The 57,671-nt window shown below is 50.6% G+C and carries 47 protein-coding genes (1 of these 47 running past the window's edge); 24 read left to right on the top strand and 23 right to left on the bottom strand.

The window, feature by feature from the left end; genetic code table 11:
* The 4 genes in view from D9T21_RS12285 to D9T21_RS12270 are tightly spaced (at most 11 nt apart) and all read right to left on the bottom strand, a layout consistent with a single transcriptional unit that may run on beyond the window.
* On the bottom strand, nucleotides 1-1,041 hold the 5' portion of the coding sequence (locus tag D9T21_RS12285; RefSeq protein ID WP_123325263.1) for a pyridoxal-phosphate-dependent aminotransferase family protein. It extends 183 nt beyond the left edge of the window; the window shows 1,041 of its 1,224 coding nt (coding positions 1-1,041); its start codon is at nucleotides 1,039-1,041; its stop codon lies beyond the left edge, outside the window.
* An 8-nt stretch (nucleotides 1,042-1,049) separates the two neighbouring features.
* A complete protein-coding gene (locus D9T21_RS12280; protein ID WP_123325261.1) occupies nucleotides 1,050-1,868 on the bottom strand; it encodes a sulfite exporter TauE/SafE family protein in 819 nt (272 codons plus the stop codon).
* The gene (locus tag D9T21_RS12275; RefSeq protein ID WP_123325259.1) at nucleotides 1,868-3,466 is read right to left on the bottom strand and encodes a gamma-glutamyltransferase family protein; all 1,599 of its coding nucleotides are present in this window, start codon (nucleotides 3,464-3,466) and stop codon (nucleotides 1,868-1,870) included. Before D9T21_RS12275 ends, D9T21_RS12280 begins: the two co-directional genes overlap by 1 nt.
* A gap of 11 nt (nucleotides 3,467-3,477) precedes the next feature.
* Nucleotides 3,478-4,680, bottom strand: coding sequence for an amidase (locus D9T21_RS12270; RefSeq protein WP_123325257.1), 1,203 nt, complete (start codon nucleotides 4,678-4,680; stop codon nucleotides 3,478-3,480).
* Nucleotides 4,681-4,916: 236 nt separating this feature from the next.
* On the opposite strand from D9T21_RS12270, the gene D9T21_RS12265 reads away from it, so the two are divergent.
* On the top strand, nucleotides 4,917-6,197 hold the full coding sequence (locus D9T21_RS12265; protein WP_123325255.1) for an MFS transporter: 1,281 nt from the start codon (nucleotides 4,917-4,919) through the stop codon (nucleotides 6,195-6,197).
* Nucleotides 6,198-6,236: 39 nt separating this feature from the next.
* On the opposite strand, the gene D9T21_RS12260 is transcribed toward D9T21_RS12265, so the two are convergent.
* The 7 genes from D9T21_RS12260 to D9T21_RS12230 form a co-directional block, all read right to left on the bottom strand.
* Nucleotides 6,237-7,004, bottom strand: a complete 768-nt coding sequence (locus D9T21_RS12260) for an ABC transporter permease (RefSeq protein ID WP_123325253.1) — start codon at nucleotides 7,002-7,004, stop codon at nucleotides 6,237-6,239.
* Nucleotides 6,988-7,944 carry an ATP-binding cassette domain-containing protein gene (locus D9T21_RS12255; RefSeq protein ID WP_123325251.1) on the bottom strand — a complete coding sequence of 319 codons (957 nt, stop codon included), beginning with the start codon at nucleotides 7,942-7,944 and terminating at the stop codon, nucleotides 6,988-6,990. The genes D9T21_RS12260 and D9T21_RS12255 overlap by 17 nt, the downstream gene beginning before the upstream one ends.
* Before the next feature lie 105 nt (nucleotides 7,945-8,049).
* Nucleotides 8,050-8,871, bottom strand: a complete 822-nt coding sequence (locus D9T21_RS12250) for a MurR/RpiR family transcriptional regulator (RefSeq protein WP_123325249.1) — start codon at nucleotides 8,869-8,871, stop codon at nucleotides 8,050-8,052.
* A gap of 125 nt (nucleotides 8,872-8,996) precedes the next feature.
* On the bottom strand, nucleotides 8,997-10,643 hold the full coding sequence (locus tag D9T21_RS12245; protein WP_123325247.1) for a SulP family inorganic anion transporter: 1,647 nt from the start codon (nucleotides 10,641-10,643) through the stop codon (nucleotides 8,997-8,999).
* 25 nt (nucleotides 10,644-10,668) lie between these two features.
* A complete protein-coding gene (locus D9T21_RS12240) occupies nucleotides 10,669-11,325 on the bottom strand; it encodes a carbonic anhydrase (RefSeq protein WP_123325245.1) in 657 nt (218 codons plus the stop codon).
* A gap of 233 nt (nucleotides 11,326-11,558) precedes the next feature.
* The gene (locus D9T21_RS12235) at nucleotides 11,559-13,091 is read right to left on the bottom strand and encodes a SulP family inorganic anion transporter (protein ID WP_123325244.1); all 1,533 of its coding nucleotides are present in this window, start codon (nucleotides 13,089-13,091) and stop codon (nucleotides 11,559-11,561) included.
* Nucleotides 13,092-13,105: 14 nt separating this feature from the next.
* A complete protein-coding gene (locus D9T21_RS12230) occupies nucleotides 13,106-13,765 on the bottom strand; it encodes a carbonic anhydrase (RefSeq protein ID WP_123325242.1) in 660 nt (219 codons plus the stop codon).
* A gap of 137 nt (nucleotides 13,766-13,902) precedes the next feature.
* On the opposite strand from D9T21_RS12230, the gene D9T21_RS12225 reads away from it, so the two are divergent.
* Together D9T21_RS12225 and D9T21_RS12220 are read left to right on the top strand one after the other, a co-directional pair.
* The gene (locus D9T21_RS12225) at nucleotides 13,903-14,844 is read left to right on the top strand and encodes a hydrogen peroxide-inducible genes activator (RefSeq protein ID WP_123325240.1); all 942 of its coding nucleotides are present in this window, start codon (nucleotides 13,903-13,905) and stop codon (nucleotides 14,842-14,844) included.
* 365 nt (nucleotides 14,845-15,209) lie between these two features.
* On the top strand, nucleotides 15,210-15,845 hold the full coding sequence (locus D9T21_RS12220) for a CPBP family intramembrane glutamic endopeptidase (RefSeq protein WP_105936615.1): 636 nt from the start codon (nucleotides 15,210-15,212) through the stop codon (nucleotides 15,843-15,845).
* An 11-nt stretch (nucleotides 15,846-15,856) separates the two neighbouring features.
* Here the strand turns inward: D9T21_RS12220 and D9T21_RS12215 are convergent, their stop codons facing one another.
* A complete protein-coding gene (locus tag D9T21_RS12215) occupies nucleotides 15,857-16,903 on the bottom strand; it encodes a DUF3080 family protein (protein WP_164464669.1) in 1,047 nt (348 codons plus the stop codon).
* Nucleotides 16,904-16,913: 10 nt separating this feature from the next.
* A complete protein-coding gene (locus D9T21_RS12210) occupies nucleotides 16,914-17,813 on the bottom strand; it encodes a fructosamine kinase family protein (RefSeq protein ID WP_241155703.1) in 900 nt (299 codons plus the stop codon).
* Nucleotides 17,814-18,008: 195 nt separating this feature from the next.
* Between D9T21_RS12210 and D9T21_RS12205 the strand changes: the two genes are divergently transcribed.
* From D9T21_RS12205 to D9T21_RS12170, 8 genes are all read left to right on the top strand, one after another.
* Entirely contained in the window at nucleotides 18,009-19,478 is a 1,470-nt protein-coding gene (locus D9T21_RS12205; protein WP_123325237.1) for an SLC13 family permease, read from the top strand.
* Between the two features lie 257 nt (nucleotides 19,479-19,735).
* Nucleotides 19,736-21,652: a threonine--tRNA ligase gene (gene thrS, locus D9T21_RS12200; RefSeq protein ID WP_123325235.1), complete on the top strand. Its 1,917-nt coding sequence runs from the start codon at nucleotides 19,736-19,738 to the stop codon at nucleotides 21,650-21,652.
* A gap of 132 nt (nucleotides 21,653-21,784) precedes the next feature.
* Entirely contained in the window at nucleotides 21,785-22,324 is a 540-nt protein-coding gene (gene infC / locus D9T21_RS12195) for a translation initiation factor IF-3 (protein WP_105936611.1), read from the top strand.
* 121 nt (nucleotides 22,325-22,445) lie between these two features.
* Nucleotides 22,446-22,643 carry a 50S ribosomal protein L35 gene (gene rpmI / locus D9T21_RS12190; RefSeq protein WP_012518091.1) on the top strand — a complete coding sequence of 66 codons (198 nt, stop codon included), beginning with the start codon at nucleotides 22,446-22,448 and terminating at the stop codon, nucleotides 22,641-22,643.
* A gap of 16 nt (nucleotides 22,644-22,659) precedes the next feature.
* Nucleotides 22,660-23,016 (top strand): 50S ribosomal protein L20, encoded by a 357-nt coding sequence (gene rplT / locus D9T21_RS12185; protein WP_070174515.1) that lies wholly within the window; start codon nucleotides 22,660-22,662, stop codon nucleotides 23,014-23,016.
* A gap of 226 nt (nucleotides 23,017-23,242) precedes the next feature.
* The gene (locus D9T21_RS12180; protein WP_123325233.1) at nucleotides 23,243-23,422 is read left to right on the top strand and encodes a hypothetical protein; all 180 of its coding nucleotides are present in this window, start codon (nucleotides 23,243-23,245) and stop codon (nucleotides 23,420-23,422) included.
* Nucleotides 23,423-23,686: 264 nt separating this feature from the next.
* Complete coding sequence (locus D9T21_RS12175) at nucleotides 23,687-25,534, top strand: alkaline phosphatase PhoX (protein WP_123325231.1); 1,848 nt, start codon at nucleotides 23,687-23,689, stop codon at nucleotides 25,532-25,534.
* A gap of 60 nt (nucleotides 25,535-25,594) precedes the next feature.
* Nucleotides 25,595-27,259, top strand: a complete 1,665-nt coding sequence (locus D9T21_RS12170) for a hypothetical protein (protein ID WP_123325229.1) — start codon at nucleotides 25,595-25,597, stop codon at nucleotides 27,257-27,259.
* Nucleotides 27,260-27,289: 30 nt separating this feature from the next.
* On the opposite strand, the gene D9T21_RS12165 is transcribed toward D9T21_RS12170, so the two are convergent.
* Entirely contained in the window at nucleotides 27,290-28,183 is an 894-nt protein-coding gene (locus D9T21_RS12165) for a LysR family transcriptional regulator (protein WP_123325227.1), read from the bottom strand.
* A 101-nt stretch (nucleotides 28,184-28,284) separates the two neighbouring features.
* Here D9T21_RS12165 and D9T21_RS12160 point away from each other — a divergent pair, with 101 nt between their 5' ends.
* From D9T21_RS12160 to D9T21_RS12150, 3 genes are all read left to right on the top strand, one after another.
* Nucleotides 28,285-29,370 (top strand): efflux RND transporter periplasmic adaptor subunit, encoded by a 1,086-nt coding sequence (locus tag D9T21_RS12160; RefSeq protein ID WP_123325225.1) that lies wholly within the window; start codon nucleotides 28,285-28,287, stop codon nucleotides 29,368-29,370.
* 2 nt (nucleotides 29,371-29,372) lie between these two features.
* Complete coding sequence (locus D9T21_RS12155; RefSeq protein ID WP_123325224.1) at nucleotides 29,373-32,432, top strand: efflux RND transporter permease subunit; 3,060 nt, start codon at nucleotides 29,373-29,375, stop codon at nucleotides 32,430-32,432.
* A gap of 219 nt (nucleotides 32,433-32,651) precedes the next feature.
* Entirely contained in the window at nucleotides 32,652-32,843 is a 192-nt protein-coding gene (locus tag D9T21_RS12150; RefSeq protein ID WP_123325222.1) for a CsbD family protein, read from the top strand.
* Between the two features lie 57 nt (nucleotides 32,844-32,900).
* On the opposite strand, the gene D9T21_RS12145 is transcribed toward D9T21_RS12150, so the two are convergent.
* Complete coding sequence (locus D9T21_RS12145) at nucleotides 32,901-35,477, bottom strand: TonB-dependent siderophore receptor (protein WP_123325220.1); 2,577 nt, start codon at nucleotides 35,475-35,477, stop codon at nucleotides 32,901-32,903.
* A 389-nt stretch (nucleotides 35,478-35,866) separates the two neighbouring features.
* On the opposite strand from D9T21_RS12145, the gene D9T21_RS12140 reads away from it, so the two are divergent.
* The 5 genes from D9T21_RS12140 (at nucleotide 35,867) to D9T21_RS12120 (ending at nucleotide 41,069) form a co-directional block, all read left to right on the top strand.
* Entirely contained in the window at nucleotides 35,867-36,406 is a 540-nt protein-coding gene (locus D9T21_RS12140) for an isochorismatase family protein (protein ID WP_123325218.1), read from the top strand.
* A gap of 217 nt (nucleotides 36,407-36,623) precedes the next feature.
* Entirely contained in the window at nucleotides 36,624-37,604 is a 981-nt protein-coding gene (gene pheS / locus D9T21_RS12135; protein WP_105936601.1) for a phenylalanine--tRNA ligase subunit alpha, read from the top strand.
* Between the two features lie 11 nt (nucleotides 37,605-37,615).
* The gene (pheT, locus tag D9T21_RS12130; protein ID WP_123325217.1) at nucleotides 37,616-40,003 is read left to right on the top strand and encodes a phenylalanine--tRNA ligase subunit beta; all 2,388 of its coding nucleotides are present in this window, start codon (nucleotides 37,616-37,618) and stop codon (nucleotides 40,001-40,003) included.
* Between the two features lie 5 nt (nucleotides 40,004-40,008).
* Nucleotides 40,009-40,308 carry an integration host factor subunit alpha gene (gene ihfA, locus D9T21_RS12125; protein ID WP_073324884.1) on the top strand — a complete coding sequence of 100 codons (300 nt, stop codon included), beginning with the start codon at nucleotides 40,009-40,011 and terminating at the stop codon, nucleotides 40,306-40,308.
* Between the two features lie 173 nt (nucleotides 40,309-40,481).
* A complete protein-coding gene (locus D9T21_RS12120) occupies nucleotides 40,482-41,069 on the top strand; it encodes a hypothetical protein (RefSeq protein WP_123325215.1) in 588 nt (195 codons plus the stop codon).
* Between the two features lie 4 nt (nucleotides 41,070-41,073).
* Here D9T21_RS12120 and D9T21_RS12115 read toward each other — a convergent pair whose 3' ends face one another.
* From D9T21_RS12115 to D9T21_RS12105, 3 genes are read right to left on the bottom strand one after another with little or no spacing between them, the layout of a single operon-like run.
* Entirely contained in the window at nucleotides 41,074-41,574 is a 501-nt protein-coding gene (locus D9T21_RS12115; protein WP_123325213.1) for a TFIIB-type zinc ribbon-containing protein, read from the bottom strand.
* A 16-nt stretch (nucleotides 41,575-41,590) separates the two neighbouring features.
* Nucleotides 41,591-42,058 (bottom strand): Cys-tRNA(Pro) deacylase, encoded by a 468-nt coding sequence (gene ybaK, locus D9T21_RS12110; protein WP_123325212.1) that lies wholly within the window; start codon nucleotides 42,056-42,058, stop codon nucleotides 41,591-41,593.
* Nucleotides 42,059-42,089: 31 nt separating this feature from the next.
* Nucleotides 42,090-44,378 carry a penicillin acylase family protein gene (locus tag D9T21_RS12105; RefSeq protein WP_123325290.1) on the bottom strand — a complete coding sequence of 763 codons (2,289 nt, stop codon included), beginning with the start codon at nucleotides 44,376-44,378 and terminating at the stop codon, nucleotides 42,090-42,092.
* A 204-nt stretch (nucleotides 44,379-44,582) separates the two neighbouring features.
* On the opposite strand from D9T21_RS12105, the gene nagZ reads away from it, so the two are divergent.
* Both nagZ and D9T21_RS12095 read left to right on the top strand, forming a co-directional pair.
* Complete coding sequence (gene nagZ, locus D9T21_RS12100; RefSeq protein WP_241155702.1) at nucleotides 44,583-45,578, top strand: beta-N-acetylhexosaminidase; 996 nt, start codon at nucleotides 44,583-44,585, stop codon at nucleotides 45,576-45,578.
* A complete protein-coding gene (locus D9T21_RS12095; protein WP_123325210.1) occupies nucleotides 45,568-46,938 on the top strand; it encodes an SLC13 family permease in 1,371 nt (456 codons plus the stop codon). The genes nagZ and D9T21_RS12095 overlap by 11 nt, the downstream gene beginning before the upstream one ends.
* A 4-nt stretch (nucleotides 46,939-46,942) precedes the next feature.
* Here D9T21_RS12095 and D9T21_RS12090 read toward each other — a convergent pair whose 3' ends face one another.
* From D9T21_RS12090 to D9T21_RS12075, 4 genes are read right to left on the bottom strand one after another with little or no spacing between them, the layout of a single operon-like run.
* Nucleotides 46,943-47,482 carry a cob(I)yrinic acid a,c-diamide adenosyltransferase gene (locus tag D9T21_RS12090; protein ID WP_123325208.1) on the bottom strand — a complete coding sequence of 180 codons (540 nt, stop codon included), beginning with the start codon at nucleotides 47,480-47,482 and terminating at the stop codon, nucleotides 46,943-46,945.
* Nucleotides 47,483-47,484: 2 nt separating this feature from the next.
* Nucleotides 47,485-48,918: a CsiV family protein gene (locus tag D9T21_RS12085; RefSeq protein ID WP_123325206.1), complete on the bottom strand. Its 1,434-nt coding sequence runs from the start codon at nucleotides 48,916-48,918 to the stop codon at nucleotides 47,485-47,487.
* Nucleotides 48,915-52,415, bottom strand: coding sequence for a transcription-repair coupling factor (gene mfd, locus D9T21_RS12080; RefSeq protein ID WP_123325204.1), 3,501 nt, complete (start codon nucleotides 52,413-52,415; stop codon nucleotides 48,915-48,917). The genes D9T21_RS12085 and mfd overlap by 4 nt, the downstream gene beginning before the upstream one ends.
* Nucleotides 52,416-52,464: 49 nt before the next feature.
* A complete protein-coding gene (locus D9T21_RS12075) occupies nucleotides 52,465-53,058 on the bottom strand; it encodes a PilZ domain-containing protein (protein ID WP_123325286.1) in 594 nt (197 codons plus the stop codon).
* A 163-nt stretch (nucleotides 53,059-53,221) separates the two neighbouring features.
* Here D9T21_RS12075 and D9T21_RS12070 point away from each other — a divergent pair, with 163 nt between their 5' ends.
* Both D9T21_RS12070 and D9T21_RS12065 read left to right on the top strand, forming a co-directional pair.
* Nucleotides 53,222-54,427, top strand: coding sequence for a lipoprotein-releasing ABC transporter permease subunit (locus D9T21_RS12070; RefSeq protein ID WP_123325202.1), 1,206 nt, complete (start codon nucleotides 53,222-53,224; stop codon nucleotides 54,425-54,427).
* Nucleotides 54,428-54,525: 98 nt separating this feature from the next.
* The gene (locus D9T21_RS12065) at nucleotides 54,526-55,092 is read left to right on the top strand and encodes a phosphoribosyltransferase (RefSeq protein WP_123325284.1); all 567 of its coding nucleotides are present in this window, start codon (nucleotides 54,526-54,528) and stop codon (nucleotides 55,090-55,092) included.
* 26 nt (nucleotides 55,093-55,118) lie between these two features.
* Here the strand turns inward: D9T21_RS12065 and D9T21_RS12060 are convergent, their stop codons facing one another.
* On the bottom strand, nucleotides 55,119-56,084 hold the full coding sequence (locus D9T21_RS12060) for an integron integrase (protein ID WP_123325200.1): 966 nt from the start codon (nucleotides 56,082-56,084) through the stop codon (nucleotides 55,119-55,121).
* A 318-nt stretch (nucleotides 56,085-56,402) separates the two neighbouring features.
* Here D9T21_RS12060 and D9T21_RS12055 point away from each other — a divergent pair, with 318 nt between their 5' ends.
* On the top strand, nucleotides 56,403-56,741 hold the full coding sequence (locus D9T21_RS12055; RefSeq protein WP_123325198.1) for a hypothetical protein: 339 nt from the start codon (nucleotides 56,403-56,405) through the stop codon (nucleotides 56,739-56,741).
* Nucleotides 56,742-57,671 lie beyond the last annotated feature (930 nt).

Below are 57,671 nucleotides of genomic sequence, written 5' to 3'. Positions count from 1 at the left end.
GGTACCAATTTCAATATTAAAGTCCAGCAGCAGTTGCTGGCGGATTTGCTCGCCATCCACGCCATCAGGAATTTCCACGCCCACTACGTTATGCATTTTGTGCGCGAGGTTACCGAAAGGCTCAAGGTTCAGCGCCTGCACACCGGCCAGCATGGCATCGCCGGCCTGCTTATGGCGGGCAATACTGTTATCAATGCCTTCCTCAATCAGGTTAATGGCGCATTCCCGTGCACAAAACAGCATAGAAGCGGCTTCGGTGTGGTGATTCAGGCGTTCCTCACCCCAGTAATCAAGCAGCATGGGAATATCAAAGTAGTTGGAGCGTATGCGACTGCCCGAACCCGACTGGTGGACAGATTCGCGAATACCGGCTTCTACGTGATGACGTTTGCGTACCAGCTCAACATAGCGTTCGCTTAAGGTAATCGGTGCGCTACCCGAAGGGCCGCCTAAACATTTCTGCAGACCAACAGATACCGCATCAAGCTGCCATTCATCGGTTTTAAACGGGTTACCGCCAATGGATGCAGTGGCATCAGAGTAGAACAACACGTCGTAGCGACGGCAAATCTCACCTAAGTGCTCCAGAGGCTGTAGCATGGTGGTGGAGGTATCGCCCTGAACTACCGCCAGCATTTTAGGCTGTACTTCGCGGATGGCTTTTTCGATTTGCTCAGGCTCAAACACTTCGCCCCAGGGCACTTCGATACTGTGTACCTCGGCACCGGCACGTTCGGCAATCTCACACAACAGATGACCAAAGCGGCCAAAAATAGGCACCAGCACCTTATCGCCGGGTTCCAGTGCAGACACCAGCACAGCTTCGATACCCGCGCGTGAGGTACCATCGACTAACAGGGTGTGGTGATTATTGGTTTCAAATACCTGACGGTACAACGCCATCACTTCATTCATGCAACTGGTCATGGCCGGGTCGTACTGGCCAACCAACTGTTGCGACATGGCCGTTAACACCCGGGGATAGCAGTTTATCGGGCCGGGGCCCATCAGCAGTCGGGGTGGCATGGTTAAGGGTTTCATCTTTTCTCCTAGAGCACGCTCTGAGCAAGCATTCTTACGCCGGTGATAAGCAGTACCACGGCAAACACTTTCTTGAGCTTTGCGGCATCCAGTTTGCTGGCCAGGCCAGCACCAACCGGTGCGAATAACACAGTAAGGGGGACAATGGCGGCGAAGCCAATCAGGTTAACCAGGCCGATGGTGCCATCGGGCGCATCGGCCGGCGCCTGACCAAAAATCAGCATGGTTATCGCTGCTGGCAGCGAGATGATCAGGCCAACCGCTGCGGCGGTGCCCACAGCACGGTGCGCCGGATAATTACAAAAGGTCAGAGTAGGGACGGTAAGTGTGCCACCGCCAATGCCGACCATGGCGCTGAATAAACCAATGCAAATGGCAATAATTCGCTGGCCAAGGGCGCCGGGTAAGTCGTTAAACCAGGCGCTTTTGCTGCCAATAAACATGTTAATGGCAGATAAGCTGGCGATAACGCCAAACAGTAAGGTTAATACTTCACCGTTCACCTGGGTGACCGCGTAGCTGCCAAGCAGTACGCCCAGCAAAATAAACGGGCCCCAGCGTTTGAGCAGGTCGCTGTCGACGTTACCTTTTTTACGGTGCGCGCGGATTGAGCTAACCGACGTTGGAATGATTGTTGCCAGTGAGGTTGCTGTGGCAATCAACATGGCTGAGTCGGCCGATACGCCCAGTGCCTGAAACAAAAAGTACAGTACCGGCACAATAACAATACCGCCGCCTACGCCGAGCAGGCCTGCCAGAATACCAGCAAATACGCCGGTGGCCATCAGGGCCAGAATTGTTGGCAGTAACTCCATGAATGCATCCATTACTGTACTTCTCCTGTTGCGGTATAAGCTTGCGCGAAGGCCTTGCCATCGCTGCGCGGATCGGTGGCCGCTTCGGTGGTCTCATCCGGGTGTAATACCACTGCGCCGGCATGGCCCATGAGTTCATTGCAGGCATCTACCACCACCATATCGTGGCCGCGGGCCAACAGATCTTCACCAACGTATTCGTTAAGGTCGCGTTCCACTTTGAGGTTATGCGACTGGTCGCCCCAGGTACGACCCAGTAACCAGCGGCCAAGGGCAATGGATTTATCCAGTGGCTGATTGTGGTATACATAGCGGCTGAACAAGGCCGCCTGAGTTTGCGGCTGACCTTCACCGCCCATGGTGCCGTAGCTGATGCGCCGGCCATCATTAAGCTCGGCAAAGGCCGGGTTTAAGGTATGAAACGGTTTTAAGCCTGGCTTGAGTTGTTGTAAGTGGCCGGGCGTAAGGCTGAACGACGTACCACGGTTATTCCACACAATACCGGTTTGCGGGCTGACTACACCGCTGCCATATTCCCAGTACAGGCTTTGGATATAGCTGACCATGCGGCCCTGGTTATCACAGGCGCCCATCCAGATGGTGTCGCCCAGTTTGGCTTCCTGAGGCCAGGGCAGAGCACTGTCGAGCTTTATGGCTGCGGCCATTTCATCCAGTGCTTCATCGGTCAGGAAGCTGTCGAGTTCAACACTTAAACGGCCCGGATCGGTAAGGTATTCGTTGCGTTTAATAAAGGCTTGTTTGGTACATTCAATCAGCAGGTGAACCATATCGACATCGCTGTTACCCTGGCTGACCACGCGGTCGTACAGGGCCAGAATAATTAACGAGGCAATGCCCTGAGTAGGCGCTGGCAGGTTGTAAAGTTTGCCTTTCGAGGTTGAGACACTCAGCGGCGTAACGACTTTGGCCTGGTACTGGTTAAAATCGCTCAGGCGAATCGGCGAGCCTGCCGCCTCAAGATCGGCCGCCAGTTCGCGGGCGATATCGCCATGATAAAAATCACTCAGGCCGTTGTCGGCCAGGCGCTGTAAGGTGTTGGCAAGCTTAGTGAGTTTAACAATTTTGCCTTTTTTAAGGGCCTTGCCCTTAATTAAAAACTGGCTGAAGTGTTCATCACCGGCTAAATCATCGAAGGTTTTAAAACTGGCATCCGACATACTCTGGGTCACTTCAATGCCCCAGTTAGCCTGACTGATGGCGGTGGCCAGTAAGTCCTGCAGCGGCATAGGTGATTGCCAGTTGGCACTGATCTCCAGCGCTTTTTGCCAGCCAGCTACAGCACCGGCCATGGTTAACGCCGCTTTGCCTCCACGCGAGGGGATAGCATCCAGGCCCTGATAAAAATCGCTGTCGGCCAGTCCGGCCGCGGTGCCGCAGGCGTCGATAGCCACCGGCGCTTTGCCCGGTTCACTGATTAGCCAGAAACCGTCACCACCGAGGCCGTTCATATGCGGGTATTCCACCGCAATAGAGGCCGCTGCGGCGACCATGGCTTCAATGGCGGTGCCGCCGCGTTGCAGGATATCGTTGCCTACTGTCGATGCAGCATAGTGTGGTGCGGTAAAAGCAGTGTGTTGTTGTTTTGTCATGCTTTCTATTCTTATTCCGTAAGGGTACGAGCCAGAGCGAACAGGCTGGTTTCACTGCCCGCAGGGCCTATCAGTGATAAGCCACAGGGTGCGTCATTCAGGCGAAATAACGGCAAATGCAGTTGTGGTAAACCCGCCAGTCCGGCTAAGGCAGTTAATGATAATAATTGTTTTCGGTAGTCGGTCAGTTCGGCCGCGCTGGCTGTTAACCGCGGTGCGCAACCCGGTGTGGTGGGCAGCACTATGGCGCGGTTACCGCCTAGCAATGACGCTAAAAGCTGACGTACCTGTTGTTGTATGTGTGTTGCGTGTTCTACCTCGGCGTCGCTGATTTGGGCGCTTTGGTTAAATCGCTCGGCAATATCCGGTGCAAAGACCGGCTGAGTGTTTGTGATCCACTCACCATGAGTTTGCCAAATCTCACGCCCCTGTAACACTCTGAATGTTTCAGCCAGCGGTAGCTGTTCCAGCTGACTGAAATCACCTGTCTGGCTAGCAATTGGCAGGGACGCAAGCCATTGATTAGCGGCGCTTGCCTGCTCACTGTTATCCACTGCCGTTTGGTACACCACCAAAGACGACAGAGCCGGGTTATCTGTCACCGGCGAGTCGAATAAACAGTTCATGCTGCGTTCGAGCACTTCAAGGCTTTTTGCCATCACACCGATGGTATCGAATCCGGGCGCCAGGGCGACCAGGCCGTCGGTGTTGATACGGCCGTGAGTAGGGCGCATGCCGTACAGTGCGTTATAACTGGCCGGTACCCGAATAGAGCCGCCGGTATCGGTGCCCAGACCAATGTCGGCCAGGCCGGCCGATACTGCTACGGCCGAGCCACTGGATGAACCGCCGGGCAGGCGCTCAGGCGTTAGTGGATTTTGCGGCGTACCGTAATGGATATTTTGCCCGTTTAAGCTGTAAGCCAGTTCGTCGGTAATGGTCTTGCCTGCAACTTTGGCACCCGCTGATACCAGTTTGGTCACGGCGCTGGAAGTAGTCCCGGCTACCGGGTGCGTGGCCAGCCAGTGGGGATTACCCGCGGTGGTGGCAGTCCCTTTGATAGCAAACAGGTCTTTCACTGCCACGCGCAGGCCCGACAACGATTTAACGCTATCGTTATCTGCATTGGCAGCAGGTGTACTGGCTTGTTCAGCAGGCACCACAGTGGGCGCTGGTTGCCAGACAAATGGCGAACTAACGGTAAAATGATCCATGAAGTTTAATGTTACAGAAGGATAGCCCTATGAAACAATCGTTTCACCAATAAGTCAAGTGAAACGTTTGTTAAATTGTTGTTGTTCTTGTTAACAAAGCAGGGCGTTTTACGCGCTGAGTAGTTGTTAGAGGCATGGTATTCGCCTTGCCAGCGGCAAAAGTGCTAACTGCCTTGGCAATTTTACGTTCACTCTGTATCGTAAAGTTATTACTTCTATCCGCGTGACTGCTCTTTATGGTTCGTTCGCTGCTGCCAATTTCTGCACTGTTGTTGTCTGATGCGCTGTTACTACTGGGTCATGGTTTACTGTTGACGCTCTTGCCCGTGGCCGCCAATCAGCTGGGTTTTACTGCCGTGGAAGTCGCCTTAACCGGCTCGGCCTATTTTCTGGGGATCATCGGTGGTTGTCTGGCGACGCCCCATGTGCTGCAGCGGGTGGGGCATATCCGCGGGTTCGCGGTACTGGCCTGTGCTTATCTCATTTTCACCCTGCTGTTTGCCTGGTTACAGTCGTTTGTGTTGTGGCTGGCGCTGCGCTTCGCCCTGGGGGCAGGTGTGTCCGGGCTGTATATGATTATTGAGAGTTGGCTTAATGAACGCGCTGATGCAAGTAATCGCGGTACGATTTTGTCGTTTTACTCAATGCTTAACCTGTTGATGATTACCCTGGCTCAACAGTTGCTCCTTTTGGCGGATGCCAGTTATCCGTTACTCTTTAGCATCGCCGCAATCTTTGTTGCGCTGTCGATTATACCTGTTTCGCTAACGCTGTCGCTGGCACCGGCGAAGGTCAACAGCGTAACAGTGAGTTTTAAGAAAGTCTGGCAGCATTCGCATATCGCCATGATTGGCGCAGTGATCCTGGGCCTGGTGACGGGCGCTTTTTGGTCGCTGGGGCCGGTGTTTGCCGCCGAAAGCAACTTCAGTAATGCGCAACTGGCCATGTTTATGTCGGCTACCGTTCTCGGTGGCGCCTGTTTTCAGATCCCGGTAGGGCGTTTTTCTGACCGCTACGACCGGCGCATTATTTTAATTTACAACGCGCTGGCTGGCGGTTTGATATCACTGGCTATAGTGCTGGCGTCATACTGGTCAGGGTTTGCTGGCTGGCCGGCAGCAATACTGGCGTTTCTCTGGGGCGGTACCTGTATGACCTCCTATGCCATTTGTCTGGCTCACGTGAATGACAATGCCACGGCCAAGGATTTTCTGCCCATCGGCAGTGGAATGCTCATCACTTATGGCATCAGTTCTGCCATCGGCGGGCCATTAGCCGCTTTTCTGATGGGGATTATGGGTGCAAAAGGACTGTATGCCTACATGACCTTCTTTTTATCATTGTTTGCCGTTATCGTAATTGTTCGCCGTCGTAGCCACGTGCTACCTGATACCAGTGACTCGCATCCTACTTTTCAGCCGTCGGCGGGTATTACCACGCCTGCGGCATTTGAGATTGATCCGCGCACCGAACATTTACCAGAGCATGATACGACTGATGCCAGTGCGTCAGGTTGAAACCAGCTTTAGCCCTGGCTAATTGGGAGCAGTTGCCTGTTAGCCAGCGCGTTTGTGGCTGGCTGCCAGTAAGGTGCTTAACCAGAATAACCCCGTGGCCACGGCCAGTGATAACCAAACTGCATGATGCCGCAGCTCTTCGGTGCCGCCCATTGCCGACATCGTCATATAGCTCCACGGATACCAGACCCAGTATTCTGAACTGCCTATTTGGACAATCCCCATAGTGGCCATGACCGCGACCGAGAGCGGTACAATAATATTACCAAATCGCCAGCTCACCGCATGTTGGATGATAAGTACGGGCAGGGAAGTCAGCATCAGGGCTGGCATCGCGCTGAGTAATACCATGCCGTATTCCGTTTCCCCTGGGGCTCCCAACGCGGTCATCAGTAAGGTGGCAAGCAAACCACTCAACCATAGCCACAGCAGGGCTGATGCGGTTAACAGCACGCCAAGGAGTAGTTTGGCAATATAGAGTGAGTAGAGGTTGACCGGTAGTGCCAGCATCAGGCGCCAGCCGTGATTTTTGTGCTCATTACCATTAATGGCGCCGGTGATGAGCGCAATAAACATCGGCAGCATAAAGTAGCTCCATAACGCCATGACACCCATCCACCAACGTTGCCAGGCCTGGGCGTCAAAGCCTGCCAGGTTCTGTGATTTAACGGCTAATCCGGTGGAAAACAGCACCACCAGAAGAGGCAGGGCAAATACCATCAACAGCGTTGATGTGCGCTTGAGCTTGAGACACTCAACTGCCAGCAGCCGGCTCAGGCCAGGAAATGGATTAATCGGTATGTTCATTGGTAAACCATTGCTCTAACGAGGTTTTACATTGGTAAGACTGAAATAACTCAATGCCTTCATTCACCAACAGGGCATGTAGCCGCGGTTGCTCATCACGGGGCAGCCCCTCGACCCGTAACGTGTTGGGATTAGTCATCTTGCTCTGAAAACCGTGTTTTAAAAGTACCGTATGAGCAGCGTTAGCGTCGCCCACTTCCAGTGTCATATTGAACTGTTGCGCGGCTTTCCAGCTTGGGATATCTGATTCAAAACGAATGCGGCCATCCTTTAATACCGCAAAGCGAGTGGCCATTTTTTCCACTTCATCGAGGTTATGCGTAGAGAAAAATACCGTGGTGCCGGTGCTGGCCGGTAGTTCACTGAGCAACTGACGGATATCGCGAATACCGCTGGGGTCGAGGCCGTTGGTAGGCTCATCGAGGATAAGCAATTCAGGATCACCCAGTAAGGTGTGGGCGATGGCGAGCCGCTGTTTCATGCCTAACGAAAACTGGCCGACAAGCCGTTTGGCTGCGTCGGTTAAGGAGACCACCGCCAATACCCGGTCTATCTCACTGACCGGCAGGCCTTTAATACCACAGCCAATGGATAAAAACTCGGCGGCGGTAAGGTTTGGGTAAAGGCTGGGCGCATCAATCAGTCCGCCAAGGCGGTGTAACAGGCGGTAATCTGGCACAAAACGGGCTGAGCGAGACAGTAAAGAGCGGCGTTTAGCATACAGGCTGTCACCGCAAATTGTAACGCTGCCAGCATCCGGCGCTTCCAGGCCAGTGAGCACTCTGATGGTGGTGGATTTACCTTCGCCGTTATTGCCTAAAAACGCATACACGCTGCCATAAGGGACAGCCAGGTTAAGCTGACTTAATACCTGTTCACCTGCATAGGTTTTGCTGATCTGATTAAGCGCCAACGCGTTTTCACTGGGTTGACTGAGCATCCGTATTGCGTCCTTTTCACTTAGTTCCTGTAAGTAGCGGGTATTTTACGCTGGCGGCCAGGTTCGCCAAGCTTTTGATTGTTTCAGAATATGAATTACAGCAGCTTATTCCGGATCAAGCTCACCCATCTGAGCATAGAGCTGACTGATGGTCGACACCCGGTGATCGCCTTCCTCTCCCAGTAAGGTGTAGGCCTGGTTACAGATTACGGATACCAGACTCATGGGCGCGGCATAACTATCAAAGGCGAACTGGTTGCCCAACTGACACACCAGGGTATGGCCGACGCGGTCCTGATAAACCTGACCGGTGGGATCAGTAAGCAAAATGGTGCGCTGCGCCGGTAATGCTTCAATCATACGGGCAAAAATACGTGGGCGGCGACGAAAGCCAAACACCACAATAACTTCGTCGTCGGCCAGATCCATTAAATCTTCACTAAGACTCTGCCCCGGCTGAGGTAATAACCGCACATTGGGCCTGATCTGCTTGAGTTGCTGGCGGCAGTGCAGGGCCACCGGATAACTGTTGCGATAGCCAATAAGCGTGATCCGCGGCGCCTTGGCCAGAATGGCGGCAATTTGGTTAATTTCTTCGCCCGGAATCGACTCCAGGGTACGTTGCAGGTTGCCAAGCTCGGCAGCGATATAATCATGCTGGGTGAGCGTTTGTTTAACCGGAATACCGGCGTCACGCTGCAGCACTACGTCCTGTTTGGCATCCTGATGGGATGCATAGCCGAGTTGACGAAACAGCCTGCTAACGGTGGCTTTGGAGGTATTGGTTTTGGCCGCAATTTCGGCGGTGGAGTCGCTGATTATGGTCAGCGGAAACTGTTGCAGGTAATTGGCGATAGCCCGCGCAGAGGGTGACAAGTCGGTATACTTGTCACGAATTCGCGCTAAAACACCATTATTATCAGCCACTTCAAAGTCCAGCTAGTATGTATATTTCATAATTAGTGTAGCCGACTAAGCGCCAAAGGGGTATCTGTTTTTCCAGGCACAAAAAAAGAGCGCCAGTTGGCGCTCTTTATATTATCGGTTAGTTGTTAAGCATGAGACAGTGTGGAGCTGTCATCATGCTTCGGCGACTTTTTTCCACTATCCTCGATAATCGACACTGCCGACTCCAGAGCTTCAAGTAAGGTAGGGTAGGTGAGAATTTCCGCAGAGGAAGCATTCACATTACCCAGCACTTCTTTAATTTTATCGGAAGCGCCACATACCATCAGTTGTCGGCCGGAACTCTTGGCATCCGATGTTACGGTCTCTACGGCCATGGAAGCGGATACGTCCATGGTGGGCACCCTGGAGAAGTCCAGAATGAGTACCCGGGAGCCAGGCTTGACCCACTCGCGCACATGGTGACCTAAATCAGCCGCCGCACCAAAGCTTAACGGGCCGCCAAAACTAAAGATACTGACCTTGCCCTGGGCTTTTTCAAGCAGGGCGTTTTCTTTAGGATCGTTGAGCGTATCCGGAATTTTCTTCAGTTCTTCGATTTGCAGCTGGGCAATCTGACGAACGTAAGCCAATGCAGCCAATACCACACCAACGCCTACGGCTGTGATCAGGTCAACAAATACGGTCAGACCCAGTACCAGCAGCATCAGCGCAAAGTCCCAGCGCGGACCGCTGTGAGCACGTTTCAGGTAGCTCCAGTCCACAATATCCAGGCCCACTTTTACCAGAATACCGGCAAGTACGGCATGCGGAATAGCACTGGCCAGCGGGCTCAGGCCAAGCACAACAGCCAGTAATACCAGCGCATGAACCATACCTGATAAGCGTTCTTTACCGCCGCTGCGAATGTTAACCACAGTACGCATGGTGGCGCCGGCACCGGCAATACCACCAATCAGACCGGCTACTGTGTTACCAATACCCTGACCAATCAGTTCCTTGGAGCTGTCGTGACGGGTACGGGTCATGTTGTCGGCAACCAGTGACGTTAACAGACTGTCGATAGCGCCCAGAATGGCCAGAATAAACGCCGCCTCAAGTACTAATAACAGCGTAGAGCTTTCAAAAGTAGGCAGATGCAGGCTTGGCAGACCGGTTGGAATGTCGCCTAAAATGGGTACATTGGTAATGAACAGGCTGACATTGGTACCGATAATTAACGCAGCCAGGGCGCCCGGTACATACTTACCGAGGCTGGCTGGCCATTTATAGGCAATTACCAGTGTACCAATACCCAGTGCCAGCGTGGCAAAGTTTATGTCGGCCAGCGCGGTAGGGATATAACCCAGTGCGCCCAGAGTTCCCCCTGGCGGCTCATGACCCAGTAACCGGCCAATCTGCAGAATAATAATAATGGCCCCGATCCCCGACATAAAGCCAGAAATAACCGGGTAGGGCACCAGGCGGATATAGTTACCTATGCCCAGAAAACCAAATAAAATCTGGAATAAACCAGCCAGTAACACGGCAGTAAAAATGAGCTCTACGTTGCCCGATAAACTGGCAAATAAACCGGCCAGCACCACCACCATAGGTCCGGTCGGGCCGGAGATTTGCGATGGCGTACCACCGAACAGTGCCGCAAAAAAGCCCACCGCAATGGCGCCATACATACCTGCCATCGGACCAACACCAGACGCAACGCCCAGAGCCAGTGCCAGCGGCAGTGCAACTACGCCGGCGGTAATACCGCCGGTAATATCGCCACGAACATTAGCAAATAAGTTCTTCATGACTTTTCCTTAACAGTTGTTAGGTTTACTTGTGTTTAGAAACCAGCTCGGTGGCGTATTTTTCGTCCATGGGGCCAAACTTACCGGTTTCTTCCTGATAACAGGTGACTTCTGCAGTTTCAATGTTGTAAAACCAGCCATGCAGTTTTACCTGTCCGGTGGCAAGCTTCGCAGCGACCGCCGGATGGGTTTTGATGTGTTGTAACTGTTGTACCACATTTTCTTCGGTAACTAACTGTAAATGATCTTCTGCGTTCAGTTCATCACAACCGCATTTCTCTTTTACTACTTCAGTCGCTACCCGGCAGTGACCCAGCCATTCTTTCACATGGGGCAGAGCGGATAACGCCTCCGGGTTAATTGCTCCTTTCATCGCGCCACAGTCAGAGTGACCGCAGATTACGATATGCGTAGTACCAAGGGCGGCTACGGCAAACTCAACCGATGCAGTCATACCGCCGGTTTCGTTGCTGTGCGGGGGGATAACATTGCCGGCATTACGGCAGATAAATAAATCACCCGGTTCAGTTTGAGTTACCAGGTTAGGGTCGATACGTGAATCAGAACAGGTAATAAACAATACTTCCGGATTTTGGCCGTTAGCGAGTTTCTTAAACGCGGCTTTTTTTTCCGGGAACACTTCATTTTGAAACTTTGCTACGCCAGAAATGACATGATCCATACCAACTTACTCCTCGTCGTTTGTAAGATTTATGATTGTTAAAATATTGTTATATTATAGTCTCATAGAAAAATAGCTTACCTCGTGATAGTTATAGGCTATAAGTCCAGGGAGTTTTATTCAACTAAGGTGGGATAGATATAACAAAAAGGCAGCCAAATGGCTGCCTTTTACGTTAACGTTCTGCTGTAATGGCCAACCCGGTTGGGGGGGAGGCTGGCGCATGACGAAGGTTAAAACTTAATGGTCTCGACCCGAATGTTTTTGGTTTGTGCCTGGTCGATATAATCTTTAATCATTTCCTTCACATCAAATGCAATGGACTTGGTGTTAGAGAAATCCAGCACAACTTTTGAGTTACCCGGGATCGAATTGAGCTTTTTCAGAATGCTTGGCTTGTTAAAGAAAGAAACGTCCTCGGCCAGAACAATATGATGAGTCTTTTCACCATGGTCTTCATTGATGGTTTCTTTAAACTGATAAGCATTAAGGAAGCTGCTTTTCAGGGTAAAGAAGATGCTCACGCCCAATCCGGCAAATACACCCGTTAACAGGTCGGTAAAAATCATCACCACAATAGTGGTTACAAACGGCAGGAATTGTTCCCAGCCATTCTGATACATCACTTTAAACATGACCGGCTTGGTCAGCTTATAGCCTACCACAATCAGGATTGCAGCCAGTGACGCCAGCGGGATCAGGTTGAGCATGGAGGAAATCGCCAGTACTGCTACCAGCAGGAATACACCGTGCATAATGGCTGACAGCTTGGTTTTACCACCAAACGCGATGTTGGCCGAGCTTCTTACTATTACCTGAGTAATTGGCAGGCCGCCTACCAGACCAGAGATAATATTACCCATCCCCTGAGCTTTGAGCTCGCGGTTAGTTGGCGTAACATTTTTCTGCGGATCAAGCTTATCGGTGGCTTCCACGCATAATAACGTCTCAATACTGGCAACGGCCGCCATCACGATAGCAATGGTGAGTACGTCCATATTGAAGATTTGCGAGAAATCCGGAAACGCCAGTTCCTGGGTGAAGTCACTGAAGCTGTTAATTACCGGTAGTGAAACCAGCATGCTCGGATCCAGCGGAGTACCGGCCTGGCGCATCATTACTGAAGCCAGAATACCTAACAGTACTACCACAATCGGGCCCTGAATAAGCTGGAAAATTTTGTGACGCGGCACCAGAAACTTATCCCAAATTACCAGCAGAACCAGTGATACGCCGGAAATCAGTATCGCGGCAGGCGACATCAGACTAAGCGCATGTTCGATAGCAGAGAAGGTATTCTCGCCATTAGCATGCATAAACGCTTCTTCACCGAGGAAGTCGGCATGCCAGCCAAACAGGTAAGGAATTTGTTTAAGGATGATCAGTAATCCAATACCGGCAAGCATACCGGTGATCACTGAAGTGGGAATAAAATACGCAATAAAACCAGCCCGGGCAAAGCCCATAATAAGCTGAATAACACCGGATAACACCACAGCAACCAGGAACAACTCCCAGCTGCCCAGTGTGGCAATAGCGTCAAATACAATTACTGCCAGGCCCGCAGCCGGGCCACTAACGCCCAGCCGTGAACCACTAAATAAACCGACGACGATACCGCCGACGATGCCTGCAATAATACCGGAGAACAGCGGCGCACCAGAGGCGAGCGCAATACCCAGACATAAAGGCAGGGCAACGAAAAACACCACGATACTCGCGGGTAAATCGTTTTTTATTTCACTGAAAGATAGGTCCAATTTCATTTACAAGATCCCTGTTATTTATTTGCTACCAATTGCTCCTCGGCGGCAAAAGCAGATTCCATTGGCACGAATTTACCGGCTTTCTCATCGTAGTTAAGTACTTCAGCAGTCTCGATGTTGTAGAACCAGCCGTGCAGTTGTACCTGACCAGTGGCGATTTTAGCCGCTACCGCAGGGTGAGTGCGCAGATGTTGAAGTTGCTGTACTACGTTTTCTTCGGTCACCAGCTGTAAGTGGTCATCTTTATTCAGTGAGTCACAGCCACAACGCTCTTTAACTACGTCGGTAGCAACGCGGCAGTGGCCCAGCCATTCTTTTACATGAGGTAGCGAGGTAAGCGCTTCCGGGGCAATGGCACCTTTCATCGCGCCACAGTCAGAGTGGCCACACACAACGATGTGGGTAACACCAAGCGCTGCAACAGCAAATTCGATAGAGGCCGTCATACCACCAGTCTGGTTGCTGTGTGGCGGCACTATGTTACCGGCATTACGGCAGATAAACAGGTCGCCTGGTTCTGTTTGTGTGACCAGGTTAGGGTCGATACGTGAATCAGAACAGGTAATGAAAAGCACTTCAGGATTTTGACCAGTGGCGAGCTTTTTAAACGCTGCCTTCTTTTCTGGAAAAACTTCTTGTTGGAATTTTGCAACACCAGAGATAACGTGGTCCATTTAGTCGCTCCTAAATATGAAAATAGAAAATTATATAAAATACCAAATCATTGTTACCTGATAGGTTAATAGAAAAATAGTTTACTTCGTGATAGCCTAAGGCTATATGTTGGCATTATTTATTTGGACTTAAGTTTATGGTCACCTCAACCAAGTCAGTTACCTACACGCAGTTTCGCTACTTTGTGGCACTGGCGAGGGAGCTAAGTTACCGCCGCGCGGCGCAGGTATTAGGCATAAGTCAGCCAACCCTGACCTCACAGATTAACGTGCTGGAGAAAAGCCTCGGCATATCCCTGTTTGAACGTTCCCGCAGTGGCACGTTGCTGTCGCCGGAGGGCCGCGCCTTGTTACCGCTGGCAGAGGATGTACTGCAATCGTCTATCCGTTTTGAGGAAAAAGCCCGTGACATTGCCGGTGGTAACCAAACTACCTACCGGCTTGGGGTGCCACCAACATTAGGGCCGTATTTGCTGCCATTTATTTTGCCGCAGTTACACAAAAGGTACGCCAAGCTAAAGTTCTATGTGCGGGAAGCTGCGCCCACGCAATTGGTGCAGGGTCTGTTCGATGGACATTTTGATATCATTATCTCGCCGGGCTCCCAGGAATCCTCGCAACTGGTAGCGAGTAAACTGTTTATTGAGCCACTTAAGTTTGTTGTCCCCAGTGACCACGCTTTGTCCGGCCTTCGTTATATAGAGCCGGAGCAAATTCATGGCGAAACGGTGTTAACGCTGGAAGAAGCCCACCATTTCCACCATCAGGTTCATGAGATCTGTATGAAAATCGGCGCCCAGGTGACCCGGGATTATGAGGGCACGAGTTTAGATACACTTCGGCAAATGGTGGTTATGGGGATGGGCGTGGCATTTCTGCCCGGCCTTTATGTTCACTCCGAACTGCATCAACCGGACGAACTGCACGTGTGTGAATTAAAAGATACGCCAATTGAGCGTCAGCATAATCTGGTGTGGCGGAATACCGCGCCGGGGCGGGTATTTTTCCGTGAACTTGGCAATGAGATCCGGCGTATCCTGTCTGACACCCTTGGTCATGCGGTTAGAGTGGATAGCTGATAACTCACAAAATTCCTCTCGGTAAATCGGCCAGGCGTACTGGCCGGTAATATTTACCACGAACACCGCAGCTTTTACCTTTCATTTTAGCCTTTGCGCTACCAACACCTGTAAAACAGTGCGATGCCGACTATAGCCGTTACTTCAACCAGTTGATTTCCCAATACTTTGGCAAACCGCCCGATGTCTTGGGCGATTGTGCATACATATTGCGTAGCTCATCTGCCTGTACAGCCTTTATAAAGAAGGGCTTCAGCGCTCGGTAAAAAGTATAAAAAATGCGCTGACTCATCGTTTGTCATGAGAAAATAGTATAAAATTCACTATAGCGTCATAAATTTTTCATATTGTTGTGGGTTTCGTTAATGCAAGCAAAACGCTGGCTTGAACTGTTCAGCCTGTTTATTGTACTGCCGCTGCTGTTTCTGGCCGGGGTAAAACAATTTGGACCTTATCTGCTGGTGTTGCTGGCGGGGGTTGGCGGCGTTTGTTTGTGGCTGCTGGTGTCTGATCAGACTTTTAAACGGGTTCGGTTATGGAACTGGCAGGAAGGTAAGCCTCATCTCAAAGCTTCACTTCGCCTGTTTTTACCCTGGGCGCTGGCAACTGCAGCTATTGTGTACTTCTGGTTACCGGAGTCATTCCTGCAATGGCCGGCCGAACAAACCTCCCTATGGCTGTTAACCTTACTGCTTTACCCATTGTTTTCAGTGATCCCGCAGGAAATTATCTACCGCACATTTTTCTTTCACCGCTATAAAGCTATTCTGCCCACGCATTCACTGCGACTGGGAGCGAGTACCTTTTTATTTGGCTTTGCCCACGCTATTTACGGTAACTGGCTGGCAGTAGCGCTGTCGGCAGTAGGCGGCGCCATGTTTGGTATGCGCTATCTGCAAAGCCGCTCCACGGCGGTGGTAGTTATTGAGCACTCTTTATGGGGCTGTTTTTTGTTTACAATCGGCCTGGGTTCCTACCTTTCGCTACAACATACGGTGTAGCTGATATTCCGTTAACCGGGCGCGGTGGGGGATAGATGACAGCGCCCCAAAAAGCGCTGCCATAATTTTACATGGTCCTGCATAGCCTGCTGATAAGCTAAGAAACTAGTTTGCTGGACGGTTAAAAAAGCTCGGAACGATTCGGGCAGCGCTTCTTCCTCGCGCCATTTGTTTAGCAACGGCGCAAACTGATAGTTAAAATCGTTGATATGGCCGCCGAGGGGCTGGATCCGCTCAATGAAAAACAGGTAAAACACATTGCGTAAAATGTTTGCCTGCTCTGTGGCACTACCATCGGGGCAGGCTGTGTTAGCAAGCAAGGGTTCCAGCTGTGCGGTAAGAGTGGGCAAGCGCGTTGCTATCTGATGCTGAGCCTGCCAAACTGAAGCGGGCAGGCGAGTGGCGCCAATCGCCTGCAACTGTGCTTCCAGGCTCTGCTCTATACCAGTGGCGGGTGACAAGTAACTGTCGAGCTGCCGGAATAATGTGAGTTGGCCGGCAATGTCTACCGTATCGGTAAACAACTGATCTGGCTGAGGCCGGCTAAAGGCGGCCCGGGTCTCGTCGCTGAGCACCAGCATATTACTCCAGTGCTCAGGGTAGGCAGCCTGCTTGGCCGCATACCAGCTTTGCATAGTAGTGAGCAATTCACGGGCAGGCTCATCACTTTGTTCGCTTACAAAGTTAATGCAGTCTGATAATGCCGCTAATAGCTGGCGTTCATACACCAGACGCTGAGAATAATGCTGTATTTTCCCCAGCGCGGTGTTGCGCTCGGCCACCAGGTTGCCCAGCTCACACTGCTGCAACTGATAAAAACGGGTCAGGTTGATGTCCAGCTGCGCCGGCGCCGAAAGCAGCATTTCACGCTGTGGATAGTCAGCTGCTGGTTGCTCTTCGGCTGTGGTTAGCCCGGTATCCAGTACCCGCGCCAGCCGTTCGCTGTATTCACTGATATCGTCGCTCACCTGATGCGTTGAACAAGCGGTTATACACACTAATAAAGCGAGGGAATATAGCACCCCTCTGGCACGGTGCTGCCAGCCAGACTCCTGCAATGAATTGCCCTTAAAGTAGTTGTTGATTCAGTTGTACGATGTCGTCCTGCGCGGCCTGCAGGTAATGACCGCCAAATAATACGGCATGATTAAGGATGTGGTAAAGCTGGTAGAGCTTGCGCCGACTCCGGTAACCCTCATCGAGCGGCCAGATAGCGTTGTATCCTTCGTAAAACGCATCGGGCAGGCGGCCAAATAATTCGGTCATGGCTACGTCGGTTTCTCTGTCGCCAAAGTAGACAGCTGGATCGAATAACACCGGTTGATGGTGATGAAAGCCCAGGTTACCGCTCCACAGATCGCCATGTAATAAGGACGGCTGTGGCTGATAGTCCTGCAGAAAATGGTAAATCTGCGTGGTACAAACATCAATGTTACACCACACATGGCCTTGCCGCGCCAGCAGTTCCAGCATGGCCCCAATGCGGCTTTCAGCAAAGAAAGTGGCCCAGCTGTCGGTGGCAGTATTCACCTGTACCGAGCGGCCAATGTAGTTATCCCGGGGCCAGCCATATTCCGGGCCGCTGGTAGTGCGGTGTAAATGGGCCAGCTGTTTACCGCAGGTCAGCCAGTCTTCGCTGGCACTTTGCGACAGTTTTAGATACTGCATTACCAGGTACTCGTGTAGCTGGTGTTCTTCTTCCAGCACGCCGTAACAAATCACTTTTGGGGTACGGATACAGGCGGCATTGGCGAGCGCTTTTAAACCGTCGGCCTCGGCGTCCAGCTCGGTATTGTCTACCGAGGTCAGAGTACGGTATTTAACAAAGTAGCGCTGGCTGTCATCGCGAATAACCGCGCATTGGTGGGTGTCGCCTCCGGCTACCGGTTGACGGTTCTGACAGACAAATAAGTGGCCGGAGTGCTCACTGATTTGTTCGCTGATAAATTGCCACATGGTTGTATGCATCTTCACACTTTTCCTGAGTATGGAATATATTTGCCTATTTGCCAGTTCCAGCCACGACGATCAGCAGTGTTTTCGGCGACATTAATAGTCTGAATCCGACAAACCGCTCAACATAACAAACGAGAGCGCTTGATTTAATGTACTTTTTTTGTCTTTATAACAAGTTACTACCATAACAATACGTTGTTTCTTCTTATGGCGCTTTCAACCAAGCAAATAGGGCTGGGGCTCGGCCCGGCAGTTTTTCTGGGTATTTTACTGGGGTTTAGTCCTGACAATCTGAGTCAGCAGGGGGGGGCTGTGCTGGCCGTTACCCTGTGGGTGGCAATCTGGTGGATCACCGAAGCCATACCGATTAGCGTAACGGCATTATTGCCCATTGTATTGTTGCCGCTATTTGGCGGTGTGAATATCGCCGATGTCACGGCTTCCTATGGCCACAAATACATTTTTTTATACATGGGTGGTTTTATTCTGGCGATTGCGATTGAGCGCTGGAACCTGCACCGGCGTATCGCACTGACTATCATTTATGTCGTTGGCAGTAACGTGCCACGTATTATCCTCGGCTTCATGTTGTCTACCGCGTTTTTGTCGATGTGGATTTCCAACACGGCCACCACGGTGATGATGTTACCCATAGGCGTGGCTGTGGCGAGTCAGTTTCTGGGCCATTCAGCACTAAACCCCAAAGAGGGCGAGCAGTTCAGTAAGGCGCTGATGCTGGCTATTGCCTATTCAGCCTCCATTGGTGGCATGGCCACGCTTATTGGTACACCGCCTAATCTGGTGCTAGCCGGTATCCTGCAGCAGATCTATGGCATTGATATCAGCTTTGCTACCTGGTTTATGTTTGGTTTTCCTATCAGCGTAGTGTTGCTGACAATTTGCTGGGTATACCTCACTCGTTTTGCCTTTGCCTGCAAAGACAGTCAGTTTCCGGGCGGACGTGAGGAAATTGCCAAACTGCGCGAGGCCCTCGGGCCCATGAGTTACGAGGAAAAGCTGGTGCTCACAGTCTTTGTGGGTACCGCGTTGATGTGGGTGTGCCGCTCTTATCTGCAACACTTTGTGCCGCAGCTCGACGATACCATTATTGCCATTACCGCCGCGACGACTTTGTTTTTGTTCTCCTCGAAAGATAAAACGCAGCCCATCATGACCTGGGAAGAAGCGGTCAGAATGCCCTGGGGCACCATAGTGTTGTTTGGTGGCGGAATTGCCATTGCCGGTGGCTTTCAGAAGTCCGGGCTGGCAAGCTGGATAGGGCAGCACCTGGTATTACTGGAAGCCCTACCGCTGTTTTTACTGGTGGCGATTTTAATTGCAGCGGTTAACTTCCTGACTGAGATAACCTCAAACCTTGCTACTACCACGGTTCTGCTGCCCATACTGGCACCCATGGCACTGGCGCTGGATGTGCATCCTTATACGCTGATGGTGGCGGTGACCGTTGCTGCCTCCTGTGCTTATATGCTGCCTGTGGCTACGCCACCCAATGCCATTGTGTTTGGCTCCGGTTACCTGAAAATTGCCGATATGTTTAAAACCGGTATATGGATGAACTTTATTTCGATTATTTTACTGTCCTTTGCAGTGTACTGGCTATTGCCAGCACTGTGGGGCTTTGAATTGAATGGTTTTCCGGCGGGATTTAAACAGTGATGGTTCAGACTGCACTGAAAGCTTTTTTTCGGTGCAGCGCTGCCCGCAAAGGTAAAATACCGGTGAAAAAAACGGCGAAATCACGGCGCGGGGTTAAATCACGGCCAAACCGGTCACTCAGTCATTGCATGTGGCGTCTCAATGGTTATAATCCGAGCCTAATTGGGAACTTACCCTTAGCCGCGGTCGGCGGTATTTTCACATCAGACGTTAACACAAGTGGCACAGAGTAGGTGTCACCACTGTAAGGATATTTCATGCCAGTTATTACTCTTCCTGACGGAAGCAAGCGCTCCTTCGATAACCCTGTCTCAGTTTTAGATGTTGCCAACGATATCGGTCCTGGTCTGGCTAAAGCCACCGTTGCCGGTAAAGTGAATGGTGAACTGGTTGACGCGGTTGATATCATTGAACACGATGCAGACTTACAGATCCTCACCGTTAAAGACGAAGAAGGTCTGGAAATCGTTCGTCACAGCTGCGCGCACTTATTAGGGCATGCAATCAAACAGCTCTATCCGGATGTTAAAATGGCCATTGGTCCGGTCATCGACAACGGCTTTTACTACGACGTGGATATGGAGCACTCGCTGACCCAGGAAGATATTCAGCAGCTTGAAAAGCGCATGCTGGAACTGGCTAAGACCAACTACGACGTAGTTAAGAAAACCGTTAGCTGGCAGGAAGCCCGTGATGCGTTTGTAGAGCGCCATGAACCTTACAAAATTGAAATTCTGGATGAAAACATCAGCCAGGATGACAAGCCAGGCCTGTATCATCACGAAGAATACGTGGATATGTGTCGTGGTCCTCACGTACCTAACATGAAGTTTTGCCATCATTTTAAACTGATGAAAGTGGCCGGTGCTTACTGGCGTGGCAACAGCGACAACAAAATGCTGCAACGGGTTTACGGTACAGCCTGGGCAGATAAGAAACAGTTAAAAGCTTACCTCACGCGTCTGGAAGAAGCCGAAAAACGCGATCACCGTAAAATCGGTAAAACGCTGGATCTGTTCCATTGGCAGGAAGAGGCACCGGGTATGGTGTTCTGGCACAACGATGGCTGGTCTATCTATACCGAACTGGAAAAATACGTGCGCGATATGCTGCGTAAGTACGCCTACGACGAGGTGAAAGGGCCATTAATGATGGACCGTACCCTGTGGGAAAAATCCGGACACTGGGACAAGTACGCCGAAAACATGTTCACCACCGAATCAGAAAAGCGTGAATATGCCATTAAGCCCATGAACTGCCCGGGTCACGTGCAAATCTTTAACCAGGGCCTTAAGTCTTACCGCGATCTGCCATTACGTATGGCTGAGTTTGGCTGTTGTCACCGTAACGAACCATCCGGTGCTCTGCACGGCTTAATGCGGGTACGCGGCTTTACCCAGGACGACGCGCATATTTTCTGTACCGAAGAACAGATGCTCGATGAAGTGTGTAGCTGTATCGATATGATTTACGATGCCTACGGCACCTTTGGCTTTGAAAAAATTGAAGTTAAATTATCTACCCGTCCGGAAAAACGAGTGGGTAGTGACGAAATCTGGGATAAAGCTGAAAAAGCTTTGGCCGACGCACTGCACAGCAAAAATATCGAATTTAAATACCTACCGGGTGAGGGCGCTTTCTACGGTCCGAAAATCGAGTTTACCCTGTATGACTGTCTGGATCGCGCATGGCAGTGTGGTACCGTGCAGGCCGACTTCTCTATGCCAGGCCGCTTAGGTTCGTCATACGTGGCAGAAGACGGTGAGCGTAAGGTACCGGTAATGATTCACCGAGCGGTACTGGGCTCTCTGGAACGCTTCATCGGTATCCTTACTGAAGAGTATGCCGGGTTCTTCCCATTATGGCTGGCACCGAAGCAAATGGTGGTGATGAACATTACCGATAACCAGGCCGAATATGCCCAACAGGTGGTCGATTCACTGCAAGCTCAGGGCTTTAGAGTGAAGACCGACTTGAGAAATGAGAAGATTGGTTTTAAAATTCGTGAACATACGCTAAAACGCGTACCTTATATGCTGGTGGTTGGCGATAAAGAAATGGAAGCAGGCAAGGTTGCTGTGCGTTCTCGTCGTGGTGAAGATTTAGGCAGTATGCCTTTACAAGACTTTATTACGCTGGCGGGTGAAGAAATCGCTGGAAAAATCATCAAATAACGGTATACTCGCGCATCTAATTATGCAGCGTGGCTGTCGTTGTACTATGCAAATAAGCAAGTGTCTGATTTCCATATAATTTGTTGAAAACAGGGAATCAGGTAAAGATTAAAGTAGTTGGAGGAATAGCACATTAAAGGCGCTAACAATAAGGCTCAGGGTGATAAAGCCCGGATTAACGATGAAATTACTGCAAGAGAAGTGCGCTTAATTGGCGCTGATGGAAGCCAGGTAGGCGTTGTTTCGATAAATGAAGCAATGAGTTCTGCCGAAGCAGCAAGTTTAGATCTTGTTGAAATTAGTCCGAACGCTGAGCCGCCAGTCTGTAAAGTTATGGACTACGGCAAGTTCCTCTTCGAAAAATCGAAGGCTCAGAAAGAGCAGAAGAAAAAACAGAAGCAAATTCAGGTCAAGGAGATTAAATTTCGCCCTGGCACTGATGAAGGCGATTACCAGGTAAAACTGCGCAACCTGCGTCGCTTTCTGGAAGGTGGCGATAAAGCCAAAGTCACGATCCGTTTCCGCGGACGTGAAATGGCTCACCAAGAGATTGGCATTGAACTTTTAAACCGCGTTAAAGGCGATTTGGAAGACATTGCTAACTGCGAGTCTTTCCCACGTCGTGTGGAAGGCCGTCAGATGATCATGGTGCTCGCTCCAATTAAGAAGTAGTAGTGGTCTTTAAAGTTTTTGGGAATCTGCACCCCAAAACACCCTGCTGCAAACATTAACTGGCTATAAAGGTGACTGCACACCGATAATTAGCCACCCTAAACAATGCGGAGTTTTAGCAATGCCTAAAATGAAAACTGTTAGTGGTGCTGCCAAACGTTTCAAGAAAACGGGCTCAGGCCGCTTTAAAAGCAAACAGTCTCACTTACGTCACATCCTGACTAAGAAGAGCTCTAAGCGTAAACGTCACCTGCGTGGCAAAAAACTGGTTCATGACTCTGATACTAAATTAGTTCAGCGCATGCTGCCTTACGTTTAATCGAGGAGACTGAATAATGGCAAGAGTTAAACGCGGCACTATTGCACGTGCACGTCACAAAAAAGTTTTAAAACAAGCTAAAGGTTATTACGGTGCTCGTTCACGCGTTTATCGCGTAGCGGTACAGGCTGTAACTAAAGCTGGTCAATATGCTTATCGTGACCGTCGTCAGCGTAAGCGTCAATTCCGTCAACTGTGGATTGCACGTATCAACGCTGCGGCTCGTCAAAACGGTATGTCATACAGCCGTTTCATTAACGGTCTGAAAAAAGCGTCTGTCGAAATCGATCGTAAGATCCTTGCCGACATCGCAGTTCATGACAAAGCGGCTTTCAGCGCATTAGTCGACGCGGCTAAAGGCGCATTAGCTTAATTATTAACTAATTAAGTTTAAGTTCTTTCGGAAAACGGCGAGCAGGATGCTCGCCGTTTTTCGTTTCTGCAAAAAAAATTCCTCAGCAGGCTAACTTGACGGCCAAAAGCAAAAACGGCAATACTAGCGCTTCATTAAATATAGAAGCCCGCCAATGCAGTAACTGGGATGAAATTGTCTGGTACGCTGTTACTGTTATCGCAGTACAATTTAAAAGGATTTAACCATGGTCTATGTGGAAATTACCGGCCTTATATTGTTCATTGTTTTAATGACGCTGGGCTACAGAAAAAATAACCGCAATCTAATGCTGATATCTGCCCTATGTCTGCTGGTTGGGCTGGCCGGCCCTGATTTTGTCAGTGGCTTTATTGAAGGCTTTAACGCCGGTAAACAGGCCGCTTAGTTTTTCGACCCGCCGATAAAAACGATTCCTCTCAAAACATACCAGCGGCAATAATACCTGCTCAAAATAGATGAATGCCGCATGGCTGTTAGCCTGTCTTATCATAACTTGCTGATTATCATCTTGTATTAATAAAACCTTCACCCATTTGTCATGTGGCTGTCACCGCATTTTCACACCTTGTGTTCAAGCTATTCGCGCAAATTTAATCCGGGTACAGCACTCAGGCCGCTGTATTCATGCACACACAAGATGGAAAAAATAATGCAAAAAGAACTATTTCGCGGTATTCGTTATTCTGCGCTGGCGCTCGCCATTGCAATGGGATTATCAGCCTGTTCACTGGACGGTGACGACGGCGTTGATGGAGCAACTGGTGCTGAAGGCCCACAGGGCGCACCAGGCGAACAAGGCCCGCAGGGAGAGAGCGGCGATTCTGTAGGTAAATTAACCCGTATCGCTACCGTACCACTGGGTGCTGAAGTCACTGGTATCTTTCTTACTGACGAGGGCGATCTGTTCTTTAACGTGCAGCACCCATCAGGCACCAATACCGCTACTAACAGCATCAACAGCATGCCCATTAACACCGGCACCGTGGGTGTACTGGCCGGCGTAAACTTTAATAATCTGCCAGCGACGTTACCGGATTCACCGGTACCTGCTTCACAGGAAGAAAAAGAGCTGGTGACTACTGCTATTGGTCAGTACCAGGTTCTGGGTCAGACTGGCGATACTTATAACGGTGAGCTGCCTGAAGGTCTGGGTCACATTTATACCCTTGACGGCGGTACGCTGGTACTGGAAAACGACATGCCTGACTTTAACGGCTTCCTGCCTACCGGCGAAGGCCAGGGCTACCTGTTTTCTAACTGGGAAGAGCTGCCAGGCGGCATGAGCCGTATGCAGATCGAGCGTGACGAGCAGGGCATGTGGACCGTTACCGATGTTATGATGCTCGACTTCTCGCCAGTATGGGGCACAGCCGCTAACTGCTTTGGTTCAATGTCTCCTTGGGGCACGCCGTTGACTTCAGAAGAGTGGGTAGTTGATTCAACTGTCGACAGCACCACTGATGCCAGCTGGAATGATCCTAATGAAGTAGCTACCAACGCGCGTATCGGCCGCATGTGGGAAATGACTGCACCAGATGTACCAAACCCGTATAACTACGGCTACATTGCTGAAGTCACTGAGCCTGCTGCCGATGAGCCAGTTATTGTGAAGCACCTGGCGATGGGCCGTTACGAGCACGAAAACTCAACCGTAATGCCTGATGGCCGCACCGTATACCTGTCTCAGGACGACACCGGCGGCGTATTGTTTAAGTTTGTTGCTGATGTAGCGGAAGACTTAAGTGCCGGTACTTTATATGGCGCCAAACTGACCCAGGATGTGGGCCAGAACGATCCGGCTACTACTGGCTTTGATGTTGAGTGGGTAGAGCTGGCCAGCGGCGATAACCTTACCATCCGCGCCTGGATTGACGAATACAACGGCATTGGTACCGACGACTACGTTGACGGCGAGAGCTCTTATATCACGCTGGCCGATGTGGAAGCCTGGGCCAATGGTGATGCCACTTACCCAACCGTAGCTAACGGCGGTGGTAAAGTGACTGCCGGTCAGGCTATGGACGATCGGGTAGCTTTCCTTGAGTCACGTGCGGCGGCCAAAGCCATGGGCGCAACGGCCGAGTGGCGTAAGCTGGAAGGTATTTCAGTTAACCACAAACGCGCTCAGGAAGCGGTTGAAGGCGTGGATACTATTGAAGGTGAAATCGTAACCGATGCTTACGTTTACATCGGCATCTCAGATATCGACAACACTATGACGGACGGCGAAGGCGACATGCAACTGTCTGCCCGCGTTAAAGACTGTGGTGGCGTTTACCGTGCTCGTCTTGGCGAGAACTACAACATCTCTCGCATTGAGCCTGTGGTAATGGGTTCTACTTACCGTTCAAGCCTGACTGGTGCAGAGCGTTGTGATGTGGACCAACTGTCGCAGCCGGATAACGTTATCGTTATGAACGATGGCCGTATTCTGATTGGTGAAGATGGTTTCCAGGAAAACAATACCCTGTGGATGTATGAGCCAGCTCAGAAGTAAGTAACACACTGTCAAATTTGTCCGGGTGCCTGGCACCCGGATTTTTGCGTTTAAGACACTATGAAAAAAACAACGATCACACTGACAATGCTAACGCTGATGAGCACCATGCTTCTCAGTGCCTGCAAAGACGAAAGCGCGGTTCAAACCAGTGCACAAGATACGGTTTATCCCTATTCAGAAGGGGATGATATTCCCGCACTGGCGTACATGGAGCACAATGAAGTGTATAACCCTGAGTCGGTTATTCCGCCGCAGTGCTACACCAAAACCAACGGCAAAAATAACCCGTGTTACGCTTGCCACCAGAGTTACGATAATAGCGAGAATCGCCCCAACCAGATGGGCGACGGTACCTTGCAGGGCAACTACGAATTTTCGGATGTAGGGCTTACGAACAGCTGGAAAAACCTGTTTGTTGACCGCCGCGAACTGATTGCCGGTATCAGCGATGAAGCGATTCTGGATTATATCGGCGAGGATAATTACACCGCCAGCACCGCTAATGGCTTGCCTGCAGAAATGCAGATTAAACAACTCAGTTACCCCGCTAAAGCCTTCGGCGAGCATGGCATAGCCAATGACGGCAGCGGCTGGGTCGCGTATAACTATAAGCCTTTCCCCAGCACGTTCTGGCCCACCAACGGTTCAACCGGTGATGCCATGATCCGTCTGCCCGAAGCGTTTCAGCAGCGTAAGGGGGAATACAGTGAAGATGTATACCTGGCTAACCTGACCCTGCTGGAAATGGCCCTTAAGGATGTGAATAGCCTGGCGGTGCCGCAACTTAATGAGCAGACTATCGGCATGGATTTAAATGGCGACGGCGCGCTCAGTGAGGCAATTACTCACATTCAGCGTCAAATTCACTATGTTGGTGATGCCAGCGACATTGAGCTGAGCTATCAGCTTTACCCCCAGGGCACCGAGCTATTGCACACAGTGCGTTATATTGGTGTGGATGATGAGGGCCAGATCTACAATGCGCCGCGGATGAAAGAAGTGCGCTATATGCAAAAGGCGTTGTTTCGCAGTAAGGAAAGCCTAGCCTCAGCTTACTATGCAGAAGCCAAAGACAAGGCCTTTGAGAAGCTGCCGCAAACCCGATATTTGAGCGAGGAAAAGGGCATCGATAATGGCTTTGGCTGGACGCTGAATGCCTATATCGAGGATGCCCAAGGGCAACTGCGGCCGCAGCATCAACAGGAGCTGGCTTTTTGTAATGGTTGCCACAAAACCGTGGGTTCAACCTTTGATCAGACCTTTTCCTTTGCCCGCAAGGTGCCCGGAGCCAAAGGCTGGGGTTACATTAACCTGCATGAGATTGACGACGTGCCCAATATTAACGAGCAGGAAGGCGAATTTCTTACTTACATGAAACGTGTAGGGGGCGGTGACGAATTCCGCCAGAACGCCGAAATGCTGGCTCGCTGGTTCAACGCAGACGGTGAGCTAAATGAAGCAAAAGTAAAACAGGCTAACTCGGTGTATGAGCTTATTACCCCGAGCCCCGAGCGAGCCCTGGCGCTGAACAAAGCGTATCAGACCATCGTAAAGGAGCAGAGCTACCTGTTTGGCCGTGATGCAACTATCACCGAAGCGACTAACGTATTGAGTGAAATCGATGCCGAGCAACCGCCACTATTGCCAGAACATCGCTATCACTGGGATATGCGCCTCGACTGGTTTGCTGAAAATGAAAGCAAAGTGGCTGATAACCGTTAATCAGTAAAGCTTAACCGGCTTAACGGCCGGTTAAGCTGTTGCCATAGCCGTTAATGCCTGCCACAAAAACGTCGCCACCGGCCCCCGGGGGCGTTTCTTTTCCCGCACCAGGTTTATCTCGCCGCGAATGGATGAGGTCACATCATCTAATACCAGTTGTACCAGTGTGCCCGTTTGTAGCTCTTCGGTAATGGTATTTTGCGGAATATAGCCCCAGCCAGCCCCGCGCAATAACAGGCCTTTTTGAGTGTTTGTGTCGTTGGTTCGAATGGTTGAGCTTGGCACCACTCCCATGACCTTTTCAATATTCAAATCAATATCAAAAGATTGTGGCATCAGTAACGGGATGTCCCTGAGCTGACTGGAAGACGTGGGCGGGCGGTCATAATGGCTAAGGAGGCGTTGATGGATAACCGCCACCACATCAAAGCGGCCGAAGGGCTGGGTTTCAAAACTGGCCAGTTCGTGAAACGAATGGGTCCAGGGGGATACCGCGATATCAGCCGTACCATCTATAAGCCGCTGAATAGCTCCCAAGCGCTGCACCGCCGAAAGATATAACTCGGTTTGGGGAAATCGTTGCTGAGTGTCGATGATGGCGTCGAAAAAGCTGTCCTGCTGGCATATAGTATCAAAAGCAAATTCGATTTTACTCTCATGGCCCTGTTTTAAATGAAAAGCGAGTGTGCCGATATCCTTTTCCTGACGTAACAGGTAAAGGCAGTGGGGCAGTAAACGCTGGCCGTCAGCGGTCAGTTGCAATCGATTTGCCGTTTTTTTCAGCAAGGAAAGCTGTAATTCCTCCTGAAAACGCTTGATAGCAATGGATAAAGCCGGCTGGGTTTTGTGCAGTATTTCAGCCGCTCTGGCGATACTGCCTTGCTCAGCGACGGTAACAAACATGCGTAATTGCTCTAGTGTCATAAATTAAATTTAAGTTTTTAGTAAAATAGATTAAATATTATTTTGGTTTAAGTTGGCGTATATTGCCAGTGCCTAGTATCAGGAGAGATTAAGTGAACCTCATGAGTCTGACTCGCAGCAGCCTGGTCGCTGCTGCGCTGTTAATTGCCATTACCGGTTGCAGTGGTGAAGCGGAAACCACGGCCGCCGAAAATCAAAATAACAAACTGGTGAAAACCATTACCTTAAGTAGTGTGGATCGCGGTGGATACCGTGAATTTCCTGCGGTGGTTGAAGCCAGTGAGGAAGCAACCCTGGCTTTTCGGGTGTCGGGTGAGCTCAATTCACTGAATGTGACTGCCGGTCAGCACGTTGAGGCGGGCGATACCATGGCCACACTGGATCCGACTGATTATCAGATAGCCGTGGATCAGGCCAAAGCCAATTACGATTTGGCCAAGGTGCAGTTTGACCGCGCTAAAACCCTGCTCGATAAACAACTGGCTTCTAAAGCCGGTTTTGACGAAGCTCAGGCACAGTTAAAAGTGGCTGAAGCAGCATTAAAATCGGCCCGTACAAACCTGGCCTATACCGAATTACACGCGCCCTTTGCCGGTCAGGTTGCGCAGCGTTATGTAGAAAACTACGAAAGTATCACTGCCCAGCAACCAGTCTTTTCGCTGCAAAAAAACACCGTGGTGGATGTGGCCATTCAAATCCCCGAAGACATGCTGTCGAATGTGGATAAAGATAGCCAGTATCAGCCGGAAGTGCGTTTTGATACCCACCCAGAGCAGGTTTTTCGTGCCAGGCTCAAAGAATATGATACCGACGCTGATGCGGCGACCAACACTTACAAAGTAGTCTTTCAACTGGCCCGCCCGGAAACCTTTAATGTGTTCCCAGGCATGTCGGCGACTGTCCGAGCGCAACTCGATCAGATCCTGAAAGTGAAAAACGGCGGCTGGAACGTGCCCGCTGCGGCCATTTTTTCAGACGGCACCGGCGAAAGCGAGCAGAGCTACGTGTTTGTGGTTAATAGCAGTAATCAGCTTGAAAAGCGCGCCGTTACCTTAGGCAGCATCACCGACGACGGTTTTGTGGTGACCGGCGGGTTACAAAATGGCGAGCAAATTGTGGCCGCCGGCGTGCACCGCTTAAAGGCCGGTGAAACCATTCGGGTCTGGCATAAAGAGCGGGGGCTGTAAGGGTGAACATTGCCGGATATTTTGTTAAAAACCGCACCACGAGCTGGCTGGTCACGCTGATCCTGCTCATTGGTGGCACTGTTGCCTTTTTTGGCCTGGGCAGACTGGAAGATCCTCAGTTCACCATTAAAAAAGCCATGGTGATCACCCAGTATCCCGGAGCTTCGCCTACTCAGGTTGAAGAAGAAGTGACATACCCCATCGAAAACGCTATTCAGGAATTACCTTACGTCGACAACATCACGTCGATTTCCACGGCGGGCCAGTCGCAGATTACCGTAGAGATGAAAAGCATCTATCGCAAAGACGCGTTGCGCGGGATTTGGGAAGAGATGCGTCGCAAAATTAATGATCTCACGCCATCCCTGCCATCCGGTGTTTATCCGCCCAGAGTAATGGATGATTTTGCCGATGTGTATGGCATGTTGATAGCCATCAACGGGGAAGGGTACCAGTATAAGGATATTAGCGATTATGTGGACTACCTCAAGCGGGAGCTGATCCTGGTAGAGGGCGTTGGCAAGGTAACCGTTCAGGGCGAGCAACAGGAGCAGGTGTTTGTTGAAATTGCCCGCTCACAAATTGCATCACTGGGGATAAGCCCCAGCCGCATCAGCGCCTTGCTGGTGAGTCAGAACCAGGTGTCAAACGCCGGTAAAGTCAAAATTGGTGATGAGTACATCCGCATCAATCCCACCGGGGAATTTGAATCCGTGCAGGAACTGGAAAACCTGCTGATCAGTCAGGCTGGTGCCTCAGAACGAATTTACCTGGGAGACGTAGCACGCATTTACCGGGGCTACGAGGAAGTGCCGTCTAATCTTATCCATTACAACGGCGAGCAGTCGCTGTTACTGGGCATATCCTTTGCCGATGGCGTTAACGTAGTGGACGTGGGCGAACGTATTATGGAGCGTCTGGATGAGCTGGAATACATGCGCCCGGTCGGGATGCAAACCAGCTTTATCTACAATCAGCCCATCGAAGTAGATAATTCGGTACAGGGGTTTATTCTTAACCTGGCCGAGGCCGTTGGCATTGTAATTGTAGTGCTGCTGATCTTCATGGGCGTTAAATCCGGCCTGCTGATTGGCCTGATCCTGCTGTTAACCGTGCTCGGCAGCTTTATCTTTATGCAGCAAATGGAGATTAACCTCCAGCGTATATCTTTGGGGGCGCTGATCATTGCACTGGGGATGCTGGTGGATAACGCCATTGTGGTGACCGAAGGCATACTCATCGCCATGAAAAGGGGCTACAGCAAAGCCCAGGCGGCCTCTTACGTGGTGAGTCAGAATATGTGGCCGCTTTTGGGCGCCACAGTGATTGCTATTATTGCTTTTGCGCCCATCGGCTTATCCAGCGATGCCACCGGTGAATTTGCCGGCAGCCTGTTCTGGGTGTTGTTTGTCAGCTTATTGTTGAGCTGGGTTACCGCTATCACTCTCACGCCATTTTTTGCCTCATTACTGTTTAAAGATGCCAATAACGCCGGCGATGATGAACTTAAAGGCAGCGAGGAGCTCTACAACGGCCTGATTTTTGATGTATTCAGCACCATTTTGCATGTCGCGCTCAAGTTTCGGGTGGTGACTGTAGTGGCCATGGTGGCCTTGCTGGTCAGTGCGGTGATTGCCTTTGGCAGCGTTAAACAGTCGTTTTTCCCTCCTTCCACCACACCGATGTTTCTGGTGGATATCTGGCATAAGGCCGGTACCGATATTCGCGTGAATGCAGATAAAATTAACCACATCGAACAGCACCTGTTAAACGAAGACGGCGTGGAAGAAGTTACTTCTACAGTGGGTCAGGGCCTGACCCGCTTTATGCTGACTTACCAGACTGAGAAAAGCTATGCGACCTATGCACAACTGGTGATCCGGATGCGCGATGGCGAGGCGCTGGAAGCTCAGTTACCGCGTTTGCGCGATTACATGGAAACAGAATTCAGCGAAGTATTTTATAAGATAAAACGGCTGGAGATTGGTCCTTCCACCGATGCTAAGATTGAAGCGCGCTTCAGTGGCCCGGAACCAGCCGAACTGCGCCGCCTGGCTGAAGAAGCTAAAGCGATCCTCGCAGCCGATAGCGGCGCGCGTAATATTCGCGATAACTGGCGTCAGCAAACCAAAGTGATCCGTCCTATCTTTAATGAAGCGGCCGCCCGCCGCGTGGGCATCAGTAAAGCCGATCTGGACAACCTGCTGTTAACCAGTTTTTCCGGTGCGCAAATAGGCGTTTACCGCGATGGCACGGACTTATTGCCTATTATTAGCCGGCCACCGCCGCAGGAGCGCTTAACCGCCGATAACCTGGAAAACCTGCAAATTTATTCGGCTACGGCCCAGCAGTACATTCCGGTAACGCAGGTGGTAAAACGCTTTGATATCAGCTGGGAAGATCCCATTATCATGCGTCGCGACCGTAAGCGTACACTAACGGTAATGGCCGACCACGATATACTGGGTAACGAAACTGCATCAAAGTTATTCTCCCGCGTACGGAGCAAAATTGAGGCGATCCCGTTACCGGATGGCTATGAGCTGGAGTGGGGCGGCGAGTTTGAAGCTTCAAGTAAAGCGCAGAAAGCCATTTTTGGCTCGTTACCGGTAGGCTACTTGATCATGTTTATTACCACCGTGCTGCTGTTTGCCTCTGCGCGCATTGCCGGCATTATCTGGGCCTGTATTCCGCTGGCATTAATTGGTGTGAGTTATGGATTGCTGATCACCGGCGCGCCCTTCGGGTTTATGGCTTTGCTGGGCTTTTTGAGCCTGTCGGGCATGATCATCAAAAACGGCATTGTGTTGGTTGAACAGGTGAAGCTGGAACTGGAAGAGGGTAAAGCGCCGTATTCTGCGCTGTTTCACGCAACACTCAGCCGGGTAAGGCCAGTTTGTATGGCGGCAATTACCACCATCCTGGGGATGATCCCGCTGTTGTTTGATGACTTCTTTGCCAGCATGGCGGTGGTGATCATGTTTGGACTGGGCTTTGCCACGCTGTTGACGCTGGTGTTTGTACCCGTGCTCTACAGTCTGGTGTTTAAAATTCAAAAATAGCCAGCCGGCAGGTTGCATTCGCAACCTGCCTTGTAACTCTTGCACTAACAGCCTGTAAGAGTTTTCTATGATGTCTTCGTTCTGGGTATCATATTTCTTAATATATTGAAATATATAGAATTAATTTTTGGTATAACTCTCGCATTAGTCCTTATGTTGTTTTCATATGCGCATCAGTTTTTCAACGCTTGCGCAATTTTCAAAGACAAGGAGCAAGATATGAATACCGATATCGCTAAAGCTAAGTGGAACCAGTTAACCGGTAAAGTTAAGCAGAAGTGGGGCAAACTTACCGATGACGAAGTAGAACAAATGGAAGGCAACTTCGAAGAGTTTTACGGCAAAATGCAGGAAAAGTATGGCATGAGCCGCGACAAAGCGCGTCAGGAATTTGATTCGCTGAACAGCTAATACAAGTGCCCCGGACAATGCCGGGGCTTGTACTTTTTGAGCTGAGCTGAGCTGCGCTTAGAAAGCGTAGGTCAGTGTTAGCGAGAAAGTGCGGCCTGCTGAGGGCTTAACTACCACAGAGTCGAACAAATCTGCTGAGGTGTAATATTCCTCGTCCATCAGATTATTAACCTGTAGCAGTCCGGTGAACGGACCCTGCGCATAACTGACCGAGCCGTTGACTACGGTGTAGCTTGGTAACATTACCGTTTGCATGATGTCGGTGTAGGTTTCATCTACCCAGGTAAGACCAAGGCTACCGGTAACATCGCCAGCACCCAGCTCCTGTGCCCAGGTACCATAAATGCTAACAATATTATCCGGTAAGCCGCCGCGTTCCATACGGGTGTTCATGCCCACAAACGCCGAACGAGGGCCGGCAATACGACCGCCGTAGACGTCTTCAGGGTTCAAACCATTCTGAGCCGCAAAATCGGCACCGTTGATTACCGCCAGTGCACCGTTACTGACTTCCTCAGTATTGGTATGAGTAGCCGTTGCCAGTATCGACAGGTTCTCATTTACCAGCGCACGCATTTCAAACTCCAGGCCGTCACCATATACGGCAACCAGTGCACCGGTTTGACTGTCACGGTAGGTTTTATCCTGATCGTACCAGGCGATAGCGGTATACAGGCGGTTATCCAACAGGTTCATCTTCACACCGATTTCCTGCAGGGTAGACTCCTGAATGTACTGGCTGTTTTCAATCGTGGTTGGAATGATGCCGCCTAACTGGTTGGTACTCAGAGAGTTAGACTCAGAGTAAGTCACGTAGGGGATAATACCGTCGGCATTGTAAGACACGCTGGTATTAAAGCTGAACGCGGTGTCACTGCCTGAAATTACGCCGTTACCCTGTGGATCGCCAAGGTAGGCCACCCAGCCGTTTTCAGACTCCACATCAAAGTAATCATACCGCGCGCCGAGTAATAAATTCAGCTTGCCGTAGGTGAAATCCGTCAGGAAGAAAGTCCCCACATTAGCGGTTTTAGACAAATGCACTTCGTTGAAATTACGGGTTAGCGTACCTTCTACGCCGGTGACGTTGCCGTCGGCGTCATACAGTAAAGTGGCATTCTGGTAGGGGTCGAAAGACGCCGGGGAAATACGGTCGTTAGCCGTTGGGCCCACAGTGATATCCCTGAAGTCAAAGGTTTCGTCCATCCAGGCTGCATAGTTATCGAGCTCTTCATTTCGATAGTTGACGCCCACAATACTATTGGCCATAAAGCCGTCGCCTTCGTATTCGAAGGTCAGGCTGCTGCGTAACTCATACAGGAAAGCATCGGGATAATAAGCGGTAAAGCCCCAGCTTTGAAACTTGGTATGATCCATGTAGTCGTAAAACGCTTCGTTTTTCCACACCGTGCCGCTGTCGAATTCGTGGGTAATGTCGAAGTAAGCGGTAATTGCGGTAGTGTCGGCATAGTCATGATCATCAATAAAGGTCGTCTGATGATCAATTTGTGCCGTACCAACATCAGTTAGTGCATAGGGGTTATCCAGCGTGCGGTCGGCCAGGAAGTTACCAAAGCCACCGGCACAGCTCACTTCAAAGCCGTTATACATGGCATTGCCGCTACCGGCATCCGCCGCCGTACACCAGCTGTTAACGTTACTGAAGGCGTTGTTGAGGAAGCTGGGTGCAAAAGGTGCAATGAAAGAAGACTCCTGCGGTAACAGGGTATCTGCCCCGATAGGATTATCTGAGTTGCGAATTGGCGCTGCACCTGTGATATAGGTGCCGTTATCAATTAAATCCTGGGTTACCCGGTTCCAGCCAGGTACCTGAATACTGTCGGTGGTTTGGTACTGTACGCCAAACTGCAAGGTGGTGTTGTCCGACAAATCAAAGTCAACGGCGGCCTGGACCAGCTCGCTGGAAGGTTCATAACCGTCGAAAAACGACTCGGAGTCTTCAACTTCGGCAAATAGCTGCAGACCGCCGTATTTGCCACCGATTTCCAGCGGAATCCCCAGACTACCGGAGATGATGCGCTGATTATATGACCCCACGGTAACCGACAGGTCACCGGTAACTTCATCAATATATTTACTGCCGCCAACCTTGGCCGACTTAGGCGTATAGTTGAGCTGGCCACCCACACTGCCGCTGCCGTATAACGGTGAAACCGGCCCACGCATTACCTCGAGTTTTTCAGCACCACGGACAATGGTGTTGAATGCACCCGGGTTAGCAATCCTACGAAAGCCACGGAAGTAGTTATCAGCTGGCTCGCCGCGGATGTCCATGGCGCCTTTAATACCGAAAAATGAACTGGTGAATGCACCAGGGGTGAGGCGCACCAGATCATCCACGCTGCGCAGCGCAAACTTGTCGACCAGGTCTTCACTGATTTCGGTAATTGAACGCGGCGTCTCATACAGGCTTTTATCCAATCCAAAAGCACTGCTGTTTTTGCCATCCGGCATGATTGAGTAATAATCAGTTTTCTTACCCAGTACATCGATTTTCTCTACGTCAGCTTCACTGACTTCTGCTGCTTCCTGTGCATAAGCGGAGAACTGGCTGCTTAGAAAAAATAACGCAATACCGGCCGCTATCGGGTTAAACGAATAGGTGTGCTTCATAGAATTCCCTGTTGAGTGTTATGGAAAAGTCCCGCCACGGCAGAGCACATCGCGTGCCAAAACCTGACCAGTTGGTCTGAATTGGCCGAAAGTATAATGTCATATAATTAATTTCGGTGTGAGGGAAGTTAAATAAAGTTGTTTTATTCCAATGTTTTGAGTTATTAATGAGCATGGCGTGATTTTTTTCGCTGGTCGCACCACTGGATTGGTAAAATATGAATGACGAAACGCTATGTGCACGGTTTTGCACCAAAAAAACACCTCGCTGCACGATAAACAAACAAGAATTTGCGACCAGTGACCAGCGTATTGGCGCGGATTGGTTTTAATACATTCAGGTGGTTATTTGCTATAGTCAGAGCATAGTAAACAAACAGGAGCAGCTTGTGTTAGTACAGCAGGAAACCGGCCTTATCGTTATTGATGTGCAGGGCAAACTGGCAAGATTGGTCGACAACAGCGACGCCATGATTAACTCAATAGCCACTATGATCAGAGCCATGCAAACCCTGGGCATTCCGGTGCTGTTTGTCGAGCAGTTGCCCGATAAACTCGGGGCGACGGTAGAGGAACTCAATCAGTTTATTCCTGCCGGAGAAGCCTTTGCAAAAGCCACCTTTAGTGCACTTCGCACCGAAGGCATAGAGCAGCAGGTTAAGGCGCTGAATCGTTCACAATGGCTGGTGTGTGGCATCGAAGCCCATATCTGCGTGTACCAGACTGTGATTGATTTACTGGCCAGTGGTAAACAGGTGCATTTGCTCAGCGATTGCGTGTCATCCCGTAATCCGGCCAATAAACAGCTGGCGCTGCAAAAAATGCAGAGTGCTGGCGCCCAGCTCACCGGTGTGGAAATGGCCTTGTTTGAACTACTTGAAAGGGCTGACACTGAGCAGTTTAAATCGATTCTGCCGCTAATAAAGTAGCCTGACAGAGCAAAATAATCGCCGGATAGGGTGGTTTTCGCCCCATTTGCCGGTTTTTTTGATTTTATTTGCTGAAATCAGCTTGTTAGGGTAGCCGCGGCTTTTATCCTTTGTGTAAAATAACGGCCTTTTATTTACCCGCTGCTGCGGCTGTCCCGCACGGGGCGATAACAGCAGTGGGTGTTAGCAGCATATTAAGTACCAAGTTGGGGAAATCATGGAGCTTGAAGCGATAGTCAGTCAGGCCAAAGCGCAGATTGACGCTGCCAGTGACGCAGCAACGCTCGACCAGGTTAGAGTTGAGTTCATGGGCAAAAAAGGCAAGCTGACCGACCTGTTAAAAGGGTTAGGGCAGTTGTCGGCCGAAGAGCGTCCTCTTGCCGGACAAAAAATTAACGTAGCCAAACAAGAAATTCAGCAGGCTATCAGCGCCAAAGGCGACGCCTTGCGCAGCGCTGAGTTAAACAAAAAACTGGCTGAAGAAGCGGTTGATGTGACCTTACCGGGCCGTACCGAGTTAAACGGTAACCTGCACCCGGTGTCGCGCACCATCGCGCGAATCGAACAGTTTTTTGGCGAGCTGGGTTTTGCGGTAAAAACCGGCCCGGAAGTGGAAGACAGCTTTCACAACTTTGATGCGCTGAATATTCCGGCCAATCACCCGGCCCGTGCCGACCATGACACCTTCTACTTCAATCCTGAAATCATGCTGCGTACGCAGACGTCTGGCGTGCAAATTCGCACCATGGAAGCCGAGAAGCCGCCACTGCGGATCATCTCGCCAGGCCGTGTTTATCGTAACGACTACGATCAGACTCACACGCCAATGTTCCATCAGGTAGAAGGCCTGATGGTAGACAAGAATGTCAGCTTTACCGAGCTCAAAGGTATTCTGCATGACTTCCTGCAAAACTTCTTTGAAGAGTCCTTGCAGGTGCGCTTCCGTCCGTCTTACTTCCCGTTTACCGAGCCTTCTGCCGAAGTGGATGTGATGGGCAAAAACGGTCAGTGGCTGGAAGTTCTGGGCTGCGGTATGGTGCATCCTAATGTACTGCGGGCGGTGAACATCGACCCGGAAGAATACACCGGCTTTGCCTTTGGTATGGGCGTAGAGCGTTTAACCATGCTGCGTTACGGCGTTAACGACCTGCGCGCATTCTTTGAAAACGATCTTCGGTTCCTCAAGCAGTTCAATTAAGGCAAAGCAAAATGAAATTCAGTGAAAAATGGTTAAGAGAGTGGGTTAACCCCGCCGTATCACGGGATGAGCTGTGCGAACAATTGAGCATGGCTGGTCTGGAAGTTGATGGTGTAGAACCGGTTGCTGGTGAATTCAGCGGCGTGGTGGTAGGTGAAGTAGTGGAATGTGGTCAGCACCCTAACGCTGACAAGCTGCGAGTCACCAAAATTAACGTAGGCGATGATGAACTGGTTGATATTGTCTGCGGTGCACCAAACTGTCGTCAGGGCTTAAAAGTTGCCGTTGCCAAAGTGGGCGCGGTACTGCCGGGCGATTTTAAAATCAAAAAAGCCAAACTGCGTGGCGAGCCATCGTTTGGCATGCTGTGCAGCTATTCTGAGCTGGGCGTGAGTGACGACCACAGCGGTATTATTGAATTGCCGCTGGACGCGCCGGTAGGTGAAGACATTCGTGACTACCTTGGTCTGGATGATGTCACTATCGAAGTCGACCTTACCCCTAACCGTGCTGACTGCCTTGGTCTGCGTGGTGTTGCCCGCGAAGTGGGCGTACTGAATAAAGCCGATGTGTGCGAGCCGGTTGTTGCACCGGTTGCTGCGGCTATTGAAGATAAACTTGCCATTAGCTTAAGCGCACCTCAGGCGTGCCCGCGCTATCTTGGCCGGGTGGTTAAAGGCGTTAACGTTAAAGCTGATTCTCCTCTTTGGCTTACCGAGAAACTGCGCCGCAGCGGTATCCGTAGTATCGACCCGATTGTCGACGTAACCAATTACGTACTGCTGGAGCTGGGTCATCCGATGCATGCGTTTAACCTGGCTGCCATTGAAGGCGGTATTAATGTTCGCATGGCAACGGCTGGTGAAAAGCTCACCTTACTGGATGAAACCGAAGTTGAGCTAAAAGATAACACCCTGGTCATTGCCGATGACAACAAAGCGCTGGCTATGGCTGGTATCTTTGGTGGTCTGCATTCCGGTACCGACGAAAATACTACCGACATTCTGCTGGAAAGCGCGTTTTTCCACCCGGATGCGATTATGGGTAAAGCCCGTCAGTATGGTCTGCACACCGATGCCTCACACCGCTATGAGCGTGGAGTGGATCCGCAATTACAAGCCACGGCAATGGAGCGCGCTACCCAGCTGATTTTAGAAATCTGCGGCGGTGAAGCCGGTCCGGTGGTTGAAGCAGTGAGCGAAAGTGATATTCCGACTCGTGCCGAAGTGACTTTACGCAAAGCGCGCTTAGCTAAGGTGCTGGGTATTGATATTGCCGCTGACACGGTGAGCGAAATCCTTGCGCGTTTAGGGCTCGATGCCAAAGAAACCGATGAAGGCTGGGTAGCTACGGCACCAAGCTATCGCTTTGACATTGAGATTGAAGAAGACTTAATCGAAGAAGTGGCCCGGGTATACGGTTACAACAGTATTCCTAATCAGGCACCGGTCGCGGCCTTGTCGATGTTACCGGCAACCGAGAAGCAGTTATCGGTGAATACCGTGAAATCGGTATTGCTGAATCGCGGCTATAACGAAGCCATTACGTATTCGTTTGTCGATCCAAAAATACAAAATGCACTTTTCCCTGAGAGTAATGGCCTTGTGCTGCCACATCCTATATCGGCGGACATGTCGATTATGCGGGTAAGTTTATGGCCGGGACTGTTACAGGCAACGTCATATAACCAGAAGCGACAGCAACAGCGTATTCGTTTGTTTGAAACCGGCCTGCGGTTTGTTCCGGATGCAGAAGCACCAAACAGCATTCGTCAGGAACCGATGCTGGCAGGGGTAGTTGCTGGTCGTCGTTATGATGAACATTGGGATGCTAATGACAAGCCGGTGGACTTTTTTGATGCAAAAGCAGACGTTGAAGCACTTTTAGCATTGACTGGAAAGGAAAAAACGGTCACTTTTAATACAGAAACGCATTCTGCATTGCATCCGGGTATGTCGGCGGCGATTTACCTGGACGATAAATGTGTTGGCTGGCTGGGCGCGGTACACCCGCAGTTCAGTAAGCAACTGGGCACTAACGGAAGAGTGTTTCTGTTTGAACTTGAATTAGCGGCCCTCACAGACCGCAAATTACCTCAGGCACAGCCGATTTCGAAGTACCCGGCAAACCGCCGTGATATCGCCATTACGGTTAAACAAACCGTGAAAGTAGGCGATATAATAAAATTTGTTGAAAAAATTGGCGTAAATCAACTAGTTGGCCTAAACTTGTTCGATGTGTACACAGGACAGGGAATTGCTGACGGTGAAAAGAGCCTGGCATTGTCTTTAATCCTGCAGGATCCGGGCAAAACACTGGAAGATGCGGAAATACAAGCAGCGGTAGATTCAGTGATTCAAGGGCTTGAGTCGGAATTCGGGGCAGCGTTAAGAGAGTAAATTTTATGGCACTAACCAAAGCCGAAATGGCTGAACACTTATTCGAAAAACTGGGTATTAATAAGAAGGACGCTAAAGATTTAGTGGAAGCGTTTTTTGAAGAAATCAAAGGCGCACTGGAATCCGGTGAACAAGTGAAACTATCCGGTTTTGGTAACTTTGATCTGCGCGACAAAAACGAACGTCCTGGCCGTAATCCAAAAACCGGCGAAGACATTCCGATTAAAGCGCGTCGGGTGGTGACATTCCGTCCGGGTCAGAAGTTAAAAAGTCGCGTGGAAAATTCCAAACCACCGACAGAGTAAACCTCGTATCAAAAATGCGGGCCGGTACCTTCCGGCTCGTTATTTTTATCACCACTATTGCTGTTAACCGAGCCATCGGTACATAGAGCGGTACAGTCGCGCAATGCGTTTTGTGCTCAGGCGTAGTAAACTATCCTTTCTCAATTTCTTTCCAATATGTTGTACAGGTTGTTATGTTTTCAAAGAAAATCGTCGTAGTTATTGGCTTAATCCTGCTGGCCGTGGTCGCTTTCTGGCAGTTTAATGGGTCTGATGATCCCGTCATGCCGGAGTATGATGAGGCAGAGCTGGCGTCAATGGCGTTTCGGCAGCAAATTCTGCATGCCAGTGATCTGGTAGCAGGCATGGCTACTGCGGTAAAAAATGACGACCAGGCGGCCATTGAGCAATGGCAACAAAAAGCCGTAGAGGTGGCCAAAGCCGCCGAGCTGACCGACAGTGATATTACTTTTATCAGTTCAGAGAAGGGCCGTGAGTACCTGGTCTTTCATGCTAAACGGGCTTTATTTAACGAGGCTTTTGAACAGCATTATTATCAGCTGAAGGGCATTGATGCCTTAAAAACCAAATACCCCGAGGCCCGTGATTTATTTGCGGAGGCCGATCGGCTGATTGCCGCCCGTGATGCCATCATTATGGATATTGCGCGTGAGCTTAGCGACACAGAAACTCCCGGCGAAGCAGATACTAAACAGGCCAAGGCAATGTGGCAGGAACGTTTTCGCCAGTCAGCTGACGCATCTGTATCTGAAGTCGAGTAAATTACTACCAGCGGGCCAGGTAGTCGGCCAGTTCAAAGAGTTTATCTATTTTGTCACTGCGCTTTATCCATCTGTCCCGCAAATGCGCCATCCCCTCAATGTTTTCAGGACGGTGTTCACTCATTAATTGCTGGCGTAACAGGGCTCGCTCTTTAGGGTTAAGCATTAACTGTTGTAATTGGGATAATTCGCCGCTGTCCAGCCATATACCACCGCAGCCCGGGCATTCATCAATTTCCACCACATGCAGTGGGCTGTAAAAACGACGAAGCATTACTGTGTCATCGCAAGCAGGGCAATTAACCCGCTCATCCAGTGCGGGCAGGGCATGATGAAACTGGCGCAGGTGCTTTTCCAGCGCGTGGCCGCGCTCTTCCTGTGGAGACTCAAATAGCGCCAGCGTCTGGTTTGCTAAAAACACACCGCCACAGGCTTCGCTCACAAATACTGGCACTTTACCCACGTTGATGCGGGTGAGTTCACTTTGCGTTCGCGGGCACTTCATAGAAAGACTTTCTAAACTATGCGGCGAGCGGCGCAAAGGTGGCGCGGGTCAGACTGGCAAGTAATTGCGGGGCGAGTTCGATTTCCAGCCCGCGTTTACCGGCACTGCAGTAAATCAGTTCGAACTGAGTTGCGCTTTGGTCGATAAACGTGGGTAAGGCTTTCTTCTGGCCCAACGGACTGACACCGCCAAGCACGTAACCGGTAGTGCTTTCTACTTTGGCCGGTGGCGCCATTTGTGCTTTTTTGGCTCCGGCCGCTTTAGCCAGTTGTTTGAGGTTTAACTGATGGGTGACCGGTACAATAGCGACCACGAGTTTCCCCGAGTCCAGTTCGGCCACCAGGGTTTTAAACACGGTGGGCGCCTCCAGGGCGAGTTTTTCAACCGCTTCCAGGCCGAAGGACTCGGCCTGTTTATCATGCTCATACCTGAGCACCTGGTGAGCATGTTTACCGCGCTCGAGCAGTTTTATTGCAGGGGTCATTGTGGCCTTTCTCAAATTACCGGTTAGTCGTTTACTCTGGCATAAAAGTGAGCGTATGCAAAGGCTTACCTGGCAATAGTGGGGTCATGCGATGCTTAGCATAGTCATCGAAACCGGCTTTATAAAATGCCGAGAGCGGATGACCGGACTGCCCACCCGGAATGGTTAATACCGCTTTATCGAGCTGGCCGGGGCGCACAAACAAGCGCTGGGAAGCACCGAAGCTACGGGCCTGAACCGCCGGCATGAAAGTATCGCCATAGCCGGGAATTTCCGGCATGTTTAACGCCTTGCCGAACACCGGGATCTGTCCGGCAAAAGGATGGGTAATGGCTTGCTTATTGACCTTACCCCAGGCCAGGGTCGATAAATCCTTTGACGCGCCGTGTTTATCCTGCAACTGTTGCCGCGCCTGCTCATACTGGCTCAGCATATAGCTTTGCCAGTCGTTCTGGCCCTCTGGCAACCACTGGGTGTTTTCACTGCGAATAAGCTGCCAGATAGCCGGTTCGAGGTTACTGGATACAAACCGCAGGCTCAGATGCTTGGGTTTAAGGGCTTCGCTAAGGGGCGCAAATGTGGTGTTAATTACCTGACGACGAAAGTGCTTCACCAGGGTGTAGCCTACCGACTCGGCGCAGGCACAGTTTTGCCAGTTATCCAGCGCTTCGATATCGGCGGCAAAGTAGCCGGAATTGCGCTTTAATAACTGACGGAGCAGGGCATGCCAGGGCTGCAGAAAGCGCGCTTCATTATCGAGCTGGATCTGGTAGAAACGTTGTTCGTCAAATTGTTCGTAATCGAACAGGCGGTCGCGGATCTGTTGAGCTCGTGCGCCAAGGGCATAGCCACCATCGCCAAAGCGGTCGAGGTCGTCAGTGCCAATAACTCGCGAGTTGGCGGTCCAGATGCGATGTGATGATGGATTCATTACTACTGGCAGGTCCATTTCATCGACGTTCCATAAACCGTCCAGCTGCTCAGGTGTAATGGCCGTATTATGCGGCACTTTACGGGCCGGGACTGCGCCAGCTGGCATCCAGGCAATGTTACCGGCAGTGTCACCAAGGGCAATGTTCTGCACCGGGATGCCGAGCTTTCTGACCACCGGAATGGCTTCCAGTACCGACAGTTTGGTGTCTAGCTGGTTAAGCATGAGATTAACCGCGTAGGGTTCCTGGGCGGTCCATTTTAAGGCGTAAAAGCGCGTACCTAACTGGCGAACCGGGCCGTACTGGCTGGTGAGCCGCTTATAAGTCTCCGGCTCACCTTTTACGTTGATGGTTTCTTCCACGGCTGTCACTTCGCTGCGGTCAATCAGCACCCAGTCGGCGGTATCCACATAGGCATTGGTGAAGCCCCAGGCGATATGACCATTGGTGCCGGCAATGACGCCGGGTACGCCGGGTAAGGTAACCCCGGTCAGCGACACGTCGTACTGGTCCACCGCATAATTGAGTTGGGCGCGATACCAGATAATCGGTACGCGCATGCCTAAATGCATGTCACTGGCCAGCAGCGCGTCGCCGCTTTCGGTGAGTGCGCCGCCCACAATCCAGTTGTTACTGCCAATTTCGGTGCGAAAGGCCATTTCGGCCGTGTTGTTGCTCACTGCAGCCGGGCGCGCTTTGAGCAATGGAGTTTCCACATCGCCGGTGAGCTGGCTGTTATCCAGAGCAGCCTGATACTGGCTCGGCTGCAAAATAAAGTCGACCATGGGCTGGCCAAACTGATGCTTAATTTCGGTCAGGGTAAGATCGCGATTAACATTACCACTTTGTAAATCGAGGTACATGCTGAGGATCACCAGAATACTGTCTTCAGGTGACCAGGGGGCCTGCTCAAAATTAGTCAGAATATATTCGAAGGGACGGGCAGATTGTTCTTCGACGGCCTGATTAACCCCTTCGGTATAAGCAAGCAGAATGTCTTTTTGTGCCTGGGGCAGCTGCGCATAGATGGTGTTGGCGCGGCGACGGAATTCGTGAAAACGACCGGTTTTATCGACATCGAGGGCCATGCTACCCAGCCACTCAGACAGCTCACCGGCGGCAACCCGACGTTGCAGATCCATCTGGAAGAAACGGTCCTGGCCGTGAGCAAAGCCAAGTAAATACATGGCTTCCTTGCGTGAATCGGCCTGAATAATTGCCTGGCCGAGATCGTCGCGCGATAAAGTAGCGGGTTGCTGAACCTGACTGACAATGCGATCGCCGTCTAAGGCCGGTAGTGACTGACGCAGGGTAAAGTAAACCGCCATCACCGCAATGATCAGCAGGCCAATTGCCGCCAGTACGATCCGTTTTAACCAATTTAACACGTGTAATACTCCCTGTTTTTTCTTATGCTTAAAGCCTTTCGGCGGCAGTTTGATGGTGTAGCTCACCACCGCTTCACGATTTTCTCTGCCAGCGTCTTAAGCGGGTGGCAGCGCTATTGCGCTAGTGAAGCTTAACTTTTGTTTGTCGCCACGTCCTAAGCAGTTTAGCATTGTAAAACAATGCATTGGAGTCCAGGAGTCAGCATGGGACCAGTAATGATCGATTGTCGCAGCCTCAGTTTACAGCAAGATGAACGCGACATGCTAGCGCACCCGCTTACCGGTGGTGTGATCCTGTTTACGCGCAATTACGAGTCGGTAGATCAACTCAGGGCGTTGGTTCAGGATATTCGTGAGGCGGCAGGCAAACCGCTGATCATCGCTGTGGATCATGAAGGCGGCCGGGTACAGCGTTTTCGCCCCGGATTTACCCGGCTACCCGCCATGGGGCAGATACTGCAGCTAACCGATAATGATAATGACGCCGACGCGTTAAGTTATGCCTGCGGTGTGATTATGGGTTACGAGCTTAAACAGCTGGATATTGATATTAGTTTTGCACCGGTGCTGGACATTAACGGTGTGTCCAATGTTATTGGCGATCGCGGTTTCTCGCCACACCCTGGGGTAGTGAGCCGTCTGGCCGGGTGCCTAATAGACGGCATGCACGCCATAGGCATGCCCTCTACCGGCAAACACTTTCCCGGCCATGGCAGCGTGGTGGCTGACTCACACATTGATACCCCGGTGGATGAACGGGACTGGCAAACCATCAAGCAGCAGGATTTGGTGCCGTTTGCAGACCTCATCGCCCGGCAAAAAATTGATGCCATCATGCCAGCTCACGTGCGATTTGCGGCCATCGACGATAAGCCCGCCGGGTTTTCGCCTTACTGGTTACAAACCATTTTGCGTGACAAGCTCGGCTTTGACGGGGTGATTTTTTCCGATGATTTATCTATGGAAGGCGCAGCTGTGGCCGGTACATACCCCGAGCGCGCCGAGCAGGCACTGGCTGCCGGCTGTGATATGGTGCTGGCGTGTAACAATACGGCCGGTGCGCTGGCCATTTTAAACGGCCTGCCGAACACGCTTGAACCTTCTCATCGCCTGAGCCGGCTTAGTGGCTGGCAGCTCTCAGCAACGGCAGAACAAACCTACCAGCAAGCCTGTGAGGTGTGGCAACGCTATGAAAGTTAAAAATAAAGTCATCGTATTCAGCGTTGTGGTCAGTGCATTGTTATGGGGCGTGCTGGCCGCGAACGGTTTAGACCAGGCACTCAGTCTGACGGCCGCGCTAACACTATTAATTGCCATCTTGTGGGTGACTGAGGCACTGCCTATTCCGGTGACCTCGCTTATCCCGTTTGTGGCCTTTCCTATGGCGGGCGTAATTGATTATAAAGAAGCGGCATCAGCACTGGGTAGCCACGTGATCCTGCTGCTGATGGGTGCGTTTATGCTCTCCAAAGCGCTGGAGAAGTCGGGTGTGCACCGCCGCATTGCGGTATACATGCTGCGCTTATGCGGAGCGTCCAGTGCCAGACGGCTGGTGCTGGGCTTTATGCTCACCTCGGCAGTGCTGAGCATGTGGATATCCAATACCGCTACCACTTTAATGTTACTGCCTATTGCTATGGCCATTATCACTTCGATGAACTCGCCAAAACTGGCTGCTGCCTTGTTACTCGGCATTGCATACTCAGCGAGTTTGGGCGGGGTGGGCACGCCCATCGGCACACCGCCGAATATTATTTTTATGAGTGTGTATCAGCAAACCACCGGCACGGAGCTCAGTTTTATTAACTGGATGATGACCGGTGTACCCATAGTACTGATCGCGATTCCGATAATGGCGTTCTGGCTGACCCGCAAATTAAGTGATATGCCGGATTGTGATTTACCAAAGGCCGGTGACTGGCGCCCGGCGGAAAAGCGGGTGCTGATCGTGTTTGGCATTGTGGCGCTGGCCTGGATATTCCGCCCTTACTGGTCGGTATGGACGGGTATGACGCTGGTGAGTGACAGCACTATTGCCATTGCCGGTGTGGTGCTGATGTTTCTGGTACCCAACGGCGATAAAGAAAAGCCCGATCAACTGCTCGACTGGAAAACCGCTGAGGCGATCCCGTGGGGCATGTTACTGCTGTTTGCGGGCGGTATTTGCATGGCCAAGGCGTTTACCGCTTCGGGCTTAAGTTTATTACTTGGTGAAGCACTTACCGGACTGTCTGCTCTGCCCATTGTGCTGACTTTGCTGGTATTGTGCCTGGCAGTGAGTTTTGTTACCGAAATTACTTCTAATACCGCTACCGCGACCCTGCTTATGCCAATTCTGGCCAGTGCGTCGGCCGCGATTGGCGTGGATCCTATTGTGCTGATGATGCCTGCCGCTATTAGCGCCAGCTGCGCCTTTATGATGCCGGTAGCTACAGCGCCCAATGCCATTGTATATGGCAGCGGCCGGATCCCCATTCAGACCATGGTGCGCGAGGGCACCATGCTGAATATTCTGGTGGGGCTGGTTATTACTGGTGTGGTGGTTGTAACCCGGTTATAAACGCCTAGCGGCTAACCGGCACATCTGCCACGCCGGCTCTGGCGTTGAGATACCGGGCAAACACATACAGCCAGTCGGATAAGCGATTAACGTATTGCTGGGCGAGTTCTGAGACTTCGGTGTGTTTGGCCATGCTGATCATGCGTCGCTCGGCACGGCGGCACACGGTACGACAAACATGAGCCTGCGCAGCAGCCACACAGCCACCGGGTAAAATAAAGCTGGTTTGCGGCGGTAGGTCGGCTTGCATCACATCAATATGGGATTCTAAATCCACTACCGCATCCGGGGCCAGGGTAGAGCTGGCCGATACCGCAAAGCCAACGCTGAACAGGGCATTCTGAATGGCTGCCAGCATGGCTAAGTCGCTGTCGCTGCCCAGTTCATCTGCCTGCAGGCGAGCACTTAACAGGCCAATTTGTGCATTGAGTTCGTCAAGACTGCCGTAACATTCGATAATAGCGTCGTCTTTGGCCACTTTTTGTGGCTTGTTGACGTAAAGCTGGGTTTCACCCTGATCGCCGGTTTTGGTATAGATTTTCATGATTAGTCTTGTTCCTCGGCGGGTTGCGGCGCTGCGGGGCGATCGTAACGGCGTATTTGTACCAGCATGCCAAACAGCGGATGGTCAAAATAATGCAGTTGTGTACTGATCACGCGGCGCTGCTGGGAAAACGGAATAGACACCAGCTCGTAGGCCGGCGCAGCGCCGGGCAGGCTAGTGGCCGAAAGCACTGGCTGTCGATAAAACAGCTCGCTGTTAATGTGCAGGTAGGGCACCCGGTTGATGTATTTAAGGTATATCTGAATAAAGCCGTCAAGCTCCCAGATAGGGGATAAACGCTTCACATCTGACTGAGTATCGCCGTCATCGTTGGTTTCCGGTGGTGCTGTCATACCGGCAAAACTGATTGGCTGCGGGTTATTAAGGCGCTGATTCAGCTCGGTAAAAAAGCTATCTGCCGGTTCGGCCAGCTCGGCGTTTTGTTCTGCCAATGGATCTTCACCGGACGGCAATTGTTGCGGGCGCAGATCGCCATTTTGAGTAAACTGCTGAGCAAAATTCTGGCCGGCAAACAAACGCAGGGTTTCGGCTTTATCCTGACCAAATTTAACCTGCTGACGCCAGCTAAAGTGAGCCAGTCGCTCGATACCTTTGCGCCAGCGAATGCTGGTGTAGATATCATCCTGTGAGAGCTGATTAGTGGGCAGCAGGTGCGGGCCGTTAGCCCGTTTAAAATTGGCTCCGTGCACATAAAGCGGCGTTTGCTGACGCGGTGGCACGTAGAGATCCGGTTTCTGCCACTGCCAGCTTTGCGGTTTTAAATTGGGCTCTGGGGGCGTTACACAATTGAGCGGGCGGCGTTTTACGCTTACCGGCGTGAGCTGTTCTTCATTTAAGTTAAATGACAACCAGTAGGCCGCAATGGCATCAGGCGCAGGGGGGATAATTTCAGGCTCTGGTTGAACAAAGGTATTCTCTGAAACTTCTATGCCCTGAGTGGTTTCATCAGCCAGCAAAGCCTGATTGTTATCAGTGACTGCGCTGTTTTCATCACTGAATAGCTCGCTCTCCTGATTGCCCGGCTCAGACTCCGGCGTGTTGCCATTTTCAACAAGCCCGGCCTGGTCATCTAATGCAGGTTCTACCGGCTCCGGCTCGATATAATAATCGCGCAGGATTTCTTCCTGTGAGGGCGCCTCTGCCCACAGTGGTGATGTGGGGGCGTTGCAGACCGGTAATGAGTTGTACACCATGGTAATGTCTGGCTGGTAATACTCAGTGAGTAAATCCCAGTCGGTGTTGGGTGTATTTAATACCTGTTGACGTTCAAACCGTTCGGCCAGATCGCTCACCGCGGTATCGCGGGCGAACAGCATTACCTCGATGTCGAACCACCATTTGTCTTCGTCGTTAGCGTGTACCGGGTAAGCGGTTATACAACTGAGTGCGAGCAGGCTACCAATTATACGCCTCATGCCTGGCTGATCTCCCTGGCAAATTCTTCTATAAGCCCGTCCACCATAGCTAATCGTTCGCGGGCTGTCTCGGTTTTCTTCACGATCCGCAGTTTTTGACTGCCTTCGAACTTAAACATTTTATTGCGGGTTTGTACCAGTTGGATAATAAAACCGGGGTCTACCGGCGTGTCTTCGTTAAATTCGATGGTACCACCAGTAGCGGTCATTTCGACCTTATGAATACCTACGCGGCGGGCTTTGAGTTTAAGCTCGGCCACCGCAATAAGGTTTTTCGCGGCATCCGGCAGCAGGCCAAAACGATCGATACATTCAATCTGGAAGGCCTCGATATCGTCGCTGTTTTTGCAGCTGGCCAGTTGCTTGTACAGGGACAACCGGGTATTCACATCGGCAATGTAATCTTCCGGCAACAGCGCCGGGATGCGCAATTCGATTTCGGTATGCAGGCGGTTAGCATCGCTGAGTGACGGCTCTTTACCGGCCTTAAGGGCATCGACCGCTTGTTCCAGCATATCCATGTAAAGTGAGTAACCCACACTGGCGATTTGGCCGGACTGGTCTTCGCCGAGTAACTCACCGGCACCACGAATTTCCAGATCGTGAGTAGCCAGGGCAAAGCCTGCGCCTAAGTCTTCCAGACTGGCAATGGCTTCCAGACGCTTGGCGGCATCGCGGGTCATGCGCTTAGGATGCGGGGTTAACAAATAGGCATAGGCCTGATGGTGAGAACGGCCAACCCGGCCACGCAACTGGTGCAACTGCGCCAGACCAAGATGGTCGGCACGGTCCATGATTATGGTGTTGGCGGTGGGCACGTCGATACCGGTTTCGATAATGGTGGTACACACCAACACATTGAAACGCTGATGATAAAAGTCACTCATTACCGACTCAAGTTCACGCTCACGCATCTGACCGTGGCCTACGGCAATGCGGGCTTCCGGCACTATTTCGGCGATTTCCTCGGCGGTGCGGGCAATGCTTTCTACCTCGTTGTGCAGGAAATACACCTGTCCGCCGCGCAGAATTTCACGCATGATGGCTTCGCGTATAACCGCTTTATCGCGCTGTTGCACAAAAGTTTTGATGGCCAGACGCTTGGCTGGCGCAGTGGCGATAATCGATAAATCACGCATCCCCGACATGGCCATATTCAGCGTACGTGGAATGGGCGTAGCGGTAAGGGTAAGAATGTCCACATCGGCGCGCAGGGCTTTAAACTTCTCTTTCTGGCGCACGCCAAAGCGGTGTTCTTCGTCGATGATGACAAGGCCCAAATCGTTAAACTGGATAGTGTCGCTGAGCAGTTTATGGGTACCCACCACAATATCCACAGTGCCGTTTTCGATGCCGTCCATCACCGATTTGGTGGCTTTACCGCTAACAAAGCGGGAGACCACCTCAATGCGGAACGGCCAGTTGGCAAAGCGGTCTTTAAAGTTTTCGAAATGTTGCTGCGCCAGCAGGGTAGTGGGTACTAAAATGGCCACCTGTTTACCCTGATTAGCGGCTAAGAAAGCGGCGCGCATAGCCACTTCGGTTTTACCAAAGCCCACGTCACCGCACACCAGGCGGTCCATTGCCTGTGGGCTACCCATGTCCTGAATAACCGCGTTGATGGCCTGCATCTGATCGGCGGTTTCTTCAAACGGAAAGCTGTCGGCAAAGGATTGATATTCTTCCCAGGTAATGGGGTAGGCAAAGCCCGGTTTGGCAGCGCGCTTGGCGTACACATCGAGGAGCTCTGCGGCCACGTCGCGCACGCGCTCGGCCGCTCTCTTCTTGGCTTTTTCCCAGGCATCGGAGCCCAGGCTATGCAGCGGCGCTGAATCCTGCTCACCGCCACTGTAGCGAGAAATTAAGTGCAGCGAGGCCACCGGTACATATAACTTGGCCTGTTTGGCGTACTCAATGGTTAAAAATTCGGTAGTAACGCCACCGGCATCCAGGGTTTGCAGGCCAATATAGCGGCCAACGCCATGGTCGAGATGCACCACCGGCTGGCCTACAGAGAGTTCCGCCAGATTGCGAATAATGGCGTTTTCGTCGGTAGGCTTTTGCGCGGTTCGCAAACGCCGCTGACTGATTTTATGGCCGAGCAGCTGAGTTTCGGTAATAAACAGCAGCTCACCGTCGGGATTGTTCCAGCGGAAACTGTGTTCTACCATGCCAATGGAAATGCCGACCGTTTCGTGACTGGTAAGAAAATCGTCGAAGTGGGCAAACTCTACGGGCTTAATTTGGTACTTACTTAAAATGCCGAGCAGGTTTTCCCGGCGGCCCTGTGATTCGGCACAAAACAGCACTTTTGCACCGCGCTCGCTGGCCTCGGATAAGGCAGTTAATAAGGCCTGAGCAGGCTGCTTCTTTTGCGGATTTAACGCGATATCATCGAGCTTTTCGCAATGCAGGTTGTGTTTGCCGGCTGCCTCGTCGAGTGGCTGCGAAGCCAGTGCGACCCGCGGCCATTGTTTGAGGCCGGCGAATAATTCGTTTACCGGTAAAAACAGCTCCATGGGCGCCAGCAACGGGCGGTGTTTATTGTAGCGGTACTGTTCGTAGCGCTCATTCAGATCCGCCCAGAAGAATTCGCAGGCATCACTGACATCGCCATGTAACATAATAAGGGTGTCGGGATGAAAGTAATCAAACAGTGTGGCGGTTTTTTCAAAAAACAGCGGCAGATAATACTCCACACCGCTTGGCATGGTGCCACGGGTAATTTGATTAAACACCGACTCGGCGCTGTTACTGGCGTCGAAGCGCTCTAAAAACTGCTGACGAAACAGGTTGAGCGCGGCTTTATCGGTGGGGAATTCCCGGGCCGGTAACATGCGGATCTCTTCCACCGCATTGCTGGAACGCTGGGTGTCGGGATCGAACAGGCGAATACTGTCGACCTCGTCATCGAACAAATCGATGCGGTAGGGATCTTTAGAGCCCATGGGGTAAAGGTCGATAATACTGCCGCGAATAGAAAACTCACTGTGACTCATTACCTGGCTGACATGCAGATAACCGGCTTGCTCTAACTGGCGGCGGAACTGGTCGCGATCCAGTTGCTGGCCACGCTTTAACAGCAATAAATGCTGACCAATGTATTCCACCGGGGCCAAACGCTGCATCAGAGTATTGATGGGCACAATAAAAATGCCGCTGGGTTCCTGAGTTAACCGGAACAGGGTTTCCAGACGCTGGGAAATAATATCCTGGTGCGGCGAGAACGTATCGTAAGGCAGGGTTTCCCAGTCGGGAAACAGGGTAACCGGAACACTGTGCTGACTGCCCTGAAAATAGCGGATTTCTTTTTCGAGTTTGAGCGCCGAAGGCGTATCTGCGGTAACCAGCACGATAGGGCGACCAGCCTGCTGACTGGCCTGGGCAACGGCGAGCGCGCGGCTACTGCCTTGCAACTGCCCCCATTGCTGTTGGTCCTGAAAACCGGCTGACGACTTGGTTTTGGGCAGTGGCAAAGAATTAAGCGTGGTTGTCATGATTCCTTAACGATTCTTTTTTTGAGCGTTTTTATTTATGGCTTGCAGATTAAGCGTTTTTATTCTGGCTGCGCTTGCGAAGCTGCTGCGTTTGTAAATGCAAACTGGCTCTGACTAACAGTTCCTGATCCTGTTCGCGGATCCGGGTAAAAATGAAGGCTATATGGTAGCCGTCCGATTCCTGCTGGCAAGTAATAACTTCGCCGTAGCAGAAAATGGCCGCGGCTTCTTCGGAGACGAACAGTTTAAGTTCTGCCTGAGTGCCTACATCCAATGGGGTGGGGTGCTCAATGATCACGCCACCGCCGCCGAACCTGATACTTTCAAAGCGGTAATCCGGATCGTCCTGTTGGTGTAAAATGTAGGACATCATCAAATCGATTTTGCGTGACTGATGATTAAGGTAGTTAACCAGTTCGGATGCGTGATCGCTAAGGTTACGCAACGGGCGCAGCGCCTGGGATTCGATAGAGGCCATCTCGCTGGCAATACGAAAGGCATAAGGCATGTGGTCTTCGAGTTGTTCGTTGTCTGGCAGGGCAAAGTGCTCGTCGAGCTGACGCATATTGACCTTAATAGCGTGGCTGATTAAGAAAAACTCATTAAACTGAGCTTGTTTTTCTGCCAGGGTTAACGATTCCACAATACTCTCCAGGCTGACTTGTGTGCAGGGTAGCTTACACGTATTATGCACCGAGCTTAAGTCTTTGTTTATCATTAAAACGTACAACGTACCGTATTGATTAAGAGTAGTGCAGGGAAAGATGAATACCAAGCCCCCACTGCCCAGGTACAGGTGAAATTTCATGGCCTATCCGCTTTCCGCCTATATTGCACTGCGTTACTCCACCGCAGGCAAACACAACAGCTTTGTAGCCTTTATTAACCGCTTCTCGGTAGCCGGGATTGCCCTGGGGCTTATGTCGCTGATTATTGTGCTTTCGGTAATGAACGGTTTTGAAGCCCAGCTACGCCAGCGGATTTTAGGCATTGTGCCACAGGTAGTAGCGCATAACGCCAGTGTTGATGACGTGCTGCAACTGCCCTTAACGGAAGTGCGTGCCGCGAGCCCCTTCAGGGAAGCAGAAGGCCTGGTGCAATCCCGCCAGGCTTTGCGCGGCGTGCAGTTGCAAGGCGTGGACCCGGCAATAATGGCTAAACACAGCATTGTGAGCGACTACATGCTGGAAGGTAATTTTGAGCGCCTTGAAGAAATTAAGTTTGGCGCTATCATCAGCCGCGCACTGGCGCAGGAACTGAGCGTGAATGTGGGCGACCAAATACGGGTAATGGCTGCCGGTGCCAGTGTTTATACGCCCTTTGGCCGCATGCCGAGCCAGCGTTTGGTAACCATTGCCGCATTATTTAACCTGGGCTCACAGCTTGACGACAAAGTGATTTATTTACGGCTGGACGATTTAACCCGGTTACTGCGTAAACCTAAAGACAGCCCGGCGGATGTGCGGCTGTTTTTAAACAATGCGTTTAATTATCAGGGTGTGGTGGCTGAGCTTGAACAGGCGGGTTATTCAACAAGTAACTGGCGTTCGCGCCAGGGGCCGTTGTTCGATGCGGTAAAAATGGAAAAGAACATGATGTTTTTAATGCTGCTGCTGATTATTGCGGTGGCGGCATTTAATATTGTGTCGGCCCTGGTGATGGTGGTGTCGGAAAAAAGTGGTGACATCGCTATTTTACTCTCCCAGGGCATGACGGTAGCCACAGTGCGCGCCATATTTATGCTCAACGGCATCTTTAACGGCCTTAAAGGCGCATTGATTGGTGCTGTGCTGGGCATTTTAGCGGTTGTGTATATTAACGATATTCTGGAACTGCTGGGAATATATCTGGCGTTATCTGCCGATGGGCCAGGCTTACCCATTGATATGCAATGGCATCAGGTGGTTTGGGTAACCCTGTTTTCCTTAGGATTATGCCTGCTGGCGAGCTGTTATCCCGCGCAACGGGCCATGAAAGTACAACCGGCTAAGGTTTTACAGCAGGAATCGTAAAAACTTGATTAAATGGTCAGGTTTTTGGGTTTTGCCGTGCATTGTGGCATAAAATTTTCTATAATCTTTTTCTTTTCTTTCGCTCGGTTACCGATTCTATGAATAAAGTCTTTATTACGTCGGCGGATCTGCTTCAGGATTCATTTCGACTTGCCTCCAAAGTGTATAAGGACGGCTTTCGTCCGCAATTTATTGTTGGGATCTGGCGGGGCGGCGCGCCAATTGGTATTGCGGTACAGGAGTTTTTTGAATTTAAAAAATTTCCCACCGACCATATAGCGGTAAGAACCTCTTCGTATTACGGCATTAATAAGCAAAGCAAAGAGATTCGCGTGCATGGCCTGCATTACCTGATTGAAAATGCCAATGCCGAAGACGCACTGCTGATTGTGGATGATGTGTTCGACTCGGGCCGCAGCGTAGACGCATTAATTAAGCAAATTAAAAAGCTGATGCGCCTGAACATGCCAAAAGATATCCGTATTGCCTGCCCGTATTATAAGCCGCAGAACAATAAAACCGATATCGTGCCTGACTATTACGTAAACGAAAGTGACGATTGGTTAGTGTTCCCCCATGAAATTGCCGATATGAGTGAAGAAGAAGTGCGCGCCGGTAAAACCGAACTGGCCGATGTTATGGATATTCTTTACGATAAAGACTAATTAATTTAGCAGGAAAGGCCCGCTTTTTACTTCAGTAGCTCGAGCGGGCTAATCACCGCGTTTCCGCCTCGTTGTAATATATGCGTATAGATTTGGGTGGTTTTCACATCGGCATGGCCCAGTTGGTCTTGCACTGTTCTAATATCAGCCCCTTTTAATAGTAAATGTGTTGCAAATGAATGGCGTAGCGTATGCGGTGTTACGGCTTTTTCCAAGCCTATATCGTGGGCGGTATGGCGTACAACACGCTGAATTTGCTTTTCATCAATATGATGACGGCGAGTAAGTTTGGTTTCGGGATCCGTGCTTAATTTGCGTGCCGGGAAGAGGTACTGCCATTCTAATGATGTATTGGCTGATTTGAATTTCTTATCCAACAGATTAGGCATCCATACGCCTTTAAACTCAGGGTTCTGAAGATCTCTTTTAAGTTGCAGGGCTACTTTTTCGCATTGGAGTTTAAGCGGAGTAACAAGCGTATCGGACAGGGTGACAACCCGATGTTTTGCGCCTTTGCCAAACCAGATACGAATACATTTATAGTCAAAATCAATATCTTTCACGCGAAGCCAAACGCACTCCATTAAACGTAATCCGCTGCCATAAAGTAAGGAAACCGGTAACCACTGGGGTTCTGGAATATGGCTGAGCAACTTTTGCACTTCAGCAATAGTAAGCACCACGGGTAGTTTTCGGGCCTTTCCGCTGTTTACAAACTCCAATTCATCACTAAGTGGTTGCCCGAGGTATTTGTTATACAGGAAGGCCAGGGAATTTAACGCACTTGTCTGACTGCTAGCTGATAACTTACGTTTAATTGATAAATAGGTTAAATATTGCTGCACTTCATGGTCGCCCATTTTTTTGGGGTGCTGATAATTCTGGTGGCGAATATAGTCAGCAATCCAATATAAATAGGTTTGAATTGTTCTTTTAGCGTAACGCTTAACGATCATAAACTCCTGTATGGCTAATAAAAATGGCGATTGCATAGCGGCTTCCAAAAGTGACTAAACTAGCAGGATAAGAAACCAGGAAATACTGACCAGAGGATGGGATTTTGGAGCGTTACTGACTCACTTTTAAGTTCAAATAGGCCTCTATTAAATAAGAAGCCACTTTGGAGTATTTCACGCCTAACAGGCAAGCCAAACCAAAACAGTGCACTGCAAAGAATTGATTTTGATAAAATAAAGCGTATCTTAAGGTTTAAAAATAAAAGTCAAAATGGTGTAAATGTTTACACCATTTTGAAATCTATTAAATTGTTATGCACCAAGTAAACCCCAATTGTTTTATAAGGATATGAAATGGAAAACATATATTCGGAAGACAACGAGTCAACAATAAGCCTGGTAAAGGCGGCGTTTATGCTATCGTTTTGCGCCATTTTTACGGGCGTTAGTTTTTACTTCAATTTGAGCTACATATTGGAATTGGAAAGGTTTTCCCTTACTGTTCAAGAAAAATATGTCGCTGCCATTATGTTTTCAATTAGCCTGCCTTTAGTGCTGTTAATCATCACTCAACTTTGGTTGGAATATCGCGGTTTAAAAAATGCTATTCGTTCATTATTTTGGGGGGCAGTTATAACGCTGCTTGGATGTGTACCTATTGCCTTTGCTGCTCTTGATGGGTCTTTGGTGTAAGTGCATAACAATCAAATGTTGGGGACACAAACACGCGGGCTCTGCTTCGCAGTTTAGCCCACGTGTTTGTGCCGCCAAATTAGGGTGTTAGGTGCCACATTGAACAGATGGCTGACAAGGAATTTTAGTTTATTAATCGGCGGCATTATCCTGCTGCCTCTAACCCTATTTATAAGCCTAATGTCACTCGCATTTGGGGCCGGCTTCACTAATAATCCGACAGTTTCTAGCATTAAAGTAGTCGTTATTGCAGCATCTTATTTATTGGTATTTATATTGTCAGTTTGGCAATCGGTCCGTAGTTACAAAAATTATGGCAATTACGGCCACTGGGATTTGCTCCCAATTATTTACTTTTTGTTGGGTGTATTAGTAATGTTTATCCAAGGTAGTATTAAGCATGTCACCTAACAAAAAATTATGACGCCCGCAGGCGGGCTGGGACACAAACAGGCAGGCGGCTTCGCCATTGTAGCCTGCCTGTTTGTGCCCCATATTTAAGTGTTATGTTCTTATAGGAAGAATTTTATTATTGTGCTCTTGAAAAAGAAGCGATCATCACTTCGCTATAGAAGTCAAAATTGGAATTCTTTGGAGTTCCGAAAGTTTAGAAGTCACATTGTAAAACTCTGCAATGAAGAATGCCGAGCAGTAAGAACACCAGGCTTGTTTTTAGCTCGAAGAAATAGACTAAAAGCCGTAGCATTTTGTAAGGCAAAATGGGGGCAAGTTCCCCCAGCGTTGGAAGCTAAAAAATTACCCTCAATGTACGAGTTATTTACGTCATCAGGTTGGAAACAGTGGGCAGTAAGATAAACGAACATAACAATCAAATCTTGGGGACACAAACACGCGGGCTCTGCTTCGCAGTATGTAGTGGCAGACTAAACCCGAACACTGTTTTAAGTGGTAGCATTACACTTAATAACG

Origin of the sequence: Marisediminitalea oceani (assembly GCF_003731635.1) — a bacterium.
Taxonomy (GTDB): Bacteria; Pseudomonadota; Gammaproteobacteria; order Enterobacterales; family Alteromonadaceae; genus Alteromonas; species Alteromonas oceani.
Note: the sequence above shows the minus strand (reverse complement) of the source record. Positions and strands in the feature narration are given on the sequence as shown.

Excerpts from the sequence above, each read along its gene's own strand:
- D9T21_RS12280 (WP_123325261.1), bottom strand. The coding sequence starts at position 1,868 with ATGGATGCATTCATGGAGTTACTGCCAACAATTCTGGCCCTGATGGCC.
- D9T21_RS12275 (WP_123325259.1), bottom strand. The coding sequence starts at position 3,466 with ATGACAAAACAACAACACACTGCTTTTACCGCACCACACTATGCTGCA.
- D9T21_RS12270 (WP_123325257.1), bottom strand. The coding sequence starts at position 4,680 with ATGGATCATTTTACCGTTAGTTCGCCATTTGTCTGGCAACCAGCGCCC.
- D9T21_RS12265 (WP_123325255.1), top strand. The coding sequence starts at position 4,917 with ATGGTTCGTTCGCTGCTGCCAATTTCTGCACTGTTGTTGTCTGATGCG.
- D9T21_RS12260 (WP_123325253.1), bottom strand. The coding sequence starts at position 7,004 with ATGAACATACCGATTAATCCATTTCCTGGCCTGAGCCGGCTGCTGGCA.
- D9T21_RS12255 (WP_123325251.1), bottom strand. The coding sequence starts at position 7,944 with ATGCTCAGTCAACCCAGTGAAAACGCGTTGGCGCTTAATCAGATCAGC.
- D9T21_RS12245 (WP_123325247.1), bottom strand. The coding sequence starts at position 10,643 with ATGAAGAACTTATTTGCTAATGTTCGTGGCGATATTACCGGCGGTATT.
- D9T21_RS12240 (WP_123325245.1), bottom strand. The coding sequence starts at position 11,325 with ATGGATCATGTCATTTCTGGCGTAGCAAAGTTTCAAAATGAAGTGTTC.
- D9T21_RS12235 (WP_123325244.1), bottom strand. The coding sequence starts at position 13,091 with ATGAAATTGGACCTATCTTTCAGTGAAATAAAAAACGATTTACCCGCG.
- D9T21_RS12230 (WP_123325242.1), bottom strand. The coding sequence starts at position 13,765 with ATGGACCACGTTATCTCTGGTGTTGCAAAATTCCAACAAGAAGTTTTT.
- D9T21_RS12225 (WP_123325240.1), top strand. The coding sequence starts at position 13,903 with ATGGTCACCTCAACCAAGTCAGTTACCTACACGCAGTTTCGCTACTTT.
- D9T21_RS12220 (WP_105936615.1), top strand. The coding sequence starts at position 15,210 with ATGCAAGCAAAACGCTGGCTTGAACTGTTCAGCCTGTTTATTGTACTG.
- D9T21_RS12210 (WP_241155703.1), bottom strand. The coding sequence starts at position 17,813 with ATGCATACAACCATGTGGCAATTTATCAGCGAACAAATCAGTGAGCAC.
- D9T21_RS12205 (WP_123325237.1), top strand. The coding sequence starts at position 18,009 with ATGGCGCTTTCAACCAAGCAAATAGGGCTGGGGCTCGGCCCGGCAGTT.
- thrS (WP_123325235.1), top strand. The coding sequence starts at position 19,736 with ATGCCAGTTATTACTCTTCCTGACGGAAGCAAGCGCTCCTTCGATAAC.
- rpmI (WP_012518091.1), top strand. The coding sequence starts at position 22,446 with ATGCCTAAAATGAAAACTGTTAGTGGTGCTGCCAAACGTTTCAAGAAA.
- rplT (WP_070174515.1), top strand. The coding sequence starts at position 22,660 with ATGGCAAGAGTTAAACGCGGCACTATTGCACGTGCACGTCACAAAAAA.
- D9T21_RS12180 (WP_123325233.1), top strand. The coding sequence starts at position 23,243 with ATGGTCTATGTGGAAATTACCGGCCTTATATTGTTCATTGTTTTAATG.
- D9T21_RS12175 (WP_123325231.1), top strand. The coding sequence starts at position 23,687 with ATGCAAAAAGAACTATTTCGCGGTATTCGTTATTCTGCGCTGGCGCTC.
- D9T21_RS12170 (WP_123325229.1), top strand. The coding sequence starts at position 25,595 with ATGAAAAAAACAACGATCACACTGACAATGCTAACGCTGATGAGCACC.
- D9T21_RS12165 (WP_123325227.1), bottom strand. The coding sequence starts at position 28,183 with ATGACACTAGAGCAATTACGCATGTTTGTTACCGTCGCTGAGCAAGGC.
- D9T21_RS12160 (WP_123325225.1), top strand. The coding sequence starts at position 28,285 with ATGAGTCTGACTCGCAGCAGCCTGGTCGCTGCTGCGCTGTTAATTGCC.
- D9T21_RS12150 (WP_123325222.1), top strand. The coding sequence starts at position 32,652 with ATGAATACCGATATCGCTAAAGCTAAGTGGAACCAGTTAACCGGTAAA.
- D9T21_RS12145 (WP_123325220.1), bottom strand. The coding sequence starts at position 35,477 with ATGAAGCACACCTATTCGTTTAACCCGATAGCGGCCGGTATTGCGTTA.
- pheS (WP_105936601.1), top strand. The coding sequence starts at position 36,624 with ATGGAGCTTGAAGCGATAGTCAGTCAGGCCAAAGCGCAGATTGACGCT.
- pheT (WP_123325217.1), top strand. The coding sequence starts at position 37,616 with ATGAAATTCAGTGAAAAATGGTTAAGAGAGTGGGTTAACCCCGCCGTA.
- ihfA (WP_073324884.1), top strand. The coding sequence starts at position 40,009 with ATGGCACTAACCAAAGCCGAAATGGCTGAACACTTATTCGAAAAACTG.
- D9T21_RS12120 (WP_123325215.1), top strand. The coding sequence starts at position 40,482 with ATGTTTTCAAAGAAAATCGTCGTAGTTATTGGCTTAATCCTGCTGGCC.
- D9T21_RS12115 (WP_123325213.1), bottom strand. The coding sequence starts at position 41,574 with ATGAAGTGCCCGCGAACGCAAAGTGAACTCACCCGCATCAACGTGGGT.
- ybaK (WP_123325212.1), bottom strand. The coding sequence starts at position 42,058 with ATGACCCCTGCAATAAAACTGCTCGAGCGCGGTAAACATGCTCACCAG.
- nagZ (WP_241155702.1), top strand. The coding sequence starts at position 44,583 with ATGGGACCAGTAATGATCGATTGTCGCAGCCTCAGTTTACAGCAAGAT.
- D9T21_RS12095 (WP_123325210.1), top strand. The coding sequence starts at position 45,568 with ATGAAAGTTAAAAATAAAGTCATCGTATTCAGCGTTGTGGTCAGTGCA.
- D9T21_RS12090 (WP_123325208.1), bottom strand. The coding sequence starts at position 47,482 with ATGAAAATCTATACCAAAACCGGCGATCAGGGTGAAACCCAGCTTTAC.
- D9T21_RS12085 (WP_123325206.1), bottom strand. The coding sequence starts at position 48,918 with ATGAGGCGTATAATTGGTAGCCTGCTCGCACTCAGTTGTATAACCGCT.
- mfd (WP_123325204.1), bottom strand. The coding sequence starts at position 52,415 with ATGACAACCACGCTTAATTCTTTGCCACTGCCCAAAACCAAGTCGTCA.
- D9T21_RS12070 (WP_123325202.1), top strand. The coding sequence starts at position 53,222 with ATGGCCTATCCGCTTTCCGCCTATATTGCACTGCGTTACTCCACCGCA.
- D9T21_RS12065 (WP_123325284.1), top strand. The coding sequence starts at position 54,526 with ATGAATAAAGTCTTTATTACGTCGGCGGATCTGCTTCAGGATTCATTT.
- D9T21_RS12060 (WP_123325200.1), bottom strand. The coding sequence starts at position 56,084 with ATGCAATCGCCATTTTTATTAGCCATACAGGAGTTTATGATCGTTAAG.
- D9T21_RS12055 (WP_123325198.1), top strand. The coding sequence starts at position 56,403 with ATGGAAAACATATATTCGGAAGACAACGAGTCAACAATAAGCCTGGTA.